The following is a 57,671-nucleotide window of genomic DNA, read 5'->3' as shown; positions in this document are numbered from 1 at the left end:
CTGCCATCATAATAAAAATATTCCCCATAATACTTAGCCAAACGACAAATAAAGTCGTAGTCAGACTCTTGGTATTGTACCGTATAAGGAAGCGTCCTTGTGGTATTCACCCCTGCTGAGGTATCCACTTTTGCGGACTCATCATATTCCTCAGTAGCTGCGGCAACGATTTCTTGTAGTGTTTTATTCTCATAAGATTGGCATTCCTTACCGCTATCTAAGAGGATGCTTGGTGCATTTCCTGAGATATAGAGCGTACCATAACCACCCCCTGTTTTTCGCTTACAGTGAATCTTAGTGATAATCCCTGAGAAGTGTTGCACCACCTTGCCATACTGATAAAACTTAATGGTAAGAGGATCGCCAAGCAGATCGCGAGAGTGCTCCATAATGTATTCGTGGAACTTATCAAATGAGTCCTCTGGGGTTTCAATGGTAAAGGTATCGTGCTGGCAGTTGTATTGGTGTAGCTCCACTTTATAGCTTTCTGTAGCCAAGAAGTCTTTACCATTAGAACTCAGTAAGCAGTAGACCACAGGATTGGTCTTATCGTTAAGAAACTCTGTAAAACTTTTTAATTTGAAATCTTTTAACTCCATAAAAAATGCTCTTTAAGATATTAGTATTAGTAATTTAAAATAGCTTTATCCTCTCCACATCTTATTGTGAGCTACCCCACCTACATCAAATCCTTGTGCGATGAGTCGTATTTCTATCTGCAAAGGCTCAGTGCCTTGTGCATCAAAATGTTCCTTGTATTTAATACAAAAGGCTTTTTTGAAAAGCACTTCTTGGAGCTTACTCATAGCATCTCTACGGTAAAAAATAATTTTACCATCTTTAGTTTGGTTGTGGTCTAACATCCAATTGAGCAGTTCAGGTGTTCCTGTGCTCTCTACTCTAATGTATATTTCTCCACCATAAGGCATTCCCTTTGGTTTACCTGTTTCATCAATGTTCTGAGTGAAATCGTATTCACACTCCAAAACATTGTAAGTCTTATCATCTAATTCTAATTTTGCAAGAAATGACATAATCTAATCTTTTTATTTTTGAGTTGTTCTATTAATACTTTGTATCTTTATCTATTGTGTAGTTGTAGAAAGAGCAGGTATGAACTGCTCACACCTGCTCTCTATACTTCTAAACCCATTCGTTCTCAAACGCACCTGTGCCCATCTCTATCTTACGAGCAGAGATTGTGAAGGATTCTGTCAGAGGTTTTTGTCCTGAAGCCTCAAAATTCTCTCTGTGCTTTACCAAATACCCCTCAGTAAATTTGAGTTCTTTAAGCGTTGCCTCGCTATCTCGTTTTAAGAAGACGATACTGCCGTCTTTTCTCTCAAATGAATTAACCATCCACTCGAAAAACTCAGGCGACTCAGTGCCTTCAATCTCTATGTCAATCTTACCACCTCGGGCAACACTTGACGGTCTTCCTGTTGCGTCTGTCTCTTGGAACAACGCGTAGCTCACTTTAAGGATGTTAAACTCCTTACCTGCTACTTTTAATTTTGCCTTAAAAGCCATAAATATTCCTTTTTAAAAATTAATAATGAAATGTTTACTTCTCTCAGCACCTACACCCACTCATTGACGTGTTTGCCTGTACCAAGCTCAATCTCTTTAGCTGAAAGCGTAAAGGTTTCTTTAAGAGGTTGATTTCCTGTCGCATCAAAATCTTCTTGGTACTTAACAATATAAGCCTCTTTAAACTTCAACTCTTTTAAAGTCGCTTCACTGTCTCGTTTTAAGAAGACAATACTCCCATCCTTTCTTTCAAAAGAATTGGTCATCCACTCAAAGAGGTCGGTATCTCCTGTGCTTTCCACAGTGATGTGGATCTTTCCTCCTCTTGAGATACTTGATGGTCTGCCTGACGCATCGGTTTCCTGTAACATTCCGTAGTCTACGGAAAGAATGTTGCGCTCTTTACCCGCAACCACTAATTTTGCTTTAAATGCCATGTTAAATATATTTTAAAATTTAAATACTCAATACTACCAACTATGGAAAATATATTTTGCCTTCTTTCTCTCCTTACTATCTATTAATTTTCAATTGGCTTTTATTAGTTTATCATCTTAATTACAATAATTATGTATATTATCTATTTTTTAATTCTGTGCGTATTCTACATCCCACTCGTTGCCATCATCTCCCTTTTGTCCGTCCATCTTAATCAGGAAGTTCTTTGCTGGGAAATAAGGGGTCATATGAATATCCAAATGGATTTTGTCTTTTTGGATAGCATCTTGCTCAAATCGTTTGATTTCAAACTTTTCAATCAGCTTATAAGGACCTGTGATGCTATCTAAAAAGCGAACTATCTGTCCCATAATCTCTTTGCGGGTTACTGAGGAATAGTTCTCAAAAGCACGTCTGTTCAAGAAATCCATCAGTACTTTGGTTACATAGTCAAACACACGTACCACTGAATAGGTCTGCAAACCTATATTATCCCCATTGAATAAGGTTTTGGCTGAAAATGCCATTACCTTGCCATATTCATTGACCATTGGGATAAGTCCCAGACTCTCTAAGTTAGCAATCTCACTCTTCTTAAGGTCAAACTTCACTCCTTCTACCTCATTGATACCCCCAAACTTCTTACCCGCCGTTACCTGAGACATCAATGTCTTGTAAATCTTACCAGCCAAAGCTGCTGAAGGGGGTACAAATAAATCATCAGTTTCTTCTATTTCTTCAAAACGACCACGACCTACGAGCCAATTACAAGTCATCAGTACATTGGAGCGGTATACATCTCCCCCTGTGTGATTTGCCTCATCAAACATCTCCATTACATCATCGGGTTCATCTAAGTGCTGAAAGTCGGTAACGAGCATTACCTTATTGCTATGGGCTATTTTTGCCCACTTTTCAAGTACCGCATTAGAACCTAAATAACCTGGGATAACCAAGATAGAATAGTTGTTTTTAAGGTCTAATCGGTCATAATTATCAGTAAGCTCTGCGTGAATAGTATCAATAAATCGGGTGTTGTCTAAGTCTTTTAATTGCTCAAGAGTAGCATTGACAATAGTTACATTCTTAACCTTATCTTCTTCAGTGTTTTTATAGAAAAGTGCTACCGTACGATAGTTAGCCTCTAACTCTTTGGTAGCGTCTACGGCATACGCTAAGTTCTTTGTAAGTAACGCTTCAGAGGCTTTTTTATGGTCTTCTGAAGAAGCGACCATATCGGTAATGGTCTCATTATCACTAAGCACATTGAGCCATAACTCTAAAGTCTTTTTTAAGGTCTCACGTTCTTTGGCTTTGTTAGCCTCTGAAAGGAAAATATTTCTACGTGCTTTGCGCTCTGGATTTACATTTTGTACATTCTCAATAGCACTCTCTAAGAGGTCAAATCCACCATAACGTGCCAAAGCCTCTATAGACTTCTCTATGGAAATAGGTTTTTCTTGTGGTGCTAAGGGAGCACCTTGTGCTTGTTTAGCTGTATTATCTGCCATTGTCTTATATTTTTAGGTAAAAACTAAACTATTTCTTTTCTGTTAATTCACTAATCAAGCCTCGTAAGGTACTCAGCAGTGCTGCCTTGGCTTCGGGGTCTTCTAAGGCAGCTTTAAGCACCTTATTGCTTTTCAGTTGCTTAACAATCTTTTGGTATTGGTCTTTTTCAGTCTCCAAACCTGTAAGGAAGTCGCTTTGTGCTGTGATTCCCTTTACCCCAAAATCTCCCAGATTGCTAAAAGAAAGTGTCTCTTTCTTCATAGCTCCTTCAGCATCCTCAAAGTCTATGTTTATCTGCGGGCTAAAGTGTTCAAATACTTTTTCAATAGAAGTAAGCCCTTCTACCAGCTCTGGCTTGATGGGGTCATCTGCTGTTAGCTTTTGTGCTATCAGGGTTCTATTCTGAGGAATGTCTGCAATTGCCTCATTGGCATCTAAGGGGACTTCATTTCCGCCTATACCTTTACTGCTAACTGCCATAGTATTTATGTATTAAGTTAATATTGTTTCTTTATTACGCTTCTTTGCACCTACATTCCCATTCAAATCCAAGAATGGATAAATCTATAGATGTATCTCAATGCAAAATTACGCAATATTATTTAACACACAAGAGCTTTTATCAAGTTTAACAAAATTTTAACGGATTTGTGAGTTTTTTGTGATACTCCACCATCAAAAGTAGATAACTCGCAAACCTATATACATCTTATATACGGAATTTACATACATAGTGTTTATATAGTGTGCATATAAGCTATTGGGTGAGGGGGGAGTTCTTACTCCCTCTCAAAAAGTCGATAGGGGTACATATTAGCAGAGGCACTCTTTAGTTTTAGCATAAAACTCTCTTTGAGGTACTCCCATTCTTCTGGGCTTATATTTTGAGTTGTATTGTTCTTTGTAAGGTAGATATCTATGGTACGACTAAAACCTTGGGTAGTAGAGACCTCTTTCTTAGTGCCTTTTGTTACCTCAATGGTGGTTATAGCACTCTTAAAATGGCTCATCCCCAAAGCTTCTATATCCGCGATGGTTACTATCCTACCGCGTGAGAGCAAGGCACTTCTTAGCTCTAAGAGTTTTTCCTCAGAAGTGAGTCTATTTCTACCGCCTACTGAGGTTTTTAGGATAGTAGCAGGGGCTGTAAAATAAGAAGTTTGAGTAGGTGGGCTACATTTTGTTCCTGCTCTTAGTCCATTGCCTTCCGCTCCTGAGGTATGCCAGAAAGCTACCTCACAATTATTTTGCTCTTCGCTCTTAGTCGTGGAAATGATAAGATATGTATTGTTATCCTTTACGATACCTTGTTTATCTTTTCTCTGCTCCAAAGAGGCTATATGCTGAAAAATCTCTTTTAGCACATCCTTAGTGTAATCGCCTCCAACAGCAGCAAAGGCTGCAGCTTCATTTTTTATAACCTCTAAAAGGTATTGCAATAGCTCGGTTGCCTCTCTGTTGTCAAGTCGGGCAACTCCTCCTCGTCTGACCACTGCAACGGTGTCCTGCTCTTTGCTTTGGTGTTTTTTTAAGTCAATTCTATTCTGGTTGCCATCAATGATATAATCAATGTCCAAAAAGTGATGCTCTGTGGGTAATGGAAATATATTAAGACTTCCCTTGAGTATTTGAGGTAATTTTTTGTACCCTATATTGATGACAGGCACGCAACTGAGCATAAAGCGGACACTGCGAAAAACCTCTGTGTGTACTACTGTGGAGAACTCAAATTTAATCCACAAAATATTTTCTTTGACCTGCTCTTCTATATTAGGAAAATGACTATATAACTGAGTTTCTGCTTCTTTGTTATTAGTTGGACTAATAGGCTCCAATACACCTTTAAGCGTATAGAAATTAGGCTGGTAGAATTGATTGACCTCATTGTATATAGAAGCTAATGAGTTGTTATTCTTGGTAATAATATGCTGTAAATCAAGATGTTTATCTACAACATTGTATCCATTGAGCAGTGTAAACTTCTTGTTTTGAGCACTTACAGTAGCTAATTTTAAATAGTGATAGAAGAGCTCTTTATGTTCATTGTTATTTACATTGATAAAAAACTGAAGGTCTTCCAAAGGTTCATTATTGGTGTTTTCTATCCCAATCCATAGCTCACCTGCTGGGAGTGGTTTTACCCCTTTGGCTATTTTCTCATCAAAGAAAAAGCTCTCTTGTTCTATTAGTTCATTGCCATAAGCGATATATTTTACTTTGGCTGTAGTGAGTTTTAAGGGTATAGTTGGGGAAAAAGTAATTTCTATTTCTTTATTCTCTTGGGGGTTATAGATATCTTGAACTCTTTTCTTGGTTGCAAAGCTGTTATATAATGAGATAGGCTTGTTGTTTTGGGAAGGGTACACTTGTAATAGTGTATGCGCAGGGAGTGCCCCAGCAACTTCTTCGGGGAACATCACCTCTAAAATGCGGTCGATAATCCTTGCACGTGAGTTTTCTTGTTCAAAGCTGAGTTTTTCAAGTTCTGAGGCACAAGCAGAAATCAGTAAACCCACCAAGGGGTCAAAGGAGTTCTCTGTTTCGCTCTCACTATAGCCCCACATACGTGAGGCACGTCTTAATATGCGGTCTCTTATTCTATCTTGATCCATCTTTTTTGTATTTGTTAGTAAGACAAAGGTGCTATAAACAAGTGTGTTCTATACTCATAAGGGTTGTTTGTCTCTTTTATAAAACCTTTGACGTAGATCATTACTTTCTTCTTTGTACGGGTCTTTTCTAAGGTACTCAGGTTTTGATTGGTTACCTCTACTTCAACCTCTTCTACAAATAAGCGTTTTTCGTATCGCTGTATAGCTTCTTTCAAGCTCTCTTTTACCAAGAGTTTTAGGTTGGCATCACTTTTAAGCATATCAAAATCTGCCTCCCAAAAGCCTATGCCAAAGCCTTCATCAAACTTGCATTCTCCCCAAGCTGTGGTAGCCAGTAGGAAGAGTTGCTGGTCAATGGAGGTCTCTAAGGTGGTCTTGGCAAGGTCGCGTTTCTCTATCAGTGCCTTGAAGTCTATGGGAGTTTTGTAGTAAGTGCCTTTCATTATCATAAATATATTTTCTTTTTTATCTCTCCCTTTTCGGTATACTCTATCTCTTTGGTGAGTTGTTTGCGTTTGATAAGTTGCAATTGTACTTTTGGGGTGAGTTTGAGTAGTTGCTCACGGTAGTGTATATCTCCCATAAAACTCTGTCCATTGTGGGCATCTACGATGACAAAGAAGTAATCCACATCTTGGGGTTTTTGAAAGTTTTCAATATTACCAGCATACAAAAGTATAGTTTGTCCTCTGTGAGCAAAAGTATAAGAGAGGCTGTCTTCGGTCTTTTTGCGGTATTTGCTTAGTGTGTATTCAGTAATACCCTCTTTGTCGGGTTCAAAGCAGATATTCTCATATAAATAGGAAGTTGTGTCAAAACGTTTGATGCCTATAAATGAGAGTAGGCTTTTGTGTTGTTTTTCTTCTGTAAAGTGAGGAATATCCCTTGTTACCTGAAATACCCTTATCTCTTCTGTTTTGTCATCGGTTATAGTGAGTTTGTAGGTGGGTATTTCCAATAAAGTGCCGTTTATATTAAGCTGTACGCTTCCTGTCTCCCTATCTGAGATAAGCATATTAATCGTATGTTGTTTAAATCTGCTTTCCTCACGTACTACCACAATATCCTCACCCGCATCTTTTTTGTTTAATGCCAGCGGGTTTTCACTCATTCGGATATTTAGGTCAAGTTCCATAAAGGACATAACTGCTTTTAATTAGTGGTTAAACGATAGTAATAAAGGCATTTTAGGTGTTCTTTGAGTTCTTTATCTCCACCTTCTCCCAGATAAAACTCATACACTTTTTGGAATGAATACACCAAAATCTTTGTAATCTTATCATTACGCATCTTTTTAAGCTCTGAGCGACTTAGTTGCCTTACAAAATAACCATCACAATTGAGAGGGTATTGATTCTTAAGGCTTATCATCTCTCCTGACTCAAAATAGACATCTACAATCTTTTCCTTTTTCAGACAAGTGGAAGGGGCAAGTATATTCAAAAATAGGAAGATACTATTCTTCCTCTTCCCTAATTGCAAAGCGGCATAAGTGTACTCCTCATTGTCCACTCTCAGGTACATAGGAGGCACATTTACATACGGCAAGCCGTTTAATTTGGTTTTAGGTTGACTGACATCGCACTGTTCAATTACCTTGGGTTGTGGCAAAGGTAAGGACTGTGCTTTTGTGGTAAGCCAACTTAAAAGTGCAAAAGCTATAGCGATATACGTTCTCTGTGGCATTGGCTTACTTACTGATTTTGATATAGTTGCTTACAAACCTCTAAGTCTACTTTCATCTTATCGTATTCCTCTTGTAGGATCTGATTGATGTCGTTTAGGCTATCCAACAAAACCCTATCAGCAGTAAGTTTTTTGATGTGCTTTTTAGCATCAATATACTGCTTACAAATAAGAATGGTGTTGTTGTACATATTCTTATTGGTCAGTGTATCACTCTTCAAGAAAGGCTTATACATATCTGTCAAAATAGAAAAAGCTAATTTCTCATTGAAAAAATCGTCTTTAAGATTGGATACCCCAATGGAGTCCATCGCGACTTTTACCTTCTCTAAATCAGCAGCAAAATGGTTTTGTATGGCGATATCCTTTTCTAACTTAGCATTCTTCTCCTTAAGCAATTTGTTTTCCTCAAAAGGGAAATGCACATTGGCAAACATCGCTATCACCACAATAGTAACTGTGATAGCAAAAAAGAGGACGAAAAACCAATAGGCTTTTGTGCGCTGTTCTTTATTGACTATTTCCATAGTATTTATAACTTTAATTGTTTAACAAATTAATCTACCAAGAGGCTGCGGGTACGCCTTACTATATCTTGATTTTCATTGGTTGTTTCAGCCACAAATATACCGCCATCGGGCTTTTTACCTATATAATCCAAGCGGCTTAGGTTGTTGTACAAGTCTTCTATCAAGTCCATAAACTCTTCTGTTACTTTGATATGCTTGCGGATATGGTTGTGGTTGTAGTGGGTATTGATAAGGGTATTGAATACCTGCTCAAAAGCACCTTGGGTAAGGTTGCACCACTCAGAAAAATAGTTCAGTAGTTCCTCTTTGCCTGCTCCTGAATGGGCATCTGTAAAGTTCTTCACAATACGTGCAAAGGCTGTTACCGAAAGCAGCAATTCACAAGGTGGGTTATAAGGCGACAGTAGTTCAAAGCGGTTGATTTCCTGCCCTAAAAACACCAACATACGCTCATCTATCTTGTCTATCATTGCTGATAGCTCATTATTTTGCTTTTTGATATGGATTTTCTGTGAGATTTGTATGGCATAGTTCTCCATCTTAGCATAAAAGCTACGAATGCGATGGTAGAGGTTTTGTAAGGAAGGGTGTGCTATCACGCAGCTACAAGGTGGAATATAGGTGTCATCCAAGCGCACCTGTCCGTTTTCTACAATTACCTTTCCAATCATAAGGTACTCATCGCCAAAATCCTTATTCTTTAATTCTTCATCTGTATAGAGGTAAAGGGAGTAGGTAGGGCGCAAAAAAGGAATACGCGGTGGGTATTCTTGTGCTGCTGCCTCTCCGTAAGGGGTTGGTTTAAACAATTCAGCGGTGATAAACACAGAGAAGGAGGCATTACCCTTCATTTCTGTCATATCCTTGCTCAGCGTTAAGGTCTGTCCTTCTTGTGAGGCACTAATCTGTATGCGTATCCCATTAGGAGTAACGGCGTGGCACTCTTCAAGGGTTAGTTGCAGCTGATTGTAGTGATCCAACAGCACGTGCATCTTTACCGAATCACCAGCCATAGGCTGTAAGCCATAGTTAAGGTCTGTGGTTTGCAGGGCTATGGCATCTCTAACGCTATCGGTAACAAAATCCTGCACAGCAATAAAATGGCTGCTGCTTAGCTTCATTCCGTCTATCCAATTTACAGGATAATGGGTGAGTAGATTGTTCATTGTTCTATCTTGTTTATTTGTTTTGCAAAGGTAAGGGTTTTTTATTTAAGGTTTATAGTCTTCCCAGCCATATTTTTTATATTCAGGAGCAGGAGAAAATTCAGCTGCACCCCAATCTAAGTCTCCTGAGCAAGGGATGCGACAAATGCCCCAATTAGCTACTTTTTTTACACCTGTCTTATAACTTGTCCAAGTCCCTACAAATTGGTTATTTCTATAGTCATCTGAATATTCTTCAATATCATCAAATAAAAACACTCCTTTATTGTTAATATACCATCTTAATAAAACCTTTCCTTCAAAGATACCCGTAGCTGATAATTTTTTATCTTCTCTAAAATAATAATCAGCAATAATAATTCCTTGTGATTTTATTTTCCCCACCATATCATCCTCTAAACCTCTAGAATGCTCTGCAAAAAAATATACATGTTTGATTTTTATATCTCCTTCAAACAATCTTACATTTTTACCAACTTTTGTTTTCCCTTTTGCTATATAAAGACTATCATTTGTTGTTGATTTTTCTATTTTTAGAAAATTAATCTCTAATCTTCTTTTAATCTTTATATCAATAAACCCAATATAAGGAATAACCCCATAAGGAAAAGATGGTTTAGAGAGCATTGAACTTATATCAATGTTCCCTAAATCAAGTCTTCCTTTGCTATTAAAACCGCCATTTGTATAGCCCATCTCTTCCTTAATAAAATCTTCAAAATCACAATGTTCTTGTGCATTAGATATGGTATCAGATTTGGTATCAGATATGGTATCAGATATGGTATCTTCGATACTTAATAATTCATTTTGTGGATCTTTTTCAGTGTTATTATTAACAACATTTTCACAAGAACTCACTGTCCCTATTAAAAATAAACTAATAAGTAATAATTTCATATATTGTTTTTTCATTTGTTTTTTCATTTGTTTTTTCATTTGTTTTTTTGTTTGTTATTTTTCTTATATTTCGTCTTATTAGGGCTATGGCATCTCTAACGCTGTCGCACAGCAATAAAATGGCTGCTGCTTAGCTTCATTCCGTCTATCCAATTTACAGGATAATGGGTGAGTAGGTTGTTCATTGTTCTATCTTGTTTTATTTTGTTTTGCGAAGGTAAGGGTTTTTTATTTAAGGTTAATAGTCTTCCCAACCATATTTTCTATATTCAGGAGCAGGAGAAAATTCAGCTGCACCCCAATCTAAGTCTCCTGAGCAAGGGATACGACAAACGCCCCAATTAGCTACTTTTTTTACACCTGTCTTATAACTTGTCCAAGTCCCTACAAATTGGTTATTTCTATAGTCATCTGAATATTCATCAATATCATCATATAAAAACACTCCTTTATTATTAACATACCATCTTAATAAAACCTTTCCTTCAAAAACACCAGTAGCTGATAATTTCTTATCTTCTCTAAAATAATAATCAGCAATAATAATTCCTTGTGATTTTATTTTCCCCACCATATCATCGTCTGCTCCTCTAGAATGCTCTGCAAAAAAATATACATGTTTGATTTTTATATCTCCTTCAAACAATCTTACATTTTTACCAACTTTTGTTTTCCCTTTTGCTATATAAAGACTATCATTTGTTGTTGATTTTTCTATTTTTAGAAAATTAATCTCTAATCTTCTTTTAATCTTTATATCAATAAACCCAATATAAGGAATAACCCCATAAGGAAAAGATGGTTTAGAGAGCATTGAACTTATATTAATGTTCCCTAAATTAAGTCTTCCTTTGCTATTAAAAACGCCATTTGTATAGCCCATCTCTTCCTTAATAAAACTGTCAAAATCACAATGTTCTTGTGCATTAGATATTGTGAAACATAAAAAGATTAATAAGCTAATAATAGCAATTTTATTTCTTCTTTCTTTTTTCTTCTTTCTTCTTTCTTTTTTCTTCTTTATCTCTTTCTTTTTCTCCATCTTCTTTCTTAATTTGTTGTTTAATGTTGTATTCATCTTCGATTTCATTAGTTATTTTAATTTTAATATTTTCTAAACCTCCTTTTTCTTTAATATTTTCTATTATCTTATAGAAAGTATTAATACTACTTATATAAGAAGTAGTTCTAATTATTTTTCCATTTTCATTTTTTTTTATTCCTATATCAGGAAGTATACAACCTTCTGAATCTTTTCCAATATTTCCAGCATGAATTAATATACCACGATCAGAAGGAACTTTATTATTATATAAATTAGGAAAACCATTCTCTAACTCAGGAAATTTTTTAGATACATATTTAGTTTTTGGAAACTTTTTTACTGATGAATGCCAGATAGCATTGTAGTCTCCTTCAGGTATACGCTTGTCCAATTCCCTTCTTGTTTCGTCATCTCTATAAGGTTCACAAATGTATCCTTCTAAATCATCAAAAGTGAATGTTCCAAAAGTAGCACTATAAGGATTGAAATATCCCTCATCATTGTTATATATGTTATCAATATCTTCAACTCTTTCTTCCCATCTTCTTGTTATATAAATAGTATTTGTATCCATTTGAAGAAGTGTGATTTTCATACGATGAAATAGATTTCCTGAATTCAGAGAGCTATTCTTTGAACTAAAGATATCTAAATAAATATCTTCTTTAGGCATTTCTCCTTTAAATTTAATTTTTAGCTCTTTTTTACTATCTTTTGACACTTTAATAGCTTCAGCATTTTTAAATTCTACTTTTGATTGGAGTTTTTCCTCAAAGTTTTTCTGTAATTCGTTTGCTGCTTTTTTCTCTCCATCGCTCAAAGTATTAAGCATAGGGAAAATATAGCCATTTTCAATAGTTCCTACTTTATCAATTTCAAGAAATATGGTCATCTCTTTATATTGTCTTGTTTCCCAAATCTTTTTCTGTTCAAACTCTGTCTTTTTATCTTTATCAACACAAATGCTTATTTTCTTTGATTGGTTTTCATATAGATTTATAACTTGTTTGTCTTTATCATTTACAACTTTATTAATCTTTTTTAGCTGTAACAAAGGTAAGAACTCTTTATCAGCTTCAACCTTCTTTTCTTCTTCCTTATTCTTTTCTCCAACCTTTACTTTTACAGGGCTTTTACCATATTTGACTTCTACATCTTCATATACAAGTTCAAAAGGTTTACTTTTCTTGCTATCTCTAAAAGTATGTACCTCTATGGAGTAGTTCTGACTTTCAGAATCTCCTTCCCATAAATACTTACCTCGTTCAAAAAATTCTTTATCAACTGTTATTTTATTACAATAATATTGATCTTCCCATAAATAGAAAAGACCACTTTGATATACAGGATCGTCTTCTTCCATTCTTTCCTTTTTTGTTTTACCATCTTTCTCCCAAATAGTATACTTGACGGCAGCTCCTATCATACCTGTAGACTCTATACATACTTGAATGACATCTCCAACTTCTATTTTAGTGATTTTATTTTTATCCTTATCAACAAAATAAGCCTTTTGTATTTCTCTTTTTACCTGAACCTCATTACTATGTTTTTCTAAAATTCCAAAACTTGCAGTTACACAAAACTCGTGTTCTGTACCTTCACCATTTGCTCCTTGTGGTAAATAACGATTTGCAAGATATTGTAATGTTTTCTGATGGGTTATTAAGGGGATTCTTAACCTTGCTATGTTATCAGCTTCAACTTCAGCCGAAAATTCTTTAGTTGAATAACTATGTTTTGAATCATTTTCTTGTTTATCATTTTCCCATAGATGAAAATGTATCTTTTTCCCCTGTAATCCTTGTGTTTTTGCAAAAGCAATCAAAGTGTCTTGATAACTTACTTTTGTTATACTACCTTCACCCTCTTTCATAAGGTGTACTTCTAAAATTTTAGGTTCGATATTATGCCTTGTTGTTACCTTTTCTTCTTCTTTTTTAATCTCTATTTCAAGAGAAGCCTCTTCTGAGAAATTACTTAGCTCAAAATTTTCTTTTCCTTTTACTTTTTCAGCATCATATATTTTAATAATAAATGTACCTCCGTCTTTTCCAAAAGATCCAAATTTCATTGGTTCCAATGGTTTTTTATCTTCTCTTATCTCATTAATAAAAGGATTACCATTTCCCTTCTTATAGATACACCATCTATATCTTTTAGAAGTTTTTTCGCCATTTATGGTAACGTAAAAAGTTCCTCCTTTGGTTGTTGGCTTATTTTTTTCATCGAATGTAATTGCTATTTTGTCTGGCATATTTTTAGTGTTTTATAGATTTTAGATTGATACTATTCTTTCTATACAATTTTCCTTCATTATACAGCATTATTTCTGCATCTACTTTGAGAAGTTGTTGTGTATCTCTTTTGGTTCTATATGTAATTTCAAAACTACTTCTAATGGGAGTTGCATCATCTATAGCTCTAATGCCATCTAACAAATCCCATAGGTTATAATTCCTCTTTAACTCACCCTTTACAATTGTTACAATTTCCTCTTCTTCAAATACTACTTCTGCTTCTAACTCATAAGGAATAAAAGCACTGCCCTGCACGGGGCAAAACTCCTCTTCCCATTTTTCGTTCTCTTTATGAAACCACTCCATACGAGGAAAGAGCACTTGATTTAAGAACGACATCTGTAAGCGTTCTATCATATATTCCTTATCTATGAGTTTTTCATAGAAAGCATCGGTATAGCTTTTGGCTAACTCACCTTCAAAATAGCCTTCTATATCAGTACGTTTTTGTGCAAATCGCTCAATGATCTCTCGGTGGTTTTCTATATCAGTGATTCCCCCATTTATGGATAGATGGTATTTTAATGGTTGCATCGCCTGCATACAAGCCGTTGCTAACTCGGTGAATTTAGTATCAGCCTCCTCATAAGTTGTATTTACAATCATACTCCAACCTTTCTCTGCTTTCTCCATCTGCAAAGAAAGGGAATAATCTGTTTTTACTTCCTTATCTGAGGTGATAACTACTTCTTTTACATCATAATCTTTTGCATAAAACTTCTTATCCAAATAACGGGAAGGACGCTCTAATTCTTTTTGTACAGCCTTTTGATGTCCTTGCAAGGTAGCGAGTTCTTCTTCTGAAGGAACTATAATGCGCTCTGTCTTAGAGGTTAGCTTCTGTTCCAATAGTTCCCATAACTCACAACGCATATTGTGATAATGCCGTAAGTCATTTACTGAGATTTGAAGCTTCTCAGCAATCAACTGTAAGGTATCCCCTTTCTTTACCTTGTATATTCTACTCATAAGCGTGTCATTTTAGGGTTATACTATTGAAATTCATAGGTTTCTTCCTCTTCCTCCTCTTCTTTAGTTTTATTGTCTACGCCTTCTTTTCGTATACAGAATATTACACTGTTCTCAACGATGTTATTGGAAAGAAGTGTACCATCAGGAATAATAAACCGCGTTTTCTCATACCACTTAGGTTGTAAGTAAAAAATCCAATGACACAAACCATTCTCATCTTCCGTTTGTATAGGTTCATTAGAGTGTTTTTCGTTGTAGTCTAATACAAAACTGTAGAAAAGTCTCCCAAAATCAATACGTGAGGGTGCTTTTGCTCTAAAAGAACTAAAATTCTCATCTGTTTCTTCCTTTTTTACTACTAAAGAGATGAGTACCAAGTCTCGCATTTCCTCATCCTTGATACTTCCTCTTTGTTTGTAATCAGCAGGGAACTGCCAAGACTCGTACTCCACAGGAGGTATGCTGATAGCTCTGTTAAAACTATCATTAAGCAAGGTGGGGACAAAAAACCACAAGAAATGCATCAACATCCAATAAGCAAAGGTTACGTTATTGAGGAAAGAATAAATAAGCAAGAATGGAATGCTTGCAAAAGCTACTATCAGGATAGCAAAGAGATACTCTGTGAGTGCCTCTTTTGACTCAAACTTCTTAAAGTAGTAGCGGTATAAAAAGCAGTGGAGTATTCCCAGTCCTAATGAAGCTATCTGATAAAAGATAAACTCATATAGGTTGTTGTCTATAAAAAGGCGGCTATAGCCCATCAGAGGTACAACTGCATAAACAAATACGGCTGCACTTATATAGATATAGAACTTGGTTTTATACTTTTCCTTAAAACCATCTACCTTTGAGGCAAAAAACATCTTTAAGGCTACACAGCCCATAATGATAACCAGCACAATGATAATCAATTGCGGGTCAAGTAAGTGTCCAAAGTATTTCTTTATATGGTTCATAGTGTATTCTAATATTAAGCTGTTAGGTAAGTATTGTATCCCAAATAGGAGGGACTTTCTGTCGCATTTAAGATTGATGATTGCTTTTCTTTAGGTAGCACGACCTCTGTGGTTACCTCTACTTCCATAGGGAAGAAGTGCCTATAAAAAAATGCTAAAAACTCTTTAATAGTTCCTTGATGTAGGTACTCAGGTAACTCAGTTTGCTGCAAAGGACCTATTTGCAAGTCCAAATGCTTGGTGTAATCTGTATAATCAGTACCTGCAATCGTATCTAAGCCTAAATAACAATCCCCAAGTAAGGTATGTTGGGTGGCATCGGCATAGTTGTCATATTCTCTGATATTTACCTTAACCTCTTCACCAATAAGCAGTGATAGCACCTCACAGGTCTTATCAAGGTCGCCTATAATCTTATAGGCATAAGGTAATATGCTGATAAACTTTGAGGCTAATACTGGCTCAAAACTCGTAGGGACATTCCATAGGGTGTACAGTACATCAGGAACAAGGGTACTATTGATTTCTTTTAAGAACGAACTCTCAAAGATTTCTGTTTGTACGTTAAACTGAAACAGCTCATTCTCCAAAGGAGCAAAGAACAATCTGGCTGCTTTCTCTTCTTCCTTTTGCTGGCGATACTCCTTAACCATTGTCTCTATGCCCTTCTTTGAGGTATCCGCATTCTTGCTGTGTACCATTCCTTCAGGTAAGGTATCATACAGACTATCACGGGAGAGACTTATGTAAAGCATCTGAGTAGCATCATACAGGTAATCCTTCACAGAAGCGTCCAACACATCAAAGCGGTAACTGCGTGAGAACTGCCCTTCTTTCTCTACAATACACTGGTTTTCTTTGATATGCTTGTGCTGTATCAGGTCGCTGACAAGGACTTCTGCCTTGATGTCGTATTTCAAAGCAGTGATTTCTTGGGCGATATGTTCTAAGTCTGTTGCCATTATTTTTTTTGCTCTTGTTTTAGTCTGCCTGCAGCTACATAGCGCAATTGAAAATAAGGGTCGTTAAAATCATAGATATTTAACCCTTCCTCTGTGCAGGCTAAGATACGGTCGTTATGCAGGTATATCCCCACATCTGAGATAGGTTGTTCTTTGGAATATCTGAAAAACAATATATCACCTTCTTTTAAAAAATCCCTTCCTGTAAAGAGTTGCAAGGCTTTAGAACGAAATATGCCATCAGCAGTTTTAGGAAAGGTCTCTTTGTAAATATCGCTAAACAGTGCTTGCACAAAGTAAGAGGCATCTACACCTGTTTTCTTATCCAAGCTCTGCGGTTTATAAGGCGTACCCATCCAAGCATCAATATAAGCGTATAAGGGATAGTTACGTATATCCTGTGGCATCGTCTTTAAGATGATGGAATATTTTTCTTTAAGTCGTATTTCCTCATCTGAAAGCTGCTCATCCTTGTAATTGCTTTCTGTGTATTTAGCATCTATACTATCCTTATGAGCTTGCGCGGCTTTGCGAAAGCTATCCGTAGAATAATGATAGGGCACCTCACGAATGTACTTACCTGTTGAGCAAGCGGCTGTAAAGATGAGTGCTGATATGTAAATGAGTCTCTTATAGGTCATTGCGGTTTTTGTTCTTATTAAGTTCTTTCTAAGACCTTTACGCGGGGTAAAGATATAAAATATTTTTGAAAATAGATGTTTTTTACTAAATTATTCATTAAAAATTATGTATTATCTATTTCCTATATCTACCCTATATACGCAATTTATTTATACAGGGCGTATATAGGAGTTATATAGGGAATAATTGATTGAGAGGGATAAAAATGAGCTTATTTTATATACACACATTCTGCATCTTTAAGATTATAATAATTGATTTTTACTATAAATGTATCTTTCGTAGAAGTGTAATTATCTTTTAGAATCTGTGCTATAATTTCCTCACTTTCTTTGTCAAAATCAGAATATATAAAGTATATCTTATTAGTCTGCATCAGAATTAATGCATTTAAATCTTCTATTTTTTTATTATTAAGATAAGCATTAAAATTTTGTAATGGACAGTTGATAATCTCTGCATATTTATTTCTTAATAACTTATCATTAAATAGAGTATCCTCAATAAAGATATTACTTTTGTATTTATAGATTACTGATGGTTTATAACTTGTTATAGGCGCTTCTACATCCTTTTGTATATAAATATTCTTATCAGAAAATAAAAATTTAGAAAAGGTATACTCATTATTGTCAATGTAATTTTTAATGTTTTGGGAACGTTTCCATATAAACCCATGATAAGGTAAAAAAACTATTTTTTCTTTTTTGAGAAGATTATATAAAGTATCATCTTTTTGTGCTACTGTGCTTAAGAATTTATTATATAAAAAATTCTTATTATTTGCATTATAGTTATCAATACAATATTTATATAGCAAACTGTGTTCAGCATAATAGATAGCTTTCTTTTGATTATAATACAAAACAAATGCAATAGAAATAGATATTACCATTGCTGTTAGTATGATAAATATAACTATTATTTTTCTCATATATTATTACAATTTTATTTTTTAGATTTCTTTTTCATATAATCATTTATAATACTATTTCTTACTTCTGAATAATAAGTTTCCCATATTAGATTTAGATCTTCTTTATTTTGAAAAGACAATATTGCTACATATTGATTTATATTATTACTAAACCTAATTAAGTTACTATCCTTATCAGTATAGGTTACTCTACCTTCTATAACCTCAACAGAAGAAATATGAAAATAAGCCTCTTCTTTTATAAAAATCTTTGCTTTATAAGGTATATTTTTTTCCTTAGAAGCTCTTTTCTCATAAACCTCCATATATGAATCAAATTCTTTAACATTTAATCCTCCCAATAATTTCATTGTCTTATTATATACTCCTTTATTCTCTTCATAGTTTGGAAAATTTCCTTCTATTTTAATTTCTTCACCTGTTTTTAAAGAGAATAATGTCATAGGATATACTTCTGATGAAAATGTTTTAGACTCATAAATTTCTTTTTCAGCTAATTTTTTTCCATCAGTCTGAGCTATCTTAATCAATGCTTTTCTAAAAATAAAAGGATCTTTACAAATGAAACAATCTTCATCATCAGTGTCTAACTTAGCTGTTATTGTTTGTCCTGTACTTTTTAATGTAATTTTTAAACCTCCCATATTTGTATCAATTTAGTATCTATTACTTTTAATTTTATTTGTTCTTTATTGTCATTTTTGAATGTATAATTCTTTAGTAGGTCATTTTCTAATATGCTACCATTATATTCAAAATACAGTTTTTTATCAGTAAGGTCTATATCTATTTGCTCGCCCACTAGGTTTTCGCCTTCAATCACTAAATAAATCTCTTGTTCATCTTCTCCCAGGTCTATTTTATTACCTTGTAAGTCTGTGAAATAGGCTTCTATAATATTTGGTTTTGTGAGCATCTCTTTTCTGAGTTTATGGAAATTTACAAAGGGGTTTATCATTGTAATCTTTGCAGGATTGGCATTGATTATATTCACCTTAGTTATCTCAGCCACCTGTCCGTGGTTAATAATACTAATACAGTCCTTTCCGCCTATGGGGCAGGTAGCTTTACTGTCCTCTAAAAGGGGGTGCCCGTTGTTTTCCTCATAGGTAACGTTCTCATAAGCACCGCTCCACTGAGTTACCATTGCCTGACAAGGTTTATACCCCCCACCTGGCAGTGGTTGCATCTGACATAGTCCAAAGGTGTTTTTCTCAAAAGTAGCTCCTACATCGGCAGTTGTGGCTACCAATTTCTCTTGTGGCTCTTCCTCATTGATAAAGGCTTTGGTCTGCGTAAGTACCTTTAACTTATCGGGAGCGTTGCCAAATTGACACTGGCAGGTTGCTCCTTGGCATACTAAATGTTTTTGGCTCATAATACATTATCTTTTATGTTGTTATCTTCTTTTCTGTTCCATACGATTTTCCCTTCCTGCCAATCGGCTATGATGCTATCACCTTCCTTAAACTCTCCTGCAATAATCTTTTTAGCTAAGGGACGACGCAGTTTAGCGCGGATAACGCCCTTTAAAGGTCGCGCTCCATATTTGATATCATACCCCTCTTCTGAAAGCTGTTCTTTGGCAGTATCGGTGATTTCTAACTGTATGTTGATATTCTTTACCAAGTCCAACAGCTCTTTCTTTAAGTGTATCTCAAAGATTTTTAGCGCATTCCCCTTGCTAATAGGGGCAAAAGGTATCGTTTCGGTAAGTCGCCCTAAGAACTCAGGACGGAAGTAGCTACTCATCCGCTCTAAAAGCTCAGAAGAAGTAGGGATATTTCCCTTTTCAAAGGATTGTACGATAAACTCAGAACCTATATTGGAAGTGAAGAGCACAATAGCGTTAGAAAAGTCTCCCTCTTTGCCCAGACGGTCGTGGAGTTTACCCTCATCCATTATCTGCAAGAAGACGTCAAATACCGAGCTATGCGCCTTTTCAATTTCATCAAAAAGCACGATGGCATAAGGCTTTTGGCGTATTTTATTGACTAACAAGCCACCCTCTTCATAACCTACGTAACCAGGTGGTGCCCCATAGAGCAAGGCAGCTGAGTGTTCTTCCTTGAACTCAGACATATCAAAGCGGATAATGGCATTCTCATCTTGGAATAAAAATTCAGCAAGCGATTTGGCAAGCTCTGTCTTTCCCGTACCTGTGGGACCTAAAAAGAAAAAAGAACCAATGGGCTGTCCTGCTTTATTTAAGCCTGAACGACTTTCCAAGATAGCCTCAGAGACAATTGCAATGGCGTGATCTTGCCCTACCACCCGCTGGGCTAATACGTTTTCCATATCATTGAGTCGCTGCTTTTCCTCTTCTTTAAGCTTGCCAATAGGAATGTTGGTCTTTTGAGAGATGATAAAAGCAAGGTCGTACTGAGTGATGTGGTTTCGCTTTTCTTTTGCTATGTCTTCAATACGATCAATAAGACTGCGGCATAGGTCAAGAAGTTCATCAGTAGGGGTGTTTTCAATGGGATTATGCTCGTTCTGTGTTTCACTCTCTGAGCCACTGAGGTTTTGCAGTTTTTGGCATAGGTCTTTATAAAGCCACTGCGCCAGCAATCGGCGGTCTTTTTCGCTGAGGAGCTTTTTGTTTTCCCTCAGTTCCAATACTTTGCCTATAAAATAGTTGCGTTCTTTTAAGAATGACTCCCCTGCTGTTTTAAGCGATGCCATTGTCTGGTCTATCAGGTCAATTGCCGAAGCAGGCAAACTGCGCTCCTTCATAAAACGCTTGGAAAGGCGAATAGCCTCCTTGATGGTCAGGTCGTCAATGCTGATGTTGTGGTGCTTTTGATAGTCGGCTAAGGCTTGTTTGAGCATTCTAAAATGAGTGTCGTCATCGCTTTCTTCTAACCTTAAAAGTTCAAACATACCCGATAGTCCCTGTTCTTTTTCTATCTTTTTGGTGTATTCCTCAATGGTAGAGGTCGCTATAAGCCGTAAGCCTTTGGAGAGTTCGCTTTTCAGCAAGTTTGCAATAGAGGAGTCTGAACCTTGTCCGCCCAAAATAGAGTGGATTTCTTCAATAATAAGCACCGCTTTTGGGAGAGCTTTAAGTTCTTGGGCGATGTTCTTTAAGCGGTCTTCAATCTCGCCCTTATAAGAAGCCCCAGCCACGATAGCCCCCATATCCAACTCGAAGACTTCTAAGCCCGCGAGCAGTTCTGGGATTTGCTGCCATACCACTTTCTGGACAAACCCCTCTAAAACAGCTGTTTTACCTACTCCCGAATCACCGATAATCAGCACATTAGGCTTGTTAAAACGGCAAAGAATTTCAATGATTTTGTTGATTTCAGTATCGCGCCCTACTAAAAGGTCTTTTTCTTTTGGAGGTTTTACCTGTGCGTTTTTGTGAATGCAGTATTTTTGTAAGAAGTTGTTTTTCTTTTTTACTGGGGGTTCGTCAGCAGTGTTAGTGAAGATAGTGCCGCTGATGGTTTGGTCTTTCAGGAGTTCAGCACGAGAGACAGGAAAGGTCTTCATTTGGTCAAAGCTAAAAGCTACCCCTGGACTGCTAATGGCTACCATCACTGCAAAGAGACTTATTTCTTCCTCAAAAAGACTTTCAGCGACTTGATTTGCCTCTGTGAAGATGGTATCTATGACCTCATCGGGTTCGCAGCTATAAGTGTGTGTAGATTTAGGAAGTTCCTCAAGACGCACCTCTGCCCATTCCTCTAAGTAAAACACGTCAATACCCTTTGCTTCTAAGGCTTTAAGCAAAGACAAATCGCGGTTGAGCATTGCTTTCAGCAAATGCGCTCCTGAGTAATGAGCGTGGATATGCTCCTTGCCTATCTTTTGGGCTATTTGAAGGGCTTTTTGGACTTCCTGAGTGTAGGGCTTTTGTTGCATAGGGTTTTAAAATAAGATATATTAATTATTTAAATTTGTATACATAAATTCTATCATCTTCTTTAGGATAGACCATTATAAGCCTATCTTTTAAAAACACTTCAAAGTTCCTAATTGTATCTTTTCCGTCTATAAGACAATCCAGTTTTCTATTTATTAATATTTTATTACTATACCCCCTATTTTTGAATATAATATTTCCATCACTTTTATTTCTTGTGTGAATAATAAAACCCTCTGCAGCACCATCATATATTTGCAAAATACCTAAACTATCGTAAATAACTTTTTCTTCAACAACATATTTAGTTTCTCTTATCATTTCTATTTCTGATTGTTCAACTGTAATATTTTTTTTCTCAAGAACTCTTTCTCTCTCATAAATAAATGTGCCTTCTTTTAGCATCTCTAATTTCTTAGAAGTGTTGTTGCAACTAATAAATAACAAAACAATTGTTACTAAATTTATAATCTTACTCATCTTATTGATTTTTTAAGGTTCTTAATTCTTCTACTTTACCTCTTTTCTCAACAACCACTTGTATAGCTCTCCCTTCTGCTTGTCCTAGAATATATCTTATTGCTGCTTTATATTCCTCATTTGCAGGTACATAATTTTGGTATAAACTGTCTTTCCTTACTCTTTCGGCTTCTGCTGCTGTAGTACTTATTTGAGCCTTTGGAACAATTCCAAAACATCCATAAGAACCTGCTAATTTATTTCCATTAGCACCCTTGAACCAACCTCCTATATGTATCATAACCCCCTTAGCTATGGATAAGTTTTCTCTACAACCATGAATGGGTTTTCCATTAACAAAAGTTTGCATCCTTTTAGTATGAGGTACAGCATTTAGTTCCTCTGAATTATGTTGTCTTAGTGCAAATGCATCTACACCAGCTCCAGGTGGATATGCGGTTGCTCTTGTAGCATATAAATTAACGTTTCCATTAGCAGGCTCAAAACATCTATTAGATAATTCTATATCGTCATTCCATCCCCAATTGTCATTTATTACTCCTCTTGAATACCAAGAATCTCTTGTGACATTGTATGAAGCAACAACTTTCCCATCTTTTTCAACTTTCATCTTATAAGTTGGAACAACTATTGATTCATAATCCAAGTCATTATGATCGCCATAGATAAACAAACAAGTATATCCTGTTATTTCTGTTGTTATAACTAACTTTATAGGAGACGTTCCTCCTGTAGCTCTCAAGGTAGCTGTTACGGATTTGCCTGTTTCTCTAAGTGTAATTGTTATTGTTGCCATAGGAGTTATTTTTTAGTGTTTATAACGGTTAGCGGTATTTGTTCTTGAGTGTCATTTGTAAAGGTGTAATCTTTTAATGTGTCATTTTCTAAGATGTTGTCCTTATATTTGAAGTCAAGATCTTTATTGTTGAGGTTAAAATCCAATGTTAATCCTGATAGGTTTTCGCCTTCAATTACTAAGTAAACCTCTTGTTCATCTTCTCCCAAGTCTATTTTATTACCTTGTAAGTCTGTGAAATAGGCTTCTATAATATCAGGTTTTGTAAGTATCTCTTTTCTGAGTTTATGGAAATTCACAAAGGGGTTTATCATTGTAATCTTTGCAGGATTGGCATTGATTATATTCACCTTAGTTATCTCAGAGACTTGTCCGTGATTGATGATGCTGATGCAGTCTTTGCCGCCTATGGGGCAGGTGGCTTTGCTGTCCTCTAAAAGAGGGTGCCCATTGTTTTCCTCATAGGTAACGTTCTCATAAGCACCACTCCACTGAGTTACCATTGCCTGACAGGGTTTATAGCCCCCACCTGGCAGTGGTTGCATCTGACATAGTCCAAAGGTGTTTTTCTCAAAAGTAGCTCCTATATCCGCAGTTGTAGCTACCAATTTCTCTTGTGGCTCTTCCTCATTGATGAATGCCTTGGTCTGTGTAAGTACCTTTAACTTATCGGGAGCATTGCCAAATTGACATTGGCAGGTTGCCCCTTGACATACTAAATGTTTCTGTGCCATTTTGCTGTATTTTTAGTAGTTTGATTTTTATTCCTTTATCCATACGCCCCATTTTTTGACTTTATAGTAGATATGGATATTCTGAATGCAGTTTTTAGTATCTTTTTGTAGGCGCATTGTGGAGATTTTAATCTTTTTACCTGCAATATCCCTACAAAGCTGTTCAAAGGGGACGAGTTTTTGGTCGTTTACTACCACAGGAGTGCTAAAATTACCACAGAGATACTCTTTAAAATCGTCTTTTGTCTTAGATTGTGCGGCTACTTGACCCAGTAAAAGTTGGAACTGCTCTACTGAGATATCTGGTGCTTTTTTAGGGGAAGGAATGCTGTCTTTCTCCTTTTGGGGTGCAGGGGTTACAGGTAGGTGTCCAATAAAATCTACCAAAGGGTCTTTTTGAGCCTTACCCCGTGGCAACTCAAAGTCGGAATGAGGTTTTTCAAATTCGTAAGAGGATGCATCGCTTTTCTTTTTAGCAGCAATATGTTTAGGGGCAATGTAGATGGTTTTAGTGGCGATATGCTCTATATCGCCATTGACAATCAAGGAAACGGTCTTTTTGCCAGTGGTTTTAAAGCTATAAGTAACTTTTTCACCAAGGGCATCAGTACCAGCACCCTCGCCAAAGCTCCACTCAAAAGAAATGCCACCTTCTTTGCGGGCGTTAAACTTGATGGTATCCCCCTCAAAGGCTACATTGGGGGCGATGATAACAGGCAGATAGCCTGAATCGGCATCAGGGTCTGTGATAGTTACTATTTTTTGAAAACTGCAAGTGTTGTTGATGGTAAGGGTAACGATGTATTGTCCTGCTTTGTTGTAAGAGTGAAGTGCGTTTTGGTTGTAATCTACGGCAGAGCCATCCCCGAAATCCCACTTCCAAGAAGTAGCTCCTTTGGTATTATCGATGAACTCAATGAGATTTTTAGTGATGAAGTCGTCTGTGTGGATAATATATTTGGCTTCAGTGCAGTCTGTGCGGTGATTGAGTTGGTATATTAAGATTATGAGCCCGAGCAAAAGTATCCCGCCAAAGGTGAGAAAGACTGTAGTATCGAGTTTTGGGAAGTATTTTAGCACGCTTTTCTTCATAAAACAGGAAAATTGATGAATTGTGCGGCAATATTACTAAAAATATTCTACATCACAAAATAAAAGACAAGGTTTTTTCAAAATATTTTGTTATCTACTGATAATCATATAGATATAAAATATTTAGACACTTTTGTCTTTTTATGTTTTGGTTCGTTTTACAATAATACGACTAATATTTTACTAATTTAGTGTTAGTAAAAGTTTGTAGGGTGAGTTTATAACCCAACTTAGCTTACCTCTTAAGCCTATATACGTAATTCACGTATATAGGCGTTATATAGGTAATGTAGGGTACTACATCCTGAATTTCACCACTGATTTTGCTTCCTGCTTTTCAGGAGTGTTATGCTGCTCTTGAGACTCTTGTTCCCCCTGCTCTACAGACTCCCCTTCCTCAGCACCACTACTCTCAGGAGTAATGGACAAGAGTATCCTTCGGTCGATAGCTGCAAGGTCAGTTTTAAGCTGGGTAAGTTCAGCTTCTTTATTCCAACTGCCAGAGAGGATTTCTTGAAGTATAGGCAAGTCTTTTTGGATGTCAGCGATCTTTTGCTGTTCTTTATTCCCGATTTTTCGTCCATAGCTCCCTAATCAATAGTGCGTTTGCCCAACTTATTGTTCTTAAGCTGATCGATAAAAAGCTGTTTGTTAAACAGTAGATTGAACTTGTAAGAGTCCAAAGATTTTTGAACGGCATAGATAATCACATCCACCTTATTATCAGCAAAATATTTGGACACTTCATTGCCTTTGCGAATGGCACGTCCGTCCCTTTGTTGCAAGTCGCTGGGACGCCAAGGGGTATCCAAGTGATGTACAGCAACGGCTTTTTTCTGTGCATTGGCCCCTGTGCCGAACGACTCACGATAAAGACCAAGGAAGTCTTGATGTGCGCCGTTGTACTGTGGGCGTACAAAGCAGTTAAAGGTTTCGTTATACCGCTTGGCAAGGCGCTCTTTAAACTCAGAGGACTACTCTAAGAGCCAGCGGCTGAACTCCGTGCGTATCTCGTCTATTTTGGTATTGGCAAGTTGGATAGCCTCCATAAAGGAGGCTTTGTTGTAGTGGATAGTAACATCAGCCTGAAAGAGATGTGAGGCAAAACGGCTGTAAATCTCTTTCTAAAAAATAATATCATCAATAATATACTTGTCCTTCTTCTTAGCTACTTTTAATTGTACGCTATCATATCTATTTAAAAAGAAATCAAAAATATAAACATTATATCTTTTTGAATTTATCTTCTTTACTTTAAGAGAGTCTAACCATTTTAGGTTGGTATCTTGGGCTTTTACAATAGGATCTGAACTTAATTCATCTGAATTTACTTTCCGTATTAATTTACTTGATAGAAACTCCCTTTCTATTTCCCTTAATTCTTCTTCGCAAAACTCCCCACAAGGCATTTTATCTTGCTGTCTGATGTACTTATCATAAAATTCTAAAATCATTTTTGTAGCTTCATCAGTTTCTTCTTTAGAAGCTTGAATTGGTGCAATTGTATCTTTTTCTACTATGGTATCTCTTTTGATAGAGGAAATAGTATCTGTAGTATCAGTTTCTAATGATACTTGGGTATTATTATTATTGTTACAAGCAAACAACAATAAACACGCTGAAATAAAATAATAAATTTTTACCATCTGAATATTTTAAAATATAATGTCATCAATAATATACCTGTCTTTCTTTTTAGCAACTTTTAATTGTATGCTATCATATCTGTTATCATAAAAGTTAAAAAGATACACATTATATCTTTTTGAATTTATCTTCTTTACCTTAATAGAGTCCAACCATTCTATGAAAACATCTTGGGCATCTACAATAAAATCCATATCTCTATCTTCAGTAGGTTTTATTTTTTTTATCAATTTATTTGATAAATATCTTTTCTTAATTCTTATCAATTCTTCTTGACAATCATGACAAAGCATTTTATCTTGCAGCCTGATATACTTGTCATAAAATTCTAAAATCATCTTTGTAGCTTCATCAGTTTCTTCTTTAGGCACTTGAATTGGTGCAATTGTATCTTTTTCTACTATGGTATCTCTTTTGATAGAGGAAATAGTATCTCTAATATCATCAGAAGATGATACTTGGGTATTGTTATTATTGCAAGAAAACAACAATAAACACGCTGAAATAAAATAATAAATCTTTACCATCTGAATATTTTAAAATTAATTTCTCTTTTTTCTTCTTTTCTCTTTTTATAATCATTTTCATAAGCAGTACCAGGCCAGAAACGTCTTTGTACAAAATCTGACACCCATTTCTCTCCATTGTACATTTGGATATGCCCAGCAGGATATTTTGGCTGACCTGGGTATGTGTCAAAAACAACAATATCCCCTTTGATAGGAGTATAATCATTAGGGTCTGTTATATTTATTTGATTAAATCCCTTTCTCAGTAAAAAAGGACCATATTTACAAGCATAATCAGGACGGTCACTTGTATCTATTCCTCCTGATTCTAAGCCCCATCTTACATATTTTGCGCAAGAACCAGTAGGGTTTTTATCAGGTCTTTCATCTATTTCTTTATGTATTCGCGTTACTGCAGCATCAATATCAAAGCCAGATCTTCTAGTGGGTAGTTTAATTTTAAATATTAATCCATCTGTGGTAGGATTTCTTATTGAACTGAAGATCGTACAATAAAAATCTATATAAATATCTTTACCAATATCCTCTTTAATTGTTATTTCAAAATCTATAAAAGTAGTAAAAGAATATATCCTATATACTAAGTCACCGAAATGCGTTGTTCTTTCTTTGTCATTGACAGAAACTTTACCCGTAAGGCTCTTTTCTATTTGCTGATGATCTTTATAATCCTTTTCAGTGTTAGGCATAGTGCTTATTATGGGATAAATATAGCCATATTTACGTTCTCCAAGATGAAAAAGGGAAAAGTGTATGTACATACTATTTCTATCAATTCTTGTAATAGGTATATCGATATATCTTGCTCTACCATCTTGTTTTATATCCATAATACTCTTTGAGGAAAGTATTTGATAGGTTTCTTTTTCACTGTTAATGTGTAAGGTTTCCTTTCCTGATGAGATTTTATTAGCTGTTTCTATTTTAAGTGCTGGTAAAAATATATCCTTTAATAGAGGGAGTTGTTCTACTTTCTTTTCATTTACAGTTACTTTAACGGGGCTTTTGCCATAGTGAACTTTAAGGGTATCGGAGGTTACCGCAAAGGTTTTGGAGTTTGCACTTCCGCTAAAACGCTCTACTTTGATGTAGTAATCTTGTACATTATAATCAGAATCGAAGGTAGCGTGAGAGACTCCGTAACCTTTGTTAAAGAGTTCTTTGGTTACTACTATCTCTCTACAAAAGAAGTGGTTGTTGTTGAGTTTAAATTTAGGACTTTGGAAGATAACGTCATCAGATGTATGCTTGTCTTTTTCGTAAATAGTATATTGCAGAAAATCAGCTATTTCACCTTTGGAGTCAATACATACGCGTATGGTATCACCAATGGATATTTTCTCGATTGGGTTGCCCTGTTTATCAATAAAATAGGTTTTGGTAATCTCTCCTGTTGATTTCTTTCCGTTCTTATCAAGCCCAAAGCTGGCTTTAATGTAGTAATCTTTTTGGTTTTCTTGGTTTTTATTAGTAAGTATGCTTTTGATAGTGTCGATGGGTAGTTTTATTTTTGTAGTGGCGTAATCGGTATGGTCTACACGAGCTGAAACAGTATCTTTTACGACTTCTTTTCCGTTTTCTTCTTGGCACACGTGGAATTGTATTTCCTTACCTGTTAAGCCTTCTGTTTTAGCACGTAGATGGAGGGAATCATAAACACTGACTTTGTTGTTAGTATCGTATTCTCCTTCAGGGAAGAAGTGTGTTGAGATGATTTTAGGGGCTTTCTCAATACGTTTATGAGGGGTAACTTCAATAAAATCTAAAAGTGTATTTTCTTCTATTTCAGGCTTTTTGTCATTCTTATAAACTCTTACTTGAAAAGTAACGCCATCACTACTCTCTTTTTCAAAATGGCATTCAAATTTATATGATTTGCCATTTATAGTTCTTATAGGCTTCCATTGTTTTTCATCATTATTGTAAAAAACGTTCCATAGATAATATCCTTCATTTTTCGATACAGGGTTTATCACTTCAAATTTTAGTCTTTCTCCTAAAGTATGGGAGGGAGTTCCTTTTGTTATTTTTATCTTTTCGTCGGGCATAGCTTATTATGTTTTATTTTTGTTGGCAAAGGTACAAAATACTATTTTATGGGCAATGGTTAATGGTTATTTTTTTGTTGGTATGGTTTTTTATTTGTAAAGCTGTTTAAACTTTTCCTATAATAAAGTAAAAGTTCCCGAAAATTAGTAATTTTGTGTTTGAGAAAAAACACCAAAATTCAGGAACTTTGGGCAAAGATACAATAAATAAATGGATTATTTCCTTTTTAAGTGTAGGAAAAAGAGGATTTAAAAGTAATTTTGATTTGGCTTCAATATTTTTATTGATTCTCAAGAGGTTAAAACAGGGGTACAATGGAGAGAACTTCCAGTTGAGAGCTATTTTGAAAAAGGAGAAATCTGGCAAAATGTCTATTACTACTTCAACAAATGGAGTAAAGACGGTAGCTTTCAGCGAATATGGTTAAATCTATTAAGCAAGAAGAAAAGAAAATTAGATATGTCTTGCGTTCAATTGGATGGTAGTCATACACGTTGTCGGCAAAAAGGAGAATCTATAGGCTATCAAGCAAGAAAAAAAATCCGTAACCACAAATAGTATTTTTTTGTGTGATAATAAAGGGCAAATGATAGCAATGAGGAGTCCTAAAGCTGGAAATCACAATGACTTATATGAAATAGAAGAAGTACTAAAAGAAATCTTAGCTTTTTTAGAAGAAGCAGGAATAGAGTACAAAGGACTGTTTCTCAATGCTGATGCAGGATTTGACAGCAAATCTCTTAGAGAGTTTTTAGAAAGCAAAGAAATTATAGCAAATATTAAACCTAATCCCCGAAATGGAAAGCAACCAGATATTTATTTTGATGAAGAATTGTACAAAAATAGGTTTAAGATTGAACAAGCAAATGGTTGGCTTGACGGATATAAAGATTTGATAATGAGATATGAGTATCTTGATGTAACTTGGATTGGAATGCTCTTATTAGGGTTTATATCCAAGTTCCTCAAAAAAGTTTAAACACGTTTATTATAAAAGTAGTTTCAATTTTTGCATAAAAAAATTAATTCTGGCGCAAAGATAGTAATAATTTGTCAATTAACCAATTATCAATAGTCAATTGATATTCAAACATTTTGCTTCACTAAGGTTGGGAAAAATCACCACTACCATAAGTGTATCGTTGGCATTAATGTAGTGTGTTTGCAAAACTTGCTTGATAATCGCTTCACTTTCAGGTTCAAAACTCGATTTTACAATAGCTACTTCTTTTGGAAAAATCACTGCGGTTGCCTCTTTGCATAAATTGTAGTCGGAGGAGGGGCAATCTTCTTCTAAAAAAGGTTTTTTGCAATGCAATAGCTGAGTGTATTTATCTATCAGTAACCGTTTGTTGAATACCTCTTTTTCTATAAAACTATCGTTTTTGTATTGATATATCACATCAGTTTCATAGTCTATTTTGCTAAAGGACATTATCGGGTCTATGGCTATATTGGCATCAGAGAATAGGAATTTTGCAAAGGTAAAATCTTCAAAACTTACAAAATTTTGTGATGATGCGTATCTTTGGTAGGCAAAACCTTCTTCTTTGGGGTAATATACGATTTTTTCGTTTTTCAGCAATTCGTATAGTTCAGGGTCTTTGCGTGATAGAACTTTTAAAAATTCAGTAGCCGAAAAACGTTTGTTATGAGCGTAGTAATAATCGTAGTAGTAGCGGTAGAGTCTGCTTTCTTTTTCAGCGTAATAAACAGCTGTTTTCTGTTGGACATATTTAACAAATAGGAATCCTGCTCCCGCTAAAAGGAGTAAGATAATAGCAATAATGGTGATGACTTGTTTTCTCATAGTGTAGCCATTTCTTCGTTTAGACAATCGCCAAAAGGCAGTAATTCGGTGTCGTGAGTAAGAGGGGATTAGAAACTTGAAGAGCCCCCTCCATCGCCGCCGCCTCCGCCGCCACCGCCATCGCCTCCACCACCACCATCAAAGCCTCCACCACCATCATAACCGTAACTAATACGATATTTTTCTTTATAAATATCGGTATGCTGACAATAAGAGCAGATGAAAGTGTATTTGTTGTGTACTGTATTGCTATCGGCACTAATACTCTCTTTGTTTTTTAAGGAAATACAATTGGATTGATGACAATTAGGACAAGAGGTGCTGGCTACAAGTTTCTTAAAAGCATTTTTAAAAATTGTAGTTCTTACCATTATATATATAGTGCAAGAGACTATAAAAAATGCCGCCATAAGAATACCCTCATAGATAATTTCGCGTTTTATCACACACATTATTATCCAAAAATAACTAAAGAAATAGCAAAATACTAATGAATTAGTAGGGGTTGCTTTGCGACGCCAAGAGAGATACTTTTCGTAGAAAGACACAGAGGGGTCACAGTTATTCACTTCAGAAATAGCTATTTGGTAACTGATATAGCTTAAACCTATTATAAAGACAATTAGCAAAAATGTAATACATAGCTTTTCTTTTAGCGCTTTTGTTTCTTGATAAGTTTTAAAAGAAGCTTGTGATTGAGGATTTTCGTCTAAAAAATTGATAATTTCGTTCACACCTATAATAAGTCCCTGCCCATAATTCCCCTTTTTCATTACAGGGATCATCAGCTTTCTTTGTATGTATAGGCAAGCATCATCACTAAGCCTTTCAGTTAGGTAACTATTTACGTTAAAGGTGATATTTCGTTGCTTTTTATCGGTAAGTAGTAATACAAAAATATCTGTGTTGTTATATTTTGATTTACTTACCCAATAGTCTCTCAGATTGTGAGTGAACTCAAAAGGAGAATCATAAGCCCCAGAAATAGCAGGAAGTACAAGAACGTTTATTTTTATACCACTATATTGATATAAACTGTCGCATAAACGATTTAATTTGTCGCTATCCGCTGTGTTGAGCACCTTCTTGGGGTCGGTAATATGAAAGTTATGAAGAGTATCTTTTGCCCCTATTTTGATAACATCATTTACCATATAGCCTTCACTACTGCTTATAGAAGCGATAATAATCCCTAAAAACATTCCTACCAAGCCTAGCCATAAAAGTATATAGACTATGAGTTTTCGCTGTTTCATAGTGTAGCCATTTCCTCGTTTAGCCAATCGGCAAAAGGCAGTAATTCAGTGTCTTCTTCCCAGTATTCAAGAGGAATATCCGAATAAAATGTGCCAAAAGCATCGGGTTGGGTAGTGATAAATCCCGCTTGATGACCGACATTAGGGTAACACACTAATAAAACTTTTGGGAAGAGATATTCACCAGTTCCTTCAAATACTTCAGCTGAAAAGGCTTCCCATTGATTAGGAGGAAAAAACTGATAGGCAAAACCTAGTTCGTCTTCAAAAAGGGTGCAAGCTCCCAAGGTAATGAGGAAAGTTTTGAAAGTTTCGGGCAGCTTGATGTGGTGCTGAGCTTCAAAATCAGCTATTTCTTCAGGAGTAACAGTTGCTTGTTGGGTAAAACGGTATTGTTCATTGCCAAAATGCATAAAAGCGCCATTACTTTCTGTAAGGAGTTTTTGTAAGATTGCTAAGTTTTTAGTGAAGTGTTCCATAGTTTAGGAGTTTTTGGTTGATTACACAAATTGTATTTGTCGTAATTCTTGTGATAAAGAGTGTAATTTCTCTTGAATTTTCATAGAAGTACGCTTTGTAGGTTTGCGATACCCTTGTACATACTGACTTAGTTGCGATTGATTAACTCCCGTAAGCCTACTCAATCCCGCATAGCTGAATACATTAGAATAATGTTGCAAAAATGAGGGTAAGTCATACAAAAATTCAAAAGTAGCCTCTACAAAAGGTTTTCCTTCTTCTTTGTAAAGGGTTTTTATATCAGCATACGAGGCTTTAAAATCAGCTAATGCTTCTTCTACAGTTTCACCTTCTCCGTGTATGCCATAGTTTAAAGTCTTGTCATCTAAATCTATATATACACTATAGGAGCCATCATTAGCTCTTTCAATAAATGCTTTTACTTTATTCATAGTTATAATTTTTAGTTATTGTTAATACCAGCATCTTTTAAGATACTTTTTAGTGTGCCAGTAGCTACTTCTTTACTTTTATGATTACTCATTTTGAATCTTTTCTCTGTAATCGGACTGAACCATAAAGGGTGTCCATTGGCTTGTTTACCAGTATCAAAGCAACCAAATTCTTTTAGTTTCTTTTCTAATTCCGAATATTTCATTGCTATAGTTGATTAATTTTTCTTTGCAAAGATAATGCTATTATTTTAATTAGCAAACTTTGTAAAACAAAAAAAGCACAATAGCTAATCATTTTAGCTATTGTGCTTTTAAAATTTCTTATCTCTTAATTCTTATCTCTTAACTGCTCTAAGGATTTCTCCTAACCAGAGCACTACACTGGTAGCACCAATAATAATTGCCCAGTCTACCAATTTGAGAGGTGTTACATTGAACATCTGTCCACCAAAAGTAGTGATGAACACTTGTCCTAATACAATGGCTAAGGCGATGAGCATAAATCCTTGACTCTTACCGAGGTTGTTGAATGCGCTCTTGCCGGTGCGGTAGGCTTTGGCATTGAACATATTCCAGAATTGCAAGAATACAAATATCGAGAAGAACAAGGAAAGTTCATAAGGATCTAAACGGTCTTTGGGAGCTCCAAAATGGAAGAAATGACTGAAATAATCAGTAATTGAGAATTGAGTGAGACTCTCTATATTTTCATTCTTAAAGTACTGAATGAAACCAAAGAGCAACAATACAAAGAATCCTCCTACCCCAAAGATGCCTTTTGCCATTGGAGAGCTGATGATATTAGCGCCACGCGCACGTGGTTTGTCGTTCATCACGCGGTTGCTCGGTGGCAATGATGCTAATGCCAAAGCGGCAAAGGTGTCCATTATAAGGTTCACCCAAAGCATTTGGGTTACAGTAAGCGGTGATTCTACTCCTAAGAAAGCCCCGATAAGCACGATGATACACGCTGCTACGTTGATGGTCATCTGGAAGAGGATAAAACGCTGAATGTTCAAATAGAGCGAGCGTCCCCACATCACAGCTTTACCAATACTGCTGAATGAGTTGTCCAAAATGGTAATATCTGAGGCTTCTTTAGCTACTGAGGTTCCATCACCCATTGAAAGACCTACTTGGGCAGCTTTGAGGGCTGGTGCATCGTTCGTACCATCACCGGTTACGGCTACAACTTCACCTTTTTGTTGCAATAGGTTCACGAGACGTGCTTTGTCGAGCGGACGTGCGCGCGAAATTACACGTAGATCGCCTATGCGGTCTAAAAGTTCGGCATCGCTCATTGCGGCAAACTCTACACCGGTAATTTGGTTGCGATCGGTGCAACTGTCGTCCCACAAATGTATTTGGCGAGCGATTTCTCTTGCGGTACCAGGGGTATCTCCGGTTACAATCTTTACCTGAATGCCTGCGTGCATACACTCTTCAATAGAAGCAGGTACATCAGGGCGTACGGGGTCAGAAATAGCAGTGATACCTATAAAGTGCAAGCCGTTTACTACGAGCTTACCGTTTTCTGAGATAATCGCTTTAGGGTCGTCAATCACTTTATACGCAAAACCGATGGTGCGCATCGCTTGGTTTTGATATTGCAAGAGTTTAGCCTCAAAATCGGCTTGTGAAATATCAGAAAGGAATTTACCGCCTTCGTGGCAGAAAGTCATTACTATTTCAGGCGCTCCCTTTACGTACAACACAGGTTTGCCAAGTGTAGGCGATTGTACCAAAGTAGCCATATACTTGCGTTCGGTAGAGAAGGTGAGTTGCTGTAATACCTCGCTCTCTTCGCGTATAGGCAAGTAGTTGATACCTTTGCCGTAGAGCCACAAAAGGAGAGCTCCTTCGGTAGGGTTACCCAATACGTTGGGTTTATCTTTATCAGTGAAATCGAGATAAGCGGTAGAGTTCACTGCCATAGATTCGGCTATGAGTTTCTCATCAGTACCTGCGTTGAAGAAAGTCTCGTAAATGGTCATTTGGTTTTGGGTGAGCGTACCCGTTTTGTCAGTACAAATCACAGTGGTAGCTCCCATCGTTTCACAAGCGTGCATCTTGCGCACGAGGTTGTTAGTAGCCATCATACTGCGCATACTATATGCCAAACTGAGGGTAACACTCATCGGCAAGCCTTCAGGCACGGCTACTACTACTACGGTAATGGCAATCATCACGGTGTTGAGCAGGTAACCTCCAAAGGATACCCAATTGATAGCGTCTAAACTATTTGCAGGATTGGTGAAATACACGATAAGGCGACCTACAATCACCAAAGCAGCTATTGCATAACTGATTTTAGTAATCATTCCTGCCAAATGGTCTAATTGTTCGTTGAGCGGGGTTTTTACGCTATTGTCTATCTGTACACCTTCAAACACTTTGCCGTATTCGGTAGCATCACCCACTTTTTTCACCTCAAAAATACAATGTCCATCGGATACTGAAGTCCCGCGACAGATGTAGTTAGAGGGGTAAGTAGCTTCGGCTTCAAAATCGGCAGGGTTAGTAGTTTTGTGTACCATAGGTTCTCCAGTGAGCGTTGATTCGTTCACGTGCAACGATACTGCTTCAAGGAGTTCTCCATCGGCAGGTACCTCTTCTCCTGTTTCTAAGATAACCACATCGCCTACTACGATATCTTTTTTGAGCACTTGGGTAATACGCTCATTGCGAATAACTTTATAGTAGATATCGTCGTTTACTTGATTGAGGATTTCAAATTGTTTATTGGCTTTCTGTTCAAAATAGAAAGCCACTCCAGTAGCCAAAAGTACGGCAAAGAGGATACCTACAGGCTCTAAAAAGGCGTGGATACCCGTATTGTGTACTGTAAATTCATAGGTAGATACCCCAAATGAGAAGACGAGGGCTACCAGCAGAATAATGATAATAGGGTCAGTAAATTTCTCTAAGAATTGCTTCCATAGAGGCTCTCCCTCTACTGATGAGAGTGAGTTTTCGCCGTGTTTGGCACGACTTTCAAGAACTTGCGCATCGGTAAGTCCTTTGTAATGGTGTTTTTCTGCCATAGTTATTTAAAATGATTAAAGTGCAAAGATAGATATAATTAGCGAATTTGAGACATTAGTTAATCATCATCGCCCCAGCTGTGATGGTGACCACCACCCGAACCACCTGAGTGTATTTCGGAAGCGTGTGCCTCGTTATAATCGATAAACTTTTTAATTGAGATGCCTGTGCCAGCCATAGAAAGTGATAGCGCTGCAATGAGTAAGGCTTTACCTATACCATAGATAGCTGCAAAGTACAAACCAATGGCTGCCAACAGAATTACTACGGCACCTCCTATAAAAGCAATTTCACCAATTAAAGGAATAAAAGAAGCGATAAGTACAAAAATTGCCAAAACGAGGGTAATCACTCCTAAGAGGTTGATGATGGTTTTTTTTACACTTTGAGGGCGCTGAGCTTCAAAAGTGTTGTTTTTTTGATATGTATTCATTCTAATAATAATTTTGGCGACAAAAATAAGAATAATTTGTTAATTAGCAAATTATACAATTCATCGCCAATACTATAAAAATCCTAAAACTACTACAAAAATAGAAAATACTAATACTACACCATCTAAAAAAATAATACTTTTCAGCTGATGAGGCTTGCGATATACAATTAAACTGTGAAGAATGCGAGTGACGAAAATTAATGCAAAAGCTGTAAAGTAATAATAGGAAGCAGGGTTGAGAGGAGAGTGAAAATCTAAGGAGAGAAATTGTGAAAAATCACGTGTAAGCCCACAAGTAGGGCACTCAAAACCGTAATGAGATTTGTAATAGCATTGTATTTTGGCAGGAAAATATTTTAGATATAGTATTCCCCAAAAAAACAATGCTATTAATATACTATTTACTAATAGGTACTTATGTGAATTAGTGAGTTTCAATGTTAATCGTCGTCGTAATCTCTGTTATAAGAAGAATCAGTATCTAAGCTGTCGTTTTGTATTCTTTGAGAATTTTCGATAATAGCATCCATAGCTTTAAGTGTAAAAAGTTGTACACCAGAGATGATAGTTCCTACTAAGGAAATTACTAAAGCTGCTATGAGCATATCTTTGTTTACTTGATTTTTATAGGCTAAATAAAGTCCTATGCACGAAATAATAAGACTAATAACCCCAATGAAAAAAGCGAAAGCTCCAAAACAAGGGATGAAAGCGATAGCAACGGTAAGAATTGCTAACACTAATCCTATTATACTTAAGGTGGTTACCATCGGATTGTCGTTGCTGTAGTGTTGCTGCTGCTGAGGTTGGAAATAGTTCTGAAAATTGTTTTGTGAATTGTCCATTTTTATTTATTTTTTATAACAGTCCGCAAAATAAGTAAGAAAAAGTAATATACGAAAATTTTTTTGTGTATTTTTTAAAATAGTTGTATCTTCGCCTCGTTATTCGTTATTCATCATTATGAAGAAAAACATACTCCTTGCCCTACTTTCAGGGGCTTTACTCGCAAGTGCGTGGGTAACCTATGGAATTACTATCTTGATATTCATTGGCTTTGTTCCTTTATTGCTGATGGAAGCGCGCATCCGTCGCAACTATCGCCATACCAAACGCAAAGTGTTTGCACTCTCTTATTTAGCATTCCTCACTTGGAATATTCCTACTACTTGGTGGATATGGTATTCTACCCAAATAGGGGCAATTTTCGCTATTTTAGCAAATACGCTACTAATGACCCTTACTTTCTTCCTCTATCATATTGTTGCCAAACGAATGAACCGCAAGGTATCGCTCATCTTCTTAGTTGCGATATGGCTTTCGTTTGAGAAATTCCACCTCACTTGGGAAGTTTCTTGGCCTTGGCTGAATTTAGGTAACGTTTTCTCCGAGCAAGTTACGTGGATACAATGGTACGAATATACGGGTACTTTTGGAGGCTCTTTATGGGTGTGGATTGTGAATATCATCTTATTTTTGGCTGTTGAAAACTATCTTACGGCTAAAAACCGCAAAGTTCTTGCTCAAAAAGTGGGCTTGGCAATGCTCTTTTTTGCTGTGCCTATAGTGATTTCGTATTTCCAATACCTCAATTATAGCGAAGCAGGCAAGAAAACAGTTGATGTGATTGTCTTGCAACCTAATATCGACCCTTATGCCGAGAAATATTCACTTTCTAATCAAGAAGTAAGCAATCTGTTGTTGCAACTCACCGCCGATAAGTTGGACGATAAAGTAAATTTCGTCCTTACCCCCGAAACGGTCTTTGCCGAGAATATCAAACTGAACGAATTACCCTATGCTCCTGAGATAGATAGGTTGCGCACTTCTGTAGCGCGCTATCCTAAACTCAATTGGGTAGGAGGCACTGCAATGATTGAGTTTGTGAGAGATGAAGCACATACCACTTCCCAAAGCAACTACCTCTATAATTATGGTATTTGGTACAACGATTACAATTCGGCTTTCTTGCTCAATCGCAATCTTGAAATGCCACTGTATCACAAGAGTAAATTGGTAGTAGCTGTAGAGAATTTCCCCTATCAAAATATACTAAAACCTATATTAGGCGAAACGCTCATCAATCTTGGCGGTACGGTAGCGCTGAAAACTACCCAACCTGAGCGCACAGCTTTCGCAGGGGTAGACACCGAGGGCAAGGCAGCACCTATCATCTGTTACGAAACGATTTACGGTGAGTTTGTAACGGGCTATATCAAGAAAGGGGCTAACTTTTTGGCTATCCTTACTAACGATGCGTGGTGGCGTAACACACAAGGGCACAAGCAACTCCTTAGCTATACCCGTTTGCGTGCCATTGAAACCCGCCGGAGTGTAGCCCGCAGTGCTAACACGGGGATTTCGGCATTTATCAACGGTAGGGGAGAGGTGCTCAAAACACTTCCTTATGGTACTCAAGGCAGTTTGAAAGGTACTATTGCTCTAAACGATGAAGTAACTTTCTATGTGCAAATGGGTGATTACATCGCCCGAATTGCCTATTTTTTGGCGTTTTTTGTGTTTTTGTATGCAGTATTAAGGAAACGTGAAACCATCTAAAAACTAACGACAAATGAAGAAACCTAATATATTTTTAGCGATTTTAACGGGCATCGGCTTTATAGTGCTTTCTATTATTTGCGGGTTAGGGTCTTCCTTATCCTTAAGAATTATTGATGTACTTCTGTTATTTACACCTATAATTTTTGTTTTAGGGCTGCTTTGTTATTATAGTTTCTATTATAAGACCGTCAAAAAAATATTTTGGGTGAGTGTTTGTCTTACAGTATTAACAATGCTTTATACTTATCACAAAGACGAAATAGAAGAATCTTATACAGTATGGCAATCACAGCAGTTCCTTCCTAAAAATCTCAAAAACTACCCTGAACTTTCATCAAGAGAGCTTACACAAGGTAAAAAGACAATTACTCCGCTTTATGAAAGAGGAGGGTATTCGCTTAAGAAAAAGTTCTTCAACGATCAATATCAGTTAGTAACACTTTATAATAAATCAAATACTTCGTTTTATTTTTTTAAATTTGATACTTCAGGAAAAATAATTGACAGTTTGCCTCTCAATACAGCCGAGAAACAGAAACGAGAGTTTCATATCAAAGACAAGTATATCATTGATACTTATACACTTTCTTACAGTACTTGGGCTATAGATGGCAACCCCGAATTTCGTCCGATGAAAGCCATTGAGGGTACTGATTTTTGGAAAGAAAACGATGTGAGAACTTATATATCCAAAAACCATCTACCCACGCCTACTTGTTATAAAATAGGAGTTAGAAACATAGAATGGCGCCCCGATAATCAAAAGTACTATACTACTTTTAATTATGAGAGTATTGTAGTGTTTATTCAAGACGGGATGCCTCATTATATTTGTTCTACTAATTACATTTACTCTTTTCAAAATACTCTTTTTGATAGGACTTCTATATTCCCTCTTTTTATGAAATTGGGTGCTGACGATTTTTATTATAGTGACTTTCAAAGCACTTATACACGCCGTAAGATATTACCTCAGTATTTTTTGATAGAAGAAACTCTTGATAAAGGGGGAGAAGGAAAGCTATTTATGCAACTGCGTTTAAACAATGCTTCTATCTCCTTTAAAGTTGATACTTATATGTTGACATCTGAAGGTGTTGCTCTAAAAACCCCTACTTATTACCTTACCAAAGGCAATGAAGAACTCGAAAAGTTTGAAAAAGTAGATCTGTATAGCAACAAACTGCTACAATATCAATTGTTATCTATAAAAGGGCGACTATATATGATAAAGTAGCTCGTTTTTAACCCTCTAACCCCTACCTCCTAATATGGAACACTATATATCTAACGAAGTCCTTCTTTTAGAACAGCTTATAGCAATTGTAGAAGGCGATACACAACTAAAACTCTCGGAAGAGGCGGTGATTAATATCGAAACGTGTCACCGCTTCCTCACCGATTATTGTAAAAAAGACCCTGAAATTCTAAACCGACTTTCAGTAGGTTCCCTATCGCTGTTGCGCCACTATGCTTGTGGAATAGGCGAGCGTATCCCCAATGAGATTGTCAAACTGATGCTCTTCCTTAAAATACAATCGTTTTCCTATGGCTATAGTGGGGTGCGATTGGCTTTGGTGCAACGCCTCATCGACTTTTATAATCAAGAGGTCTTTCCGGTGGTGTATTCTAAAGATATCCCCGATGAACGCATTGCTCTGGCACACCTCGCTCTGCCGCTCTTTGGTGAAGGCGAAGTGTGTATACACAACAAAATCTATTCAGCTCAAGAGCTGGAAGCTAAATACGGTTGGCAACCTCTATCCTTGGAAATGCGCGAAGCCGATGCCTTGCTCAACGGCACTCAGCTCACCACGGCTTATGGCATCTACAACCTTAGTAAATCACTGAAAATCATCCAGTGGGCAGACTTTGTATCATCGGTTTCTACCCAAGCCTTTGGTGGTAACCTCTCGGCATTTTCGGAGGCTATGCAAGTAGTACGCCCCCATAAGGGACTTGTGGAAACGGCTCAACACCTGCGCACCCTATTAAAAGATAGTACCCTCGCTGCACAACCGCAAGCCTTCTCATCTATGCCCGAAGCTTTTTGCTCTATTCCTCAAATACACGGAGCCGTCCGAGAGTCGATTGCAGCCATTCGCAAGGTGATTAAAACCGAGATGAACTCAGTTACCGATAACCCTATTCTCTTCCCTGAGACCCAAGAAATTATCTTTGGAGGCAACTCGCATACCCTACCCCTCACCTTGGCAATGGACTTTTTGGCGATTACCCTCACCAGCTTGGGCAATATCAGCGAACGACGTGTGTTCTACTTGCTTTCTAATCTCGGCAAAGAGATAGAAACAGAAATAGATTACCCTATTTTCCAGCGTATCATAGAAGGAATATTGAATGAAAACCGCCGTCTTTCCATTCCTGCGAGTATCGAAAGTCCGATTTTATTTGAAAAAACAATAGATATTAAAGGAATGGGAGGTAGTTCGGCTATCAAATGCGAACAAGTAGTGAAGAATATAGAAGAAATATTAGCTATTGAATTGATTTTGGCTACTTCACAGTGGAAAAAGAAGCAATTTGACTATCATTCTGATTTGTTTAAAGAATATCTCAGTTTTATGGCAGAAGAGGAAGTAACGACCCTCAAGAAACAAATAGAGCACACCATACAATTTTTTAATAACACACAAAATTAGAACTTATGAAGAAATTACAAACGTTTTTAACTATAGTCTTTGCACTATTAACATTCATCACCTTTGCCCAAGATAATAAATTGATAATGTATATAGGCACTTATACTGAAGAGAGTAATTCTAATGGTATTTACACCTATCATTTCAATCAGGAGAACGGTACTTTTGAACTGCTGAGCAGTGCCACCGCTGCCAATCCTTCTTTTGTAACCTTATCGCCCGATGGAAAACGCTTATATGCCGTAAGCGAATATAACGATGGGCGACAAGGAGCCTATTCGTTTGATGTGAGTGAAGATAAAGTACAGCTAAGCAATCCTATATTCCTGCCTACGGCTCCTAAAGAATCCTTGCCACGAGCAGGTGCCGACCCTTGCCATATTGTAACCGACGGTAAATACGTCATCACAGCAAATTATACAGGGGGCGACATCAGTGTTTTCTCGCTGGATGCAGAAGGTAAATTAAAAGCAGAGACACAACATATTGCTTTTGTAGGAAAGACACCCAAGCGTGTAGCACATATCCACTGCATTATTCCCACCCCCGATAAAAAGTATATATTAACAACTGATTTGGGCAACGACCGCGTGTATCGTTTTCGTTACAACAAAAAAGCACGTAAAAACGCTGAGGTGCTCACCGCTCAGCGAGTAGCTTATGAGGTGAGCGACGGACAAGGCCCTCGCCATCTTACTTTTAGCAAAGATGGTCGTTTTGCTTATCTTATCAACGAATTAGGAGGTGAATGTGTGGTACTCAGCTATCGCAAAGGTAAGCTGAAAGAAGTACAGCGTATAATGGCTGATGAAGGTGGCGGGGGTGGTAGTGCCGATATACATATCAGCCCCGATGGGCGTTTTCTGTACACCTCTCACCGATTAAAGAAAGATGGTATTGCAATTTTTGCTATCGACCCTGAGAAAGGTACTTTAACCAAAATAGGCTACCAACTCACAGGTATTCACCCCCGCAATTTTGCTATTACTCCTAATGGTAAATACCTTTTAGTAGCTTGCCGAGATGATAATAAAATTCAGGTTTTTGAGCGTAATGAAGCAACTGGAGAACTCACTGAAACGCCAGAAGAGATTGAGATAGATAAACCTACTTGTATTGTGTTTGGAAAATCCAACTAAAATCACTACTTTTGTCGCACAAATTATTAATTCTCAATTGTTCATTGTTTATGACCGACTTAGAAATCGCCCAAAAGGCACAGATGCTCCCCATCAAAGAGGTAGCTAAAAAATTGAGCATCAGCGAGGACGACCTCGACCCTTACGGGAAATACAAGGCTAAATTGCCGTTGCACCTCATCAATGCCGAGAAGATGAAACACAGTAAGTTGGTGCTGGTTACGGCTATTACGCCTACTCCTGCAGGTGAGGGTAAAACCACTGTGAGCATAGGTCTTACCGAAGGACTTAACAAAATAGGCAAAAAAGCGATTGCCGTATTGCGTGAACCGTCGTTAGGGCCTGTTTTTGGTATCAAAGGAGGGGCTGCTGGTGGTGGCTATTCGCAAGTGGTGCCTATGGAGGACATCAACTTGCACTTTACAGGCGACTTTTCGGCTATTGAGAAGGCTAACAACCTCTTGGCGGCTGTCATTGATAATAATATCCAGAGCAAAACCCACTCTATAGGCATCGACCCTCGCACCGTAGTTTGGAAGCGCGTAATGGATATGAACGACCGCGCACTACGCCATATAGTGGTAGGTTTAGGCGGTGCTACTCACGGAGTACCTCGCGAAGACGGTTTTAACATCACTCCTGCTTCCGAGATTATGGCAATACTATGTCTTGCTGAAAGTTTTTCTGACCTAAAAAGGCGCATTGGTAACATCTATGTAGGCAAAAAGTTTGACGGCACCCCCGTATTTGCCCGCGATTTAAACGTAGTAGGGGCAATGGCGCTACTGCTCAAAGAAGCTATCAAACCTAACCTCGTGCAAACGCTTGAAAACAATCCTGCTATCTTGCACGGAGGCCCATTTGCTAGCATTGCGCAAGGTACAAACACTGTTTTGGCTACCAAAATGGGACTATCGTTAGGTGACTATGTAGTTACCGAAGCAGGTTTTGGTGCCGACCTTGGAGCTGAGAAATTCCTCAATATCAAATGTACTTCAGCAGGCTTAGCCCCCGATGCAGTAGTGATTGTAGCAACGATTCGCGCCTTGCGCCATCACGGAGGGGCTAAAAAAGAAGAGTACAACACTCCTTCCTTGCAAAAAGTGAAACTCGGTATTGCTAATTTGGAAAAACACATTGAGAATGTGCAACTTTTTGGTCTCAAAGCAGTGGTAGCGATTAACTATTTTCCTAACGATAGTGAAGAAGAGATAGCCTATGTAAAAGAAGTATGTGCTCAAAAAGGGGTAGAAGCTATTGTGAGCAAAGGGTTTAGTGAAGGAGGTAAAGGTACCGAGGAACTTGCTCGCGCTGTCGTGGCTATAGCCCAGAGTGGTGAGAGTCATTTTAGTCCGCTATACAGCAATGAAGCGAGTATAGAAGAAAAAATAACAGCAGTAGCTACTAAGATTTACGGAGCGAGCAAGGTGAATTACAACAGTAAAGCCGTAAGTCAGTTGAAGCAAATCAAAACATTAGGCTTTGATAAAATGCCTATTTGTATAGTGAAGACGCCTAAATCGCTCAGTGATGACGAGAAAAAACTCGCCCGCCCTACTGGTTTTGAGGTAACCGTGCGCGAGTTTGAATTTGCCTCAGGAGCGGGCTTTGTAATCCCAATCTTGGGTGATACGGTGCGTATGCCGGGACTCCCCAGTGTGCCTGCTGCCGAAGGTATGGATATAGACGATGAGGGTATCATCACAGGACTCTCGTAATTTGCTAATTTTTAAATTTGCAAATTTCCTAATTATTATTATCTTTGCCCCGTATTAATTAATAAAATAACAAACTCTTCAATTGGCTAATTTGCTAATTGACTAATTAATAAATTATTTTTATGGCAATCAACTTACAAAAAGGACAACGTATAGACATTGGTCTACAAAATTTAACTATAGGCTTAGGCTGGGACCCTAATGAGGGTACCGGCTACGATTTCGATTTAGACGCTTCAGCTTTTATGATAGATGCTCAGCGCCTTATCCCTTCTGAACCTTTCTTTGTGTTCTACGGCAATACCGATTCTCCCGATGGTGCTCTCCACCACACTGGCGATGACCCTACAGGAGGTAACAGTGCCGATGGCGATGACGAAAGTATACAAGTAGACCTCGCGAAAGTAGACCCTCGAGTAACCGAAATTCTTTTCGTGGTAACCATTCACGATGCGCTCAACCGCAAACAAAACTACGGACAAGTGCGCAATTCGTACATCCGCATCGTCGATAACGCTAACGGCGAAGAGGTAGCTAAATACGAATTAGGCGAGGATTTCTCTATAGAAACAGCCGTAGAATTTGGTCGTCTCTATAAACACAATGGCAAATGGAAATTTGAAGCCTCAGGCATTGGCTACAAAGAAGATTTAGCATTTTTCCTTTCTAAATACTACAAAGGCGAAATTATTAAATAACTAACTAACAAATATAATTAATATTTCATTTGTCAAATTAGTGCGAGTTTTTAATAACTCACATCAAAATATCTTAAACACTATGGAACAAACCTTAGAACTACAAGTACTCGATACAAACGCTCAAGTAATCGATAAGAACGGTAATGTAACCCTTCAAAACCTTACACCTGCCGATACCTCTAAGTACGAACTCATCGCTGCCAATATAGAGGAAACAAACCCTAACTCGGTAATCAACTTTGGTGCTGAGTTACAAAATACATTGGCTTCACAAAGTGATAGTTTTTTAAACAATGTACGCCGCTCTAATGCTGGTGAGGTAGGCGAGCTCATCAATAAATTGCTCGTAGAACTCAACTATGTAGATGTAGATGAGCTCGAAGGTAATAGCTTTAAAAAATTCTTGCGCAAAATACCGCTCTTGGGGCGTATGGTAACTACAGTAGATAATATTTTTGCCAAATACGACAAAATAGTGAACAACATCACCGATATTTCTAATAAGGTGAATGCAGGTATCATCAATTCTACTAAAGATAATGCGGTGTTGCAAACCATTTTCGGTAGCAATGTCGATGCCATTAAAAAGATTGAAGAGTACATCATTGCAGGTAGTTTGCGCTACGAGAAAACCAAGCAAGAACTCGCTCTGATGGAAGCAAACCCCGATGCGTATCAAGATTATCAAATTTCCGATAAACGCGACTTTGCCAACCGCTTAGACCGCCGTTTAGCCGATTTGAAAGTCGTGCGCTTTATTATGTTGCAATCGTTACCTCAAATCCGATTGATACAGAACAACAACGTGTCAATAGCCGAAAAAGCACAAACCATCCTCACTACCACTTTGCCTGTTTGGAAAAACCAACTTACGTTGGCTGTAGCCTTACACCGCCAGCAACAACATATTGAGGTACAACAACGCGTATCGCAAACCACCGAAGAAATTTTGCGCAAAAACGCTCAGCGTCTCCAACAGAATACCGTGAATGTCGCTCGTGCTAACGAACAAACAATCGTGTCTATCGATACCTTGCGTGAAACCACTACATCACTCATCAACACCCTCAACGAAGTAAAACAAATCCAACAACAAGGAGAGCAAAGTCGCCGCTTGTTGGACAACGAATTGCAAAACTTAGAAACAACCCTTAAAAACCAATTGCAAAACAGAAAGTCATAACACTTGGGAACAGAAACAAAAATACTGAATGATAGCAAACGAAGGTTGCAAAAACTTAAAATATTAGAGAATTTTTTCAAACAACCCGACTTGGTAGGTATAGTGGTACGTACCGAGATTATCCATTCATTTTTTGAAAAAAATACCGAAGCCTTAGATGTGAACAAGTTAGAACTGTTCCACTTGCAGTATACCGATAGCCTTATTGAGCTACTCACCAAACTCAAAAAGCAAAAGGAAGCTGCCATCATCAATATTGATACTGAAATTGCAGCCCATAAGGATTATATTGCGCAACTGGCACGGCAAGGCAAAACCGAAAACCGTTTTGAAACCGACCAGCGGTATCACGAGGCTGAGGTATCGGCGGTGTTTCAAGCTGCTTATAGTACCCTCACAGGTAGTTACAAGCCTTACAATCTCACGGCTATCCGCAGTTTCCCTAACCACTATGCCGAGGAGTATTTTCGCGACGATGATGATATCACACACCTATTAGTAGTGCCAGGAACGAAACTCTACACCTTAGAAGGGCTGAATATTGAGCGCCTACTGCTCTCCCGTTTGGCGAGTAAAAACTTCAGAGTGCGTTTTATGTGTGGATTCAATGTAGATTTCCAACTCTTCGAGCTCTTTAGAATTCTCGGCTCCGATGATGAGTTTATTTGGAATCTCCAAACCAGTGGCTTCTATTTGCTAAAAGATGCCTTCAAGCACCAACTGAATCGCGAAAAAAACGTGAGTAATGGTCATTCGTTAGTAGGAGAGTTGGAATGCAAAATAAGAGACTTAGAAGAAAAACGCAAAGAGATACGCAACAGCTTCCCCGAGGATGTAAAAGAACTCTTGGCAAAGTACCGTGAAACCATTGATAACAACGACCTTACTGATGAACAATTGAATATAGAGGAAGAAAAAAACATCCTCACCTCTATGCTCGATTTAAACCTAAACAAGTAACACCCCAATTGGCAAATTTGCTAATTGACTAATTAATAAATTAATTTTATGGCAATCAACTTACAAAAAGGACAAAGAGAGAGCATCAATGCTCCTAAATTTACTGTAGGTCTGGGTTGGGATACGAACAGCTCTGCTACAGGTACTGATTTCGATTTAGACACCTCGGTATTTATCTTAGGCGAAAACAAAAAATTGTTGTCAGACAATCACTTCGTGTTCTACAACAACCTCAAATCTCCTAACGAAGCAGTAGTGCACACCGGCGACAACCGTACAGGAGCAGGCGAAGGCGACGACGAGCAAATCCTTGTCGACCTCTCTAAAATAGAACCTAATGCAGCCGAAATCTGCATCGTGGTAACTATTCACGAGGCTGCTCAACGCGGTCAAAACTTCGGGCAGGTACGCAATTCATTCATTCGCATTTTCGATTCGGTTACCAATCAAGAATTGCTAAAATACGAATTGGAAGAGGATTTCTCTATCGAAACAGCCGTAGAGTTTGGTCGTATCTACAAACGCAATGGCGAATGGAAGTTCGAAGCGGTAGGTATGGGAATGAAAGGTGGCTTGGAAGACTATCTTAACAAATACAATTAACTGAATTATAAACCTCTCAATTAGCAAAATCTCTGCTAATTGATTAATTTAAAAATTATTTTTATGGCAATCAATTTACAAAAAGGTCAAAAAATCGACCTACGCAAAGAATCTGGTGAAAAACTACAAAACTTCTGTATTGGAGTGAACTGGGGCGCTATCGAAACTAAAGCTCTCTTTGGTTTGATGAAAAACAAACAAGATGTGGATTTAGACCTTAGCTGTGTGCTTATCGACGACAATAATAATGTGTGTGACCACCTCTATTCTCCTTTGTACAACATCCAAATCTTGCAACAATTTGGTCTTCCTAAAGGAAAATTAGATTCCAATGACGGCGCTCTTCACCACACTGGCGACGATTTGCAAGGCGATAAAGGGGGTGACGATGGTCTCGACAACGAAATTATCACTGTAAACTTAGATCGTGTAGCTCCTAATGTATCTAAAATCTTCTTCTTCCTCAACAACGTAGGTAAAGAAGACTTTTCACAAATCCCTTATGCTAAAATTCGTATGTTCGAAGGAACACCACAGCGTGTAAACTCTGTATTTGCCTCTTACAACGTAGCTGCTGAACCTGCTTATGCTGGCAAACGCGCTCTTATTTTGGCAAAACTCTACAAGAGAAATGGCGAATGGAAGTTTGATGCTATCGGTGATCCTGTCGACGATTCTTTCCTTGGTCAAACCATTCACCGTATTGTTCAAAGTTATTTATAATCTAAAAGAGATTGTTCAAAAAGTACAAAAATTGCCTTTGTGTCCCTACACTTTCGTAAAATTGACTGCTCTGATAATCAATTACTTTTAGAGTATGCTATGTAGGGGCGTTTTGCAAACGCCCATTGCAAACGCTCGTACAAAAAACTTTTTGGACAATCTCTTAAAATATGCAATACAATGAGACGACTTCCCGTATACCTCCTCTTAGATACTTCCGGATCAATGACCGGCGAACCTATTGAGGCAGTGAAAAATGGCGTGCAAATGATGATTCATTCGCTGCGCCAAAACCCTCAGGCTATCGAAACCGCTTTTGTGAGCATCATCACTTTCGATTCCGATGCTAAACAACTTATCCCTCTTACCGATTTAGCTTCTTTCCAAACGGTAGACCTTAAAGCCGCTGGCACAACAGCTCTCGGTGCAGCTCTAAGCCTCCTCGCCGATAAATTGGAAAATGAAGTTACCAAAACAACTCTCGAACAAAAAGGCGACTGGAAACCTATCGTTTTTATTATGACCGATGGTGTTCCTACCGACGATTGGCAAGCGGGATTCCAAAAACTCAAAGCCGTAAAAAAAGGATTGATAGTGGGATGTGCCGCTGGTAATAACGCCGACGATAAAGTGCTCAAGGAAATAGCCGACCAAGTTGTACGCCTTAGCAATACCGATGCCGATAGCATTGGAAAATTCTTCCAATGGGTATCTGCCTCTATTGCCACTACCTCTACCAAAGTAGAAGAAACAGGTATCGACCTTACCAAAAAAGACCAACTTCCTCCTCCACCAAGTGAATTAGTAATTGTTTCATAACGATGAACAGACGACTCTTAGCTTATTTTCTTTTAGACACTTCAGGCTCAATGAGCGGTGAACCTATCCAAGCCCTCAACAACGGCTTCTATGGGCTCATCAATATGCTACGCAACGACCCTCAAGCAATGGATTCCCTCTATTTGAGTGTCATTACTTTCGACCGTGAAGTGCGCAATATCATCCCGCTGATAGATTTAGCTTCTTTTCAGCCTATCGAAATCAAATGTCCCGAAAGTGGGCCTACTCACACTGGCGAAGCTCTTGAAATGGTGTGTGATTTGGTAAAAACTGAACTCATCAGAGGTTCAGCGCAACAAAAAGGCGACTGGAAACCGCTTTTATTTATCTTTACCGATGGCAAACCTTCCGATATACAGAAGTATCGTGAATATATCCCTAAAGTAAAAGCCTTAGATTTTGGTGTGATTGTAGGTTGTGCTGCAGGGCCAAAAGCCGAAGTGTCCTACCTCCAAGAACTCACCCCCGATGTGGTAAAACTCGATACCACCGATGCCAATATGCTCACTACCTTTTTCAAATGGGTGAGTTCATCTATAGAAATGGGCGGCAAATCACAAGGCACCGGCGAATCTATGACTCTCCCACCTCCACCCCGTGAACTCAATTTAGTAGTATAGAAAGGATTATGATTAAGTAAATAATTCTCATTATTAATTTAAAATTCATCAAATGAAAACTCTTGGTCTTATCAAAAAAATATTCCTCCTACTTATAGCAGCTGTTACATTGGTAGCTTGCTCTAAAGGTAGTGATAACAACGAGCCTACTCCTAAACCAGATCCCAAACCTAATCCTGAGGTTAAAATTCTTGATTTAGGATGGGCAATCAACCCTAATATCAACCAAAAAGAACAGCACTACATCACTTTCTACACCCAATCCACAAGTGCACAGATTGAGATAAATGCTATCGGTAAAGGATGGGTAGACCTCAATAACAACGGCCTTCAGGATGAAGATGAGCAAACCCAAGTGTTTACTAATTCCCCTAAAAACTATACTTTCAAAAGTGCGGTGGTAACTTTCTATGGAAACTTTACCCATTTTATAGCAAACAAAGTTAAGATAAAAAATATTGATCTCTCTCATTCTCCAGCTTTGAAAACCTTATCTCTTGAAAGAAATGAACTCGCACACTTAGATCTTAGTAAGAATATTGCTCTCTCTGAAGTTTGGATCAATAACAACCAAATTAAAGAAGAAGCTATGCTTGCAATTGCCCAAAATATTCCTAAAAAAGAAATTAACAACAAGGCTACTATCTTTCTGCAATCTTTTAAAGAAGGTACTTCCGAGGCAAATAAAATTAACAAACAGGTGTTAGACCTATTAACTGATAAAAACTGGGAAGCAAAGTTTTATGAAAGAGATGAGTACAAGGAATCTTATGATGACGACCCTTTCCCTATGGAAAATATCCCCACAGGTGATTATGGCATCTATATAGGTAGTAAACAACTTACAGCTACCAATTATTGGAAGATTACCTCTGAGAACTTCCCAGCTCTTGAATCTGGTGTTATTCGCTATAAACCCAAAAAACGTATTCTTATCCTCAATGGAGTCTCTATTAAAGTTACAGAAAAGGATACAGATGGTATTTCTCAAACAGAAAAAAATTCCGCTGATCTTACCATTGTACTACAAGAGAATAATAAAATCTATTCTAAAAATTATCCTGCTATTGCGGTACTTAATGGAAGTTTAAAAATTACAGGAAATGGTACCCTCAATTTATTTACAGAAGCATATCTAATAAGAAATATCAATGTAATAAAGGATCTTACCATAGAAGGAGGGTGCTCTATTGAATCAAATGGTCAAATAATTGCAGATAAAACACTTGTTGTTAATCGTTCAAATGTCTATGTAAAAGGAACAAGTCAGCCTGCTATGGTAGGTGTTGAAGCTCTCAAACTTCTAAATTGCAGAGTAGACTCTCCCAAAGGAACTTCTATAAAAAAATGGCAAGATCATTTCTTTACCTTTATGAAATCTAATAACTACGACTATTGTACAGAAATTAAAATAGTAGCAAACTAAATCTATCTAAAAAAACTTACGTTAAGTAACATTACAAAATTAATAAAACTACATAAATATGAAAAAAATAATTTTATTCAGCATTGGAGTTTTCTTTTTGATAACAAAGTCATTAGCTCAAGATATAAAAATAAAAAAAGGAGAATTACTCATCGATGGTACTCCTATCGCAAAAATAAGCAGTAAGGATAAAGTGGTTAGTTATTCCGATTTGTCAGGCAATTTCTTGTTTACTGCCGAAGCCCCTTATGCTACAGTTTCTGGCAACAGCACTCCCGAGAGATGGTTGCGCTTTAAAGGTGCTAACAACAATGTAAGAGAAATATCTCTCCCTTACTCCTTTAAACTTACTTTTTCAATAGAAAAGTATGTTACAGATGCTATCTTAAAAACAATCCCTGAATTACTCCCTCTAAAAGGAGCAAATAACCAGTTTATTAATCAGTTTTTCGCTTCTCAAGACCAGCCTTTCTCTGATAGATGGGACGCTATTTACGAAGAAGAACGCGAAGCTACCAGAACAGAACAAGAGTTAGCAAATGCCGATAAATTAAGAATAGAACAAAACAATATACTTAAGGACGGCAATAAAATAGGAACTATTTCTGCAAAAGTTTCCAAAATGGATAATTTTATGAACAAACCTGCTGCCTACAAATATACTGTAACCGATGAAAACGGAGGTCAGGTTGCTTCTTTAGAATATGAAGCAAAAGCTGATGGCTTTTACATCATAAAAACTTATGACCAAAAAGAGTTTAGCATATTGTCAAAACTTATAGAACCACAACCTGATAAAGCTCCTGGCTATGACCCTTTAGCTAAACGTATTGTACAACGTTTATATGCTAATGGTTATCCATTTGGCGATATGACTGTAGCTTTTGAACAGTTTTTAGAAGCTAAAAAACAAGAAGCTAAAAGAAAATACAATGAAAAAAGAGAAGAAGCTAAAGTTGGTTCAATGAATTTATACAATGTAGCTGGCTATGTAATCGATAAAAACAATGAGAAAAAAGAAGGTGCTTTGACCATCGAATTTGAGTCAATTGAAAAAAGAATGGGCGCTACTCTCCCCGATAGATCTACACTCGGAAGACTTCTTAAATTAAAAGACCAAACAGGTAATGTTATTACTTTTAACGCTGATGACAAAGTGAAATTCTGTGCTGAAGGTCATTGTTATTTAGGAGTAGAACCTCTTGAAAACGATTATATGAAAAGCAGTAGCTTCGCCGACCCTTATACTTATCAGTTCTTTGAAATTCTATATGAAAAAGATGGAAATTACGTATTGAATCACATCGCCTATCCCGATGATTATTTACTGAAAGTAAAAGGTAATGACAAAGCTATTTATTTAGGTGAAAAAGGAATTTTCCGCACTAAAAAACCTGAAAAAATACAACGTTTGCTCTCTAAATACCTAAATTGCCCCTCTATGGATCCAACAAAATATAACACCTTCACAAAAGAAGGACTTATTGAAGTGATTCAAGACTACCAAAAAAACTGTCAATAACTCTTATCTAAAAAAAATGCGCAGACTCCCCATTTATTTTCTCCTCGACGTCTCCGAATCAATGGTCGGTGACCCCATAGAACACGTGCAAGATGGTATGGCTACAATCATCAAAGAACTCAAAGCCGATCCTTTTGCACTCGAAACCGTTTGGCTCTCTATCATTGGCTTTGCTGGGAAAAGTAAGGTCATTACGCCTTTGCAGGATATCATCACTTTCTACCCGCCTAAAATTCCTATTGGTGGGGGTACTTCCCTTGCCAGCGGGCTCAACGAACTGATGAACGCTATCGACCGCGAAGTAGTCAAAACTACCCTCGAACGCAAAGGCGATTGGAAACCCCTCATTTTCCTTTTCACCGATGGTATCCCTACTGACGACCCCGCCCAAGCTATCGAACGTTGGAATACTCATTACCGCCGTAAAGCAAACTTAGTGGTGATTTCGTTGGGTGAGAACACAAACTACAACCTCTTAGGGCAACTCACCGATCAAGTCTTGCAGTTCAACAATACCAATGCAGCCGCTTACAAAGAGTTCTTTAAGTGGATTACCGCTTCTATTAAAACCACCAGCGAGCAGGTGAACAACACCAATACCGATGCTATCAAGCTCGCCAAACCCGATCATCACCTCATTGAAAGCATCGACCTCACCAAGCGCCACGATGTCCCCGATGAAAACTTCGTGGTCATTCGCGGTAAGTGCTCTAATACCCAAAAACAATATCTTATCAAATTCCAAAAAAGCTCTCGAAGTTCGGGCATCTACGGAATGCAAACCCGTATCTATATGCTACAAGGAGCTTATAAAATAGACGAGAATAGTTATAAAGAATTCTCTAACGAAACGAACTACGCCCTCAAAGTGTCGTCGGACGAGCTGATGGGCAACCCTTCTTGCCCTTGTTGTGGCAATGCCTACGCTTTGGCAACCTGCTCTTGTGGAGGCGTGCACTGCATCTCTGGCGAAGGCGAGAACAGCTGTCCGTGGTGTGGATCAGTGGCTAACTACACTATGTCCGATGAAGATTTTGACATCAATAGAACCTTAGGCTAATGGACGAAATTATACAAACCATCATCAAAGGGGAACACACCAATGGGCAACCCAATCCACGAGTAGAAGCCAAAGTGCTCTCTATACTCTCTCAGTCCGAAAAAATTAGCAGTTTAGTGCATCAACTACAAGAAGAAGTGAAAGAAAAATACCATATATATTACGAAATTGAATCTTTTTTAGATGCTCATTTGCCAATTGCCAATGCCAATGCTAAAAAAGATTATAATTTTAGCTTTAATTTAGAGGAATTTCCGCATATACACATCACTCATATCAGTCCTTTAGAAGAATTGGGGCTCATTTTCTCCCCCGATACACACACCATTATAGGAAAACCTACACTGGCAGCGAGTACCGAGTTGGAAATTCATTTCTATTGCACTCAAGACCCCGATTTGATCGAACGTGTAAAGCGAGTGCCTTTCATCATCAACCCCGACCCTAAAGACCTTTGGCAAGATATTCCTTTAGATAAAGAAGCGCGTTTCTACAAAACCGAAGAAGCTACTCTAAAAGCTTCTTTCTTAGACAAAAAACTCGTAGTAGCTTCTAAACGTGGCAGGTCACACGCTCACCAAGGAAGCGCTCGCGACGACGATTTCTACACTTTGCCTTTGCCTAACGATTGGCAAGTAATAGCCGTCGCCGATGGGGCAGGATCAGCTAAGTTTGCACGCAAAGGCTCCGAAATTGCCACTCATTTCATTTGCGACAGTTTCAACGATAGCGATTTTCTAAATACAATCGACCAAGAGGTGGTTGCTTATTTCGCAGCAGCCGAAGACCTCACACATAAGAGCAATATTGTAAATGCCATTTATCGCAAGCTCCGAGAACTCTTCCGTTATTTAGAAGATTTTGCTAACGCCGAAGAAATTGCGCTGAAAGACCTCCATACAACACTCATTTTTGCCTTGGCTAAGAAGTACGATTTTGGCTATGTGCTACTCACCTTCGGTGTAGGCGATTGTCCTATTTGTATTCTAAACGAAGCACAAACCGAAGTGCAATTACTCAACCTATTAGATATAGGTGAATTTGGCGGAGGTACACGTTTCATCACTATGCCCGAGATTTATTCTAACGATGCCGAAATACCCGTCGGTAAACGCTTTGGCATTCATCGCTTTAACGGTTTTTCTAAACTATTCCTAATGACCGACGGCATCTACGACCCTAAGTTTGTAGTCGAAAACAACCTTACTAAAATAGAATGTTGGAATAATTTCTTAGCCGACCTCAATGGAGAGAACGACGACCATTGTCAAGTCGATTTCCAAAATGATAACCAAATAGATCAGCAGCTCCTTCAGTGGCTCGACTTCTGGAGCAAAGGCAATTCCGACGATAGAACCCTCGCGATTATTTACTAAAATGAATACAATCACTGTAAAATCAATTATAGATACTTCCAAATCCTACCAATATGTAGATGATGGCAACCCCAAACGTGGGGGAGTGAAAGACGTATATTTCTCTCCCGATCGTCGTTATGTGGTAGCTTTCTTCCGTGAACCTTTAGATTTTAACCAAAAAGAACGCATCAAGCGCATCGTCTCTCTGTATTTAGAGAATATCAAAAAAGGTAATGCCCCCGATTATTTCCTCAACGAGATTTTTCGCTGGCCTTACGATGCCGTCGAAAAAGACGGTAAAACAGGCGTGATTGTTCCTATCTACGACCGTAAATTCTTCTTTGCCAAAGGACGTATTGCCGACGACGGACTCAAAGGCGAAGAAAAAAAAGGTAAGTGGTTCACTACCCCTTCCTTTCGTGACCCTCAGTATCCCCTTTGCTTAGATCCTTCAGAGTTAGGCGATTGGCTTAGCTATTTCCAAATCGCTATCAATATCTGTCGCGGCATTAAGAAAATGCACCAAATGGGGCTCGCCCATTCCGACCTCTCTTACAACAATATCCTCATCGACCCCGTAACCAAATCGGCAAATATCATCGACTTAGATGGTTTGGTTGTACCTGGAATGTTCCCCCCAGAGGTCATCGGTACCGCCGATTTTATAGCCCCCGAAGTGCTTAGCACCAAACATTTAGACTTCAAAGATCCTAAACGTGCACTGCCTAACCAAAAAACAGACTTGCACGCTTTGGCAGTACTTATATATATGTATCTCTTGCGACGCCACCCGCTCAAAGGTAGCAAAGTATGGGATTTAGATGCCGAAAAAGACGAGTTGTTGGCGATGGGGGAGAAGGCTCTCTTTATAGAACACCCCACCGATGCCACCAATCGCGTAAAACCCGACCAGTTGCGCAAGTGGGACGCTTTTTGGGGTGACCCCGCCAAATTGCCTTATACCGTTACAGGACCCTATCTCACCGAACTCTTCAATCGCGCTTTCATCGACGGATTGCACAACCCAATGTTACGCCCTATTGCTAACGAGTGGGAAACAGCCCTGCTTAAAACTGTAGATTTGATACAACCTTGCAGCAATCCAAGTTGTACACAAAAGTGGTATGTATTCGATAATACCGCTCGCCCTAAGTGTCCGTTTTGTGGTACCCCTCATCGCGGTAGTCTCCCCATCGCCGACTTGTATTACAATGCCGGCAACAATGTGTGGAAACCCGAAAACCATCGCCTGATGATATATCACAACCAATACCTTTTCAAGTGGCACGTATCGCGCAAGCTCATCCGCAACGAGAATCTCACTAACGACGACAAAAAGCCTGTAGGTTATTTCACCTTTTACCAAAACAGATGGGTACTCGTCAATCAATCCCTCCCCGATATGAAAGACGTTACAGAAAACAAACCCATTCCCATTGGTACAATGGTAGAACTCACCAATGAGAAAAAAATAAAGCTCTCAAATGATGAAGGCGGCAGATTGCTTTATATCACCTTAGTAAATTAATTTCCCTAACCTCCCAATCCCACCACCAAATCTCATCACCACCCTCTCTTTCTCTAAATCCCACCCCCAATTTCCACCACCACCCTCTCTTTTCCTAATTTTCTGATTCATCTCACCCCTCCATCCTTGCCCGCATAGCTTGCACCCCTCCCATCCCCACCCGCACAACTCACACCTCTTTTTCAGCTAGTCCCCCTTCGGGGGTTCGGGGGCTATT

General features: G+C 37.7%; 59 protein-coding genes and 2 pseudogenes (1 of these 61 running past the window's edge). 20 read left to right on the top strand and 41 right to left on the bottom strand.

All coding sequences use genetic code 11. From position 1 onward, the window contains the following. The 32 genes and pseudogenes from I7X29_RS12750 to I7X29_RS12595 all read right to left on the bottom strand — a co-directional run. Window positions 1–599, bottom strand: the beginning of a protein-coding gene (locus I7X29_RS12750; protein ID WP_225883747.1) for a type VI secretion system Vgr family protein. Its footprint begins 1,246 nt before the window's first position; 599 of the gene's 1,845 nt are visible here — the first part of the coding sequence; the start codon lies at window positions 597–599; the stop codon falls past the left edge of the window. Window positions 600–644: 45 nt separating this feature from the next. Beyond that, window positions 645–1,034 (bottom strand): type VI secretion system tube protein TssD, encoded by a 390-nt coding sequence (gene tssD / locus I7X29_RS12745; protein ID WP_198475173.1) that lies wholly within the window; start codon window positions 1,032–1,034, stop codon window positions 645–647. A 109-nt stretch (window positions 1,035–1,143) separates the two neighbouring features. After that, on the bottom strand, window positions 1,144–1,530 hold the full coding sequence (gene tssD, locus I7X29_RS12740) for a type VI secretion system tube protein TssD (protein ID WP_009744733.1): 387 nt from the start codon (window positions 1,528–1,530) through the stop codon (window positions 1,144–1,146). Between the two features lie 50 nt (window positions 1,531–1,580). After that, window positions 1,581–1,967, bottom strand: a complete 387-nt coding sequence (tssD, locus tag I7X29_RS12735) for a type VI secretion system tube protein TssD (RefSeq protein ID WP_009412188.1) — start codon at window positions 1,965–1,967, stop codon at window positions 1,581–1,583. A 150-nt stretch (window positions 1,968–2,117) separates the two neighbouring features. Beyond that, complete coding sequence (locus I7X29_RS12730) at window positions 2,118–3,479, bottom strand: DUF5458 family protein (protein WP_198475171.1); 1,362 nt, start codon at window positions 3,477–3,479, stop codon at window positions 2,118–2,120. A gap of 28 nt (window positions 3,480–3,507) precedes the next feature. Further along, a complete protein-coding gene (locus I7X29_RS12725; RefSeq protein WP_009401500.1) occupies window positions 3,508–3,960 on the bottom strand; it encodes a hypothetical protein in 453 nt (150 codons plus the stop codon). Window positions 3,961–4,259: 299 nt separating this feature from the next. Then, window positions 4,260–6,092 carry a type VI secretion system baseplate subunit TssF gene (locus tag I7X29_RS12720; protein ID WP_198475169.1) on the bottom strand — a complete coding sequence of 611 codons (1,833 nt, stop codon included), beginning with the start codon at window positions 6,090–6,092 and terminating at the stop codon, window positions 4,260–4,262. 14 nt (window positions 6,093–6,106) lie between these two features. Next, window positions 6,107–6,541: a GPW/gp25 family protein gene (locus tag I7X29_RS12715; protein ID WP_198475167.1), complete on the bottom strand. Its 435-nt coding sequence runs from the start codon at window positions 6,539–6,541 to the stop codon at window positions 6,107–6,109. Then, on the bottom strand, window positions 6,538–7,227 hold the full coding sequence (locus I7X29_RS12710) for a hypothetical protein (RefSeq protein WP_225883746.1): 690 nt from the start codon (window positions 7,225–7,227) through the stop codon (window positions 6,538–6,540). Before I7X29_RS12710 ends, I7X29_RS12715 begins: the two co-directional genes overlap by 4 nt. A gap of 17 nt (window positions 7,228–7,244) precedes the next feature. Continuing rightward, window positions 7,245–7,778: a hypothetical protein gene (locus I7X29_RS12705; RefSeq protein ID WP_198475163.1), complete on the bottom strand. Its 534-nt coding sequence runs from the start codon at window positions 7,776–7,778 to the stop codon at window positions 7,245–7,247. Between the two features lie 8 nt (window positions 7,779–7,786). Continuing rightward, window positions 7,787–8,305: a type VI secretion system TssO gene (gene tssO, locus I7X29_RS12700; RefSeq protein WP_198475161.1), complete on the bottom strand. Its 519-nt coding sequence runs from the start codon at window positions 8,303–8,305 to the stop codon at window positions 7,787–7,789. 29 nt (window positions 8,306–8,334) lie between these two features. After that, complete coding sequence (locus I7X29_RS12695; protein ID WP_198475159.1) at window positions 8,335–9,474, bottom strand: hypothetical protein; 1,140 nt, start codon at window positions 9,472–9,474, stop codon at window positions 8,335–8,337. 45 nt (window positions 9,475–9,519) lie between these two features. Next, window positions 9,520–10,413 (bottom strand): hypothetical protein, encoded by an 894-nt coding sequence (locus tag I7X29_RS12690; protein ID WP_225883745.1) that lies wholly within the window; start codon window positions 10,411–10,413, stop codon window positions 9,520–9,522. Between the two features lie 199 nt (window positions 10,414–10,612). Continuing rightward, complete coding sequence (locus I7X29_RS12685; protein WP_198475157.1) at window positions 10,613–11,416, bottom strand: hypothetical protein; 804 nt, start codon at window positions 11,414–11,416, stop codon at window positions 10,613–10,615. Beyond that, the gene (locus tag I7X29_RS12680; RefSeq protein WP_198475155.1) at window positions 11,349–13,676 is read right to left on the bottom strand and encodes a DUF5675 family protein; all 2,328 of its coding nucleotides are present in this window, start codon (window positions 13,674–13,676) and stop codon (window positions 11,349–11,351) included. The genes I7X29_RS12685 and I7X29_RS12680 overlap by 68 nt, the downstream gene beginning before the upstream one ends. A 4-nt stretch (window positions 13,677–13,680) precedes the next feature. Next, window positions 13,681–14,688: a LysM peptidoglycan-binding domain-containing protein gene (locus I7X29_RS12675; RefSeq protein ID WP_198475153.1), complete on the bottom strand. Its 1,008-nt coding sequence runs from the start codon at window positions 14,686–14,688 to the stop codon at window positions 13,681–13,683. Window positions 14,689–14,711: 23 nt separating this feature from the next. Further along, on the bottom strand, window positions 14,712–15,650 hold the full coding sequence (locus I7X29_RS12670) for a TssN family type VI secretion system protein (protein ID WP_198475151.1): 939 nt from the start codon (window positions 15,648–15,650) through the stop codon (window positions 14,712–14,714). A 14-nt stretch (window positions 15,651–15,664) separates the two neighbouring features. Next, window positions 15,665–16,612 (bottom strand): type VI secretion system baseplate subunit TssG, encoded by a 948-nt coding sequence (locus tag I7X29_RS12665; protein WP_198475149.1) that lies wholly within the window; start codon window positions 16,610–16,612, stop codon window positions 15,665–15,667. Further along, entirely contained in the window at window positions 16,612–17,253 is a 642-nt protein-coding gene (locus I7X29_RS12660) for a C40 family peptidase (RefSeq protein ID WP_198475147.1), read from the bottom strand. Before I7X29_RS12660 ends, I7X29_RS12665 begins: the two co-directional genes overlap by 1 nt. Window positions 17,254–17,465: 212 nt before the next feature. Beyond that, window positions 17,466–18,188 carry a hypothetical protein gene (locus I7X29_RS12655; RefSeq protein WP_198475145.1) on the bottom strand — a complete coding sequence of 241 codons (723 nt, stop codon included), beginning with the start codon at window positions 18,186–18,188 and terminating at the stop codon, window positions 17,466–17,468. A 14-nt stretch (window positions 18,189–18,202) separates the two neighbouring features. Further along, complete coding sequence (locus tag I7X29_RS12650; RefSeq protein WP_198475143.1) at window positions 18,203–18,835, bottom strand: hypothetical protein; 633 nt, start codon at window positions 18,833–18,835, stop codon at window positions 18,203–18,205. Beyond that, window positions 18,823–19,569: a DUF4280 domain-containing protein gene (locus I7X29_RS12645; RefSeq protein WP_198475141.1), complete on the bottom strand. Its 747-nt coding sequence runs from the start codon at window positions 19,567–19,569 to the stop codon at window positions 18,823–18,825. The genes I7X29_RS12650 and I7X29_RS12645 overlap by 13 nt, the downstream gene beginning before the upstream one ends. Then, complete coding sequence (locus tag I7X29_RS12640) at window positions 19,566–22,061, bottom strand: AAA family ATPase (protein WP_198475139.1); 2,496 nt, start codon at window positions 22,059–22,061, stop codon at window positions 19,566–19,568. The genes I7X29_RS12645 and I7X29_RS12640 overlap by 4 nt, the downstream gene beginning before the upstream one ends. Window positions 22,062–22,086: 25 nt before the next feature. After that, window positions 22,087–22,542, bottom strand: a complete 456-nt coding sequence (locus I7X29_RS12635; RefSeq protein WP_009412218.1) for a hypothetical protein — start codon at window positions 22,540–22,542, stop codon at window positions 22,087–22,089. Between the two features lies 1 nt (window position 22,543). Further along, on the bottom strand, window positions 22,544–23,338 hold the full coding sequence (locus I7X29_RS12630) for a hypothetical protein (RefSeq protein ID WP_198475137.1): 795 nt from the start codon (window positions 23,336–23,338) through the stop codon (window positions 22,544–22,546). Between the two features lie 5 nt (window positions 23,339–23,343). After that, a complete protein-coding gene (locus tag I7X29_RS12625) occupies window positions 23,344–24,072 on the bottom strand; it encodes a DUF4280 domain-containing protein (protein WP_198475135.1) in 729 nt (242 codons plus the stop codon). Window positions 24,073–24,099: 27 nt separating this feature from the next. Then, a complete protein-coding gene (locus I7X29_RS12620; RefSeq protein WP_198475133.1) occupies window positions 24,100–25,164 on the bottom strand; it encodes a PKD domain-containing protein in 1,065 nt (354 codons plus the stop codon). A gap of 297 nt (window positions 25,165–25,461) precedes the next feature. Further along, entirely contained in the window at window positions 25,462–25,692 is a 231-nt protein-coding gene (locus I7X29_RS12615; RefSeq protein ID WP_198475131.1) for a hypothetical protein, read from the bottom strand. Window positions 25,693–25,757: 65 nt separating this feature from the next. Then, a pseudogene (locus I7X29_RS12610) lies at window positions 25,758–26,030 on the bottom strand (hypothetical protein); the annotation flags it as partial. Window positions 26,031–26,288: 258 nt separating this feature from the next. Continuing rightward, on the bottom strand, window positions 26,289–26,810 hold the full coding sequence (locus tag I7X29_RS12605) for a DUF3828 domain-containing protein (RefSeq protein ID WP_198475129.1): 522 nt from the start codon (window positions 26,808–26,810) through the stop codon (window positions 26,289–26,291). A gap of 9 nt (window positions 26,811–26,819) precedes the next feature. Further along, window positions 26,820–27,338 (bottom strand): DUF3828 domain-containing protein, encoded by a 519-nt coding sequence (locus I7X29_RS12600; protein ID WP_198475127.1) that lies wholly within the window; start codon window positions 27,336–27,338, stop codon window positions 26,820–26,822. Next, window positions 27,332–29,389 (bottom strand): hypothetical protein, encoded by a 2,058-nt coding sequence (locus tag I7X29_RS12595; RefSeq protein ID WP_198475125.1) that lies wholly within the window; start codon window positions 29,387–29,389, stop codon window positions 27,332–27,334. Before I7X29_RS12595 ends, I7X29_RS12600 begins: the two co-directional genes overlap by 7 nt. Window positions 29,390–29,544: 155 nt before the next feature. Between I7X29_RS12595 and I7X29_RS15495 the strand changes: the two genes are divergently transcribed. The 3 genes and pseudogenes from I7X29_RS15495 to I7X29_RS15485 all read left to right on the top strand — a co-directional run bounded on the left by I7X29_RS15495 (window position 29,545) and on the right by I7X29_RS15485 (window position 30,369). Further along, entirely contained in the window at window positions 29,545–29,817 is a 273-nt protein-coding gene (locus I7X29_RS15495) for a hypothetical protein (protein WP_317191537.1), read from the top strand. Beyond that, a pseudogene (locus tag I7X29_RS15490) lies at window positions 29,739–29,948 on the top strand (transposase); the annotation flags it as partial. The gene I7X29_RS15495 and the pseudogene I7X29_RS15490, both read left to right, overlap by 79 nt. Before the next feature lie 28 nt (window positions 29,949–29,976). Further along, window positions 29,977–30,369 carry a transposase gene (locus tag I7X29_RS15485; protein ID WP_262895902.1) on the top strand — a complete coding sequence of 131 codons (393 nt, stop codon included), beginning with the start codon at window positions 29,977–29,979 and terminating at the stop codon, window positions 30,367–30,369. A 96-nt stretch (window positions 30,370–30,465) separates the two neighbouring features. Here I7X29_RS15485 and I7X29_RS12585 read toward each other — a convergent pair whose 3' ends face one another. The 9 genes from I7X29_RS12585 to I7X29_RS12545 all read right to left on the bottom strand — a co-directional run bounded on the left by I7X29_RS12585 (window position 30,466) and on the right by I7X29_RS12545 (window position 37,696). Continuing rightward, window positions 30,466–31,200 carry a hypothetical protein gene (locus tag I7X29_RS12585; protein ID WP_198475123.1) on the bottom strand — a complete coding sequence of 245 codons (735 nt, stop codon included), beginning with the start codon at window positions 31,198–31,200 and terminating at the stop codon, window positions 30,466–30,468. A gap of 68 nt (window positions 31,201–31,268) precedes the next feature. Next, a complete protein-coding gene (locus tag I7X29_RS15625; protein WP_198475121.1) occupies window positions 31,269–32,456 on the bottom strand; it encodes a TPM domain-containing protein in 1,188 nt (395 codons plus the stop codon). Beyond that, a complete protein-coding gene (locus I7X29_RS12575; protein ID WP_198475119.1) occupies window positions 32,453–32,935 on the bottom strand; it encodes an SMI1/KNR4 family protein in 483 nt (160 codons plus the stop codon). Before I7X29_RS12575 ends, I7X29_RS15625 begins: the two co-directional genes overlap by 4 nt. 21 nt (window positions 32,936–32,956) lie before the next feature. Then, on the bottom strand, window positions 32,957–33,367 hold the full coding sequence (locus tag I7X29_RS12570; protein ID WP_198466706.1) for a type II toxin-antitoxin system HicB family antitoxin: 411 nt from the start codon (window positions 33,365–33,367) through the stop codon (window positions 32,957–32,959). Between the two features lie 11 nt (window positions 33,368–33,378). Continuing rightward, window positions 33,379–33,573, bottom strand: coding sequence for a type II toxin-antitoxin system HicA family toxin (locus I7X29_RS12565; protein ID WP_198466705.1), 195 nt, complete (start codon window positions 33,571–33,573; stop codon window positions 33,379–33,381). A 132-nt stretch (window positions 33,574–33,705) separates the two neighbouring features. After that, complete coding sequence (locus I7X29_RS12560) at window positions 33,706–36,414, bottom strand: calcium-translocating P-type ATPase, PMCA-type (RefSeq protein WP_198475117.1); 2,709 nt, start codon at window positions 36,412–36,414, stop codon at window positions 33,706–33,708. Between the two features lie 59 nt (window positions 36,415–36,473). Next, on the bottom strand, window positions 36,474–36,848 hold the full coding sequence (locus tag I7X29_RS12555; RefSeq protein WP_198475115.1) for a hypothetical protein: 375 nt from the start codon (window positions 36,846–36,848) through the stop codon (window positions 36,474–36,476). A gap of 72 nt (window positions 36,849–36,920) precedes the next feature. Continuing rightward, window positions 36,921–37,235, bottom strand: a complete 315-nt coding sequence (locus I7X29_RS12550) for a DUF2752 domain-containing protein (RefSeq protein WP_225883754.1) — start codon at window positions 37,233–37,235, stop codon at window positions 36,921–36,923. Between the two features lie 56 nt (window positions 37,236–37,291). Then, entirely contained in the window at window positions 37,292–37,696 is a 405-nt protein-coding gene (locus I7X29_RS12545; protein WP_198475113.1) for a hypothetical protein, read from the bottom strand. A 118-nt stretch (window positions 37,697–37,814) separates the two neighbouring features. Here I7X29_RS12545 and lnt point away from each other — a divergent pair, with 118 nt between their 5' ends. From lnt to I7X29_RS12460, 17 genes are all read left to right on the top strand, one after another. Further along, a complete protein-coding gene (lnt, locus tag I7X29_RS12540; protein ID WP_198475111.1) occupies window positions 37,815–39,410 on the top strand; it encodes an apolipoprotein N-acyltransferase in 1,596 nt (531 codons plus the stop codon). A gap of 235 nt (window positions 39,411–39,645) precedes the next feature. Beyond that, the gene (locus I7X29_RS12535; protein WP_225883743.1) at window positions 39,646–40,650 is read left to right on the top strand and encodes a hypothetical protein; all 1,005 of its coding nucleotides are present in this window, start codon (window positions 39,646–39,648) and stop codon (window positions 40,648–40,650) included. Between the two features lie 34 nt (window positions 40,651–40,684). Then, entirely contained in the window at window positions 40,685–42,073 is a 1,389-nt protein-coding gene (locus tag I7X29_RS12530; RefSeq protein ID WP_198475107.1) for an aromatic amino acid ammonia-lyase, read from the top strand. Window positions 42,074–42,078: 5 nt separating this feature from the next. After that, complete coding sequence (locus tag I7X29_RS12525; RefSeq protein WP_198475105.1) at window positions 42,079–43,212, top strand: lactonase family protein; 1,134 nt, start codon at window positions 42,079–42,081, stop codon at window positions 43,210–43,212. A 50-nt stretch (window positions 43,213–43,262) separates the two neighbouring features. Continuing rightward, window positions 43,263–44,930, top strand: coding sequence for a formate--tetrahydrofolate ligase (locus I7X29_RS12520; RefSeq protein WP_198475103.1), 1,668 nt, complete (start codon window positions 43,263–43,265; stop codon window positions 44,928–44,930). A 122-nt stretch (window positions 44,931–45,052) separates the two neighbouring features. After that, entirely contained in the window at window positions 45,053–45,628 is a 576-nt protein-coding gene (locus I7X29_RS12515) for a TerD family protein (protein WP_002679292.1), read from the top strand. Between the two features lie 82 nt (window positions 45,629–45,710). Next, window positions 45,711–46,814: a toxic anion resistance protein gene (locus tag I7X29_RS12510; RefSeq protein WP_198475100.1), complete on the top strand. Its 1,104-nt coding sequence runs from the start codon at window positions 45,711–45,713 to the stop codon at window positions 46,812–46,814. 3 nt (window positions 46,815–46,817) lie between these two features. Further along, entirely contained in the window at window positions 46,818–47,774 is a 957-nt protein-coding gene (locus I7X29_RS12505) for a hypothetical protein (protein WP_198475098.1), read from the top strand. 48 nt (window positions 47,775–47,822) lie between these two features. Continuing rightward, window positions 47,823–48,377 (top strand): TerD family protein, encoded by a 555-nt coding sequence (locus I7X29_RS12500; RefSeq protein WP_198475096.1) that lies wholly within the window; start codon window positions 47,823–47,825, stop codon window positions 48,375–48,377. A 63-nt stretch (window positions 48,378–48,440) separates the two neighbouring features. Further along, a complete protein-coding gene (locus I7X29_RS12495; RefSeq protein WP_198475094.1) occupies window positions 48,441–49,100 on the top strand; it encodes a TerD family protein in 660 nt (219 codons plus the stop codon). Window positions 49,101–49,280: 180 nt separating this feature from the next. After that, a complete protein-coding gene (locus tag I7X29_RS12490) occupies window positions 49,281–49,919 on the top strand; it encodes a vWA domain-containing protein (protein WP_034555551.1) in 639 nt (212 codons plus the stop codon). Between the two features lie 2 nt (window positions 49,920–49,921). After that, window positions 49,922–50,560, top strand: coding sequence for a vWA domain-containing protein (locus I7X29_RS12485; protein ID WP_034555552.1), 639 nt, complete (start codon window positions 49,922–49,924; stop codon window positions 50,558–50,560). A 52-nt stretch (window positions 50,561–50,612) separates the two neighbouring features. After that, window positions 50,613–51,986 carry a hypothetical protein gene (locus I7X29_RS12480; RefSeq protein ID WP_198475092.1) on the top strand — a complete coding sequence of 458 codons (1,374 nt, stop codon included), beginning with the start codon at window positions 50,613–50,615 and terminating at the stop codon, window positions 51,984–51,986. Window positions 51,987–52,044: 58 nt separating this feature from the next. Then, entirely contained in the window at window positions 52,045–53,508 is a 1,464-nt protein-coding gene (locus tag I7X29_RS12475; protein ID WP_198475090.1) for a hypothetical protein, read from the top strand. Window positions 53,509–53,524: 16 nt separating this feature from the next. Further along, complete coding sequence (locus tag I7X29_RS12470; protein WP_088593693.1) at window positions 53,525–54,568, top strand: TerY-C metal binding domain-containing protein; 1,044 nt, start codon at window positions 53,525–53,527, stop codon at window positions 54,566–54,568. Then, entirely contained in the window at window positions 54,568–55,944 is a 1,377-nt protein-coding gene (locus I7X29_RS12465; RefSeq protein WP_198475088.1) for a PP2C family serine/threonine-protein phosphatase, read from the top strand. The genes I7X29_RS12470 and I7X29_RS12465 overlap by 1 nt, the downstream gene beginning before the upstream one ends. Before the next feature lies 1 nt (window position 55,945). Next, window positions 55,946–57,454 (top strand): helix-hairpin-helix domain-containing protein, encoded by a 1,509-nt coding sequence (locus tag I7X29_RS12460; RefSeq protein ID WP_088595267.1) that lies wholly within the window; start codon window positions 55,946–55,948, stop codon window positions 57,452–57,454. Window positions 57,455–57,671 lie beyond the last annotated feature (217 nt).

It is taken from the genome of Capnocytophaga periodontitidis, assembly GCF_016126015.1.
Taxonomy (GTDB): domain Bacteria; phylum Bacteroidota; class Bacteroidia; order Flavobacteriales; family Flavobacteriaceae; genus Capnocytophaga; species Capnocytophaga periodontitidis.
The sequence above is the reverse complement of the archived record's forward strand: the minus strand, read 5'-3'. Positions and strand labels throughout refer to the sequence as shown.

What these genes read in the sequence shown, in the direction of transcription:
- I7X29_RS12715 (WP_198475167.1), bottom strand. Translation starts at nt 6,541, where the DNA reads ATGATAATGAAAGGCACTTACTACAAAACTCCCATAGACTTCAAGGCA.
- I7X29_RS12635 (WP_009412218.1), bottom strand. Translation starts at nt 22,542, where the DNA reads ATGAGTAAGATTATAAATTTAGTAACAATTGTTTTGTTATTTATTAGT.
- I7X29_RS15625 (WP_198475121.1), bottom strand. Translation starts at nt 32,456, where the DNA reads ATGAAACAGCGAAAACTCATAGTCTATATACTTTTATGGCTAGGCTTG.
- I7X29_RS12710 (WP_225883746.1), bottom strand. Translation starts at nt 7,227, where the DNA reads ATGGAACTTGACCTAAATATCCGAATGAGTGAAAACCCGCTGGCATTA.
- I7X29_RS12725 (WP_009401500.1), bottom strand. Translation starts at nt 3,960, where the DNA reads ATGGCAGTTAGCAGTAAAGGTATAGGCGGAAATGAAGTCCCCTTAGAT.
- I7X29_RS12660 (WP_198475147.1), bottom strand. Translation starts at nt 17,253, where the DNA reads ATGACCTATAAGAGACTCATTTACATATCAGCACTCATCTTTACAGCC.
- lnt (WP_198475111.1), top strand. Translation starts at nt 37,815, where the DNA reads ATGAAGAAAAACATACTCCTTGCCCTACTTTCAGGGGCTTTACTCGCA.
- I7X29_RS12560 (WP_198475117.1), bottom strand. Translation starts at nt 36,414, where the DNA reads ATGGCAGAAAAACACCATTACAAAGGACTTACCGATGCGCAAGTTCTT.
- I7X29_RS12575 (WP_198475119.1), bottom strand. Translation starts at nt 32,935, where the DNA reads ATGGAACACTTCACTAAAAACTTAGCAATCTTACAAAAACTCCTTACA.
- I7X29_RS12625 (WP_198475135.1), bottom strand. Translation starts at nt 24,072, where the DNA reads ATGGCACAGAAACATTTAGTATGTCAAGGGGCAACCTGCCAATGTCAA.
- I7X29_RS12555 (WP_198475115.1), bottom strand. Translation starts at nt 36,848, where the DNA reads ATGAATACATATCAAAAAAACAACACTTTTGAAGCTCAGCGCCCTCAA.
- I7X29_RS12730 (WP_198475171.1), bottom strand. Translation starts at nt 3,479, where the DNA reads ATGGCAGATAATACAGCTAAACAAGCACAAGGTGCTCCCTTAGCACCA.
- I7X29_RS12595 (WP_198475125.1), bottom strand. Translation starts at nt 29,389, where the DNA reads ATGCCCGACGAAAAGATAAAAATAACAAAAGGAACTCCCTCCCATACT.
- I7X29_RS12585 (WP_198475123.1), bottom strand. Translation starts at nt 31,200, where the DNA reads ATGAGAAAACAAGTCATCACCATTATTGCTATTATCTTACTCCTTTTA.
- I7X29_RS12675 (WP_198475153.1), bottom strand. Translation starts at nt 14,688, where the DNA reads ATGAGTAGAATATACAAGGTAAAGAAAGGGGATACCTTACAGTTGATT.
- I7X29_RS12545 (WP_198475113.1), bottom strand. Translation starts at nt 37,696, where the DNA reads ATGGACAATTCACAAAACAATTTTCAGAACTATTTCCAACCTCAGCAG.
- I7X29_RS12490 (WP_034555551.1), top strand. Translation starts at nt 49,281, where the DNA reads ATGAGACGACTTCCCGTATACCTCCTCTTAGATACTTCCGGATCAATG.
- I7X29_RS12520 (WP_198475103.1), top strand. Translation starts at nt 43,263, where the DNA reads ATGACCGACTTAGAAATCGCCCAAAAGGCACAGATGCTCCCCATCAAA.
- I7X29_RS12680 (WP_198475155.1), bottom strand. Translation starts at nt 13,676, where the DNA reads ATGCCAGACAAAATAGCAATTACATTCGATGAAAAAAATAAGCCAACA.
- I7X29_RS12695 (WP_198475159.1), bottom strand. Translation starts at nt 9,474, where the DNA reads ATGAACAATCTACTCACCCATTATCCTGTAAATTGGATAGACGGAATG.
- I7X29_RS12565 (WP_198466705.1), bottom strand. Translation starts at nt 33,573, where the DNA reads ATGAAATATTCGGAATTAGAAAAGAAACTAAAAGAATTTGGTTGCTTT.
- I7X29_RS12720 (WP_198475169.1), bottom strand. Translation starts at nt 6,092, where the DNA reads ATGGATCAAGATAGAATAAGAGACCGCATATTAAGACGTGCCTCACGT.
- I7X29_RS12510 (WP_198475100.1), top strand. Translation starts at nt 45,711, where the DNA reads ATGGAACAAACCTTAGAACTACAAGTACTCGATACAAACGCTCAAGTA.
- I7X29_RS12480 (WP_198475092.1), top strand. Translation starts at nt 50,613, where the DNA reads ATGAAAACTCTTGGTCTTATCAAAAAAATATTCCTCCTACTTATAGCA.
- I7X29_RS12530 (WP_198475107.1), top strand. Translation starts at nt 40,685, where the DNA reads ATGGAACACTATATATCTAACGAAGTCCTTCTTTTAGAACAGCTTATA.
- I7X29_RS12685 (WP_198475157.1), bottom strand. Translation starts at nt 11,416, where the DNA reads ATGGAGAAAAAGAAAGAGATAAAGAAGAAAAAAGAAAGAAGAAAGAAG.
- I7X29_RS12600 (WP_198475127.1), bottom strand. Translation starts at nt 27,338, where the DNA reads ATGGTAAAGATTTATTATTTTATTTCAGCGTGTTTATTGTTGTTTTCT.
- I7X29_RS12630 (WP_198475137.1), bottom strand. Translation starts at nt 23,338, where the DNA reads ATGGCAACAATAACAATTACACTTAGAGAAACAGGCAAATCCGTAACA.
- I7X29_RS12475 (WP_198475090.1), top strand. Translation starts at nt 52,045, where the DNA reads ATGAAAAAAATAATTTTATTCAGCATTGGAGTTTTCTTTTTGATAACA.
- I7X29_RS12525 (WP_198475105.1), top strand. Translation starts at nt 42,079, where the DNA reads ATGAAGAAATTACAAACGTTTTTAACTATAGTCTTTGCACTATTAACA.
- I7X29_RS12650 (WP_198475143.1), bottom strand. Translation starts at nt 18,835, where the DNA reads ATGGGAGGTTTAAAAATTACATTAAAAAGTACAGGACAAACAATAACA.
- tssD (WP_198475173.1), bottom strand. Translation starts at nt 1,034, where the DNA reads ATGTCATTTCTTGCAAAATTAGAATTAGATGATAAGACTTACAATGTT.
- tssD (WP_009412188.1), bottom strand. Translation starts at nt 1,967, where the DNA reads ATGGCATTTAAAGCAAAATTAGTGGTTGCGGGTAAAGAGCGCAACATT.
- tssO (WP_198475161.1), bottom strand. Translation starts at nt 8,305, where the DNA reads ATGGAAATAGTCAATAAAGAACAGCGCACAAAAGCCTATTGGTTTTTC.
- I7X29_RS12605 (WP_198475129.1), bottom strand. Translation starts at nt 26,810, where the DNA reads ATGGTAAAAATTTATTATTTTATTTCAGCGTGTTTATTGTTGTTTGCT.
- I7X29_RS12705 (WP_198475163.1), bottom strand. Translation starts at nt 7,778, where the DNA reads ATGCCACAGAGAACGTATATCGCTATAGCTTTTGCACTTTTAAGTTGG.
- I7X29_RS12655 (WP_198475145.1), bottom strand. Translation starts at nt 18,188, where the DNA reads ATGAGAAAAATAATAGTTATATTTATCATACTAACAGCAATGGTAATA.
- I7X29_RS12570 (WP_198466706.1), bottom strand. Translation starts at nt 33,367, where the DNA reads ATGAATAAAGTAAAAGCATTTATTGAAAGAGCTAATGATGGCTCCTAT.
- I7X29_RS12535 (WP_225883743.1), top strand. Translation starts at nt 39,646, where the DNA reads ATGCTTTATACTTATCACAAAGACGAAATAGAAGAATCTTATACAGTA.
- I7X29_RS15485 (WP_262895902.1), top strand. Translation starts at nt 29,977, where the DNA reads ATGATAGCAATGAGGAGTCCTAAAGCTGGAAATCACAATGACTTATAT.
- I7X29_RS12690 (WP_225883745.1), bottom strand. Translation starts at nt 10,413, where the DNA reads ATGAAAAAACAAATGAAAAAACAAATGAAAAAACAATATATGAAATTA.
- I7X29_RS12460 (WP_088595267.1), top strand. Translation starts at nt 55,946, where the DNA reads ATGAATACAATCACTGTAAAATCAATTATAGATACTTCCAAATCCTAC.
- I7X29_RS12670 (WP_198475151.1), bottom strand. Translation starts at nt 15,650, where the DNA reads ATGAACCATATAAAGAAATACTTTGGACACTTACTTGACCCGCAATTG.
- I7X29_RS12620 (WP_198475133.1), bottom strand. Translation starts at nt 25,164, where the DNA reads ATGAAGAAAAGCGTGCTAAAATACTTCCCAAAACTCGATACTACAGTC.
- I7X29_RS12495 (WP_198475094.1), top strand. Translation starts at nt 48,441, where the DNA reads ATGGCAATCAATTTACAAAAAGGTCAAAAAATCGACCTACGCAAAGAA.
- I7X29_RS12470 (WP_088593693.1), top strand. Translation starts at nt 53,525, where the DNA reads ATGCGCAGACTCCCCATTTATTTTCTCCTCGACGTCTCCGAATCAATG.
- tssD (WP_009744733.1), bottom strand. Translation starts at nt 1,530, where the DNA reads ATGGCTTTTAAGGCAAAATTAAAAGTAGCAGGTAAGGAGTTTAACATC.
- I7X29_RS12500 (WP_198475096.1), top strand. Translation starts at nt 47,823, where the DNA reads ATGGCAATCAACTTACAAAAAGGACAAAGAGAGAGCATCAATGCTCCT.
- I7X29_RS12485 (WP_034555552.1), top strand. Translation starts at nt 49,922, where the DNA reads ATGAACAGACGACTCTTAGCTTATTTTCTTTTAGACACTTCAGGCTCA.
- I7X29_RS12515 (WP_002679292.1), top strand. Translation starts at nt 45,053, where the DNA reads ATGGCAATCAACTTACAAAAAGGACAACGTATAGACATTGGTCTACAA.
- I7X29_RS12645 (WP_198475141.1), bottom strand. Translation starts at nt 19,569, where the DNA reads ATGAGCCAAAAACATTTAGTATGCCAAGGAGCAACCTGCCAGTGTCAA.
- I7X29_RS12465 (WP_198475088.1), top strand. Translation starts at nt 54,568, where the DNA reads ATGGACGAAATTATACAAACCATCATCAAAGGGGAACACACCAATGGG.
- I7X29_RS12640 (WP_198475139.1), bottom strand. Translation starts at nt 22,061, where the DNA reads ATGCAACAAAAGCCCTACACTCAGGAAGTCCAAAAAGCCCTTCAAATA.
- I7X29_RS12665 (WP_198475149.1), bottom strand. Translation starts at nt 16,612, where the DNA reads ATGGCAACAGACTTAGAACATATCGCCCAAGAAATCACTGCTTTGAAA.